The 57671-nt window shown below is 39.8% G+C and carries 50 protein-coding genes and 1 other RNA gene (1 of these 51 running past the window's edge); 8 read left to right on the forward strand and 43 right to left on the reverse strand.

The window, feature by feature from the left end:
• Positions 1 to 527: 527 nt before the first annotated feature.
• Together NF418_RS06955 and NF418_RS06960 are read right to left on the reverse strand one after the other, a co-directional pair.
• Positions 528 to 1184, reverse strand: a complete 657-nt coding sequence (locus NF418_RS06955; protein ID WP_256778985.1) for a DUF1129 domain-containing protein — start codon at positions 1182 to 1184, stop codon at positions 528 to 530.
• Between the two features lie 14 nt (positions 1185 to 1198).
• Positions 1199 to 2143, reverse strand: a complete 945-nt coding sequence (locus NF418_RS06960; RefSeq protein ID WP_256778986.1) for a magnesium transporter CorA family protein — start codon at positions 2141 to 2143, stop codon at positions 1199 to 1201.
• 826 nt (positions 2144 to 2969) lie between these two features.
• On the opposite strand from NF418_RS06960, the gene uvrA reads away from it, so the two are divergent.
• Complete coding sequence (uvrA, locus tag NF418_RS06965) at positions 2970 to 5795, forward strand: excinuclease ABC subunit UvrA (protein WP_256778987.1); 2826 nt, start codon at positions 2970 to 2972, stop codon at positions 5793 to 5795.
• Positions 5796 to 5873: 78 nt separating this feature from the next.
• On the opposite strand, the gene NF418_RS06970 is transcribed toward uvrA, so the two are convergent.
• From NF418_RS06970 to NF418_RS07060, 19 genes are all read right to left on the reverse strand, one after another.
• Complete coding sequence (locus tag NF418_RS06970) at positions 5874 to 8576, reverse strand: TOTE conflict system archaeo-eukaryotic primase domain-containing protein (RefSeq protein ID WP_256778988.1); 2703 nt, start codon at positions 8574 to 8576, stop codon at positions 5874 to 5876.
• A gap of 54 nt (positions 8577 to 8630) precedes the next feature.
• Positions 8631 to 10205 carry a hypothetical protein gene (locus NF418_RS06975; RefSeq protein WP_256778989.1) on the reverse strand — a complete coding sequence of 525 codons (1575 nt, stop codon included), beginning with the start codon at positions 10203 to 10205 and terminating at the stop codon, positions 8631 to 8633.
• Between the two features lie 67 nt (positions 10206 to 10272).
• On the reverse strand, positions 10273 to 11505 hold the full coding sequence (locus NF418_RS06980; protein WP_256778990.1) for a DNA cytosine methyltransferase: 1233 nt from the start codon (positions 11503 to 11505) through the stop codon (positions 10273 to 10275).
• 22 nt (positions 11506 to 11527) lie between these two features.
• Positions 11528 to 12358: a hypothetical protein gene (locus NF418_RS06985; RefSeq protein ID WP_256778991.1), complete on the reverse strand. Its 831-nt coding sequence runs from the start codon at positions 12356 to 12358 to the stop codon at positions 11528 to 11530.
• A 2-nt stretch (positions 12359 to 12360) separates the two neighbouring features.
• Positions 12361 to 14460, reverse strand: a complete 2100-nt coding sequence (locus NF418_RS06990; protein ID WP_256778992.1) for a sensor histidine kinase — start codon at positions 14458 to 14460, stop codon at positions 12361 to 12363.
• Between the two features lie 15 nt (positions 14461 to 14475).
• Entirely contained in the window at positions 14476 to 15651 is a 1176-nt protein-coding gene (locus tag NF418_RS06995; RefSeq protein ID WP_256778993.1) for a DNA cytosine methyltransferase, read from the reverse strand.
• Between the two features lie 88 nt (positions 15652 to 15739).
• Positions 15740 to 16537, reverse strand: a complete 798-nt coding sequence (locus NF418_RS07000; protein WP_256778994.1) for a Fic family protein — start codon at positions 16535 to 16537, stop codon at positions 15740 to 15742.
• Between the two features lie 310 nt (positions 16538 to 16847).
• Complete coding sequence (locus NF418_RS07005) at positions 16848 to 18557, reverse strand: AIPR family protein (protein WP_256778995.1); 1710 nt, start codon at positions 18555 to 18557, stop codon at positions 16848 to 16850.
• An 82-nt stretch (positions 18558 to 18639) separates the two neighbouring features.
• Positions 18640 to 21291, reverse strand: coding sequence for a valine--tRNA ligase (locus NF418_RS07010; RefSeq protein WP_256778996.1), 2652 nt, complete (start codon positions 21289 to 21291; stop codon positions 18640 to 18642).
• 116 nt (positions 21292 to 21407) lie between these two features.
• On the reverse strand, positions 21408 to 21983 hold the full coding sequence (locus NF418_RS07015) for an AAA family ATPase (protein ID WP_256778997.1): 576 nt from the start codon (positions 21981 to 21983) through the stop codon (positions 21408 to 21410).
• Positions 21980 to 22369: a VOC family protein gene (locus NF418_RS07020; protein WP_256778998.1), complete on the reverse strand. Its 390-nt coding sequence runs from the start codon at positions 22367 to 22369 to the stop codon at positions 21980 to 21982. The genes NF418_RS07015 and NF418_RS07020 overlap by 4 nt, the downstream gene beginning before the upstream one ends.
• Before the next feature lie 241 nt (positions 22370 to 22610).
• Complete coding sequence (locus tag NF418_RS07025) at positions 22611 to 22997, reverse strand: helix-hairpin-helix domain-containing protein (protein WP_256779028.1); 387 nt, start codon at positions 22995 to 22997, stop codon at positions 22611 to 22613.
• A 16-nt stretch (positions 22998 to 23013) separates the two neighbouring features.
• Positions 23014 to 23268, reverse strand: a complete 255-nt coding sequence (locus tag NF418_RS07030) for a DUF1912 family protein (protein ID WP_105207778.1) — start codon at positions 23266 to 23268, stop codon at positions 23014 to 23016.
• 108 nt (positions 23269 to 23376) lie between these two features.
• Complete coding sequence (locus NF418_RS07035) at positions 23377 to 24378, reverse strand: aldose epimerase family protein (RefSeq protein WP_256778999.1); 1002 nt, start codon at positions 24376 to 24378, stop codon at positions 23377 to 23379.
• A 169-nt stretch (positions 24379 to 24547) separates the two neighbouring features.
• Positions 24548 to 24952 (reverse strand): PTS sugar transporter subunit IIA, encoded by a 405-nt coding sequence (locus tag NF418_RS07040; protein ID WP_256779000.1) that lies wholly within the window; start codon positions 24950 to 24952, stop codon positions 24548 to 24550.
• A gap of 3 nt (positions 24953 to 24955) precedes the next feature.
• Positions 24956 to 25774, reverse strand: coding sequence for a PTS system mannose/fructose/sorbose family transporter subunit IID (locus NF418_RS07045; RefSeq protein WP_105109654.1), 819 nt, complete (start codon positions 25772 to 25774; stop codon positions 24956 to 24958).
• Complete coding sequence (locus tag NF418_RS07050) at positions 25761 to 26669, reverse strand: PTS mannose/fructose/sorbose/N-acetylgalactosamine transporter subunit IIC (RefSeq protein WP_172085085.1); 909 nt, start codon at positions 26667 to 26669, stop codon at positions 25761 to 25763. Before NF418_RS07050 ends, NF418_RS07045 begins: the two co-directional genes overlap by 14 nt.
• A gap of 39 nt (positions 26670 to 26708) precedes the next feature.
• A complete protein-coding gene (locus NF418_RS07055; RefSeq protein ID WP_105109652.1) occupies positions 26709 to 27194 on the reverse strand; it encodes a PTS system mannose/fructose/N-acetylgalactosamine-transporter subunit IIB in 486 nt (161 codons plus the stop codon).
• Positions 27195 to 27207: 13 nt separating this feature from the next.
• Positions 27208 to 28980 (reverse strand): glycoside hydrolase family 35 protein, encoded by a 1773-nt coding sequence (locus tag NF418_RS07060; RefSeq protein WP_256779001.1) that lies wholly within the window; start codon positions 28978 to 28980, stop codon positions 27208 to 27210.
• A gap of 224 nt (positions 28981 to 29204) precedes the next feature.
• Between NF418_RS07060 and NF418_RS07065 the strand changes: the two genes are divergently transcribed.
• Positions 29205 to 29915: a GntR family transcriptional regulator gene (locus NF418_RS07065; protein ID WP_172085077.1), complete on the forward strand. Its 711-nt coding sequence runs from the start codon at positions 29205 to 29207 to the stop codon at positions 29913 to 29915.
• Between the two features lie 354 nt (positions 29916 to 30269).
• On the opposite strand, the gene NF418_RS07070 is transcribed toward NF418_RS07065, so the two are convergent.
• Together NF418_RS07070 and rlmD are read right to left on the reverse strand one after the other, a co-directional pair.
• Positions 30270 to 30998, reverse strand: a complete 729-nt coding sequence (locus NF418_RS07070; RefSeq protein WP_256779002.1) for a GntR family transcriptional regulator — start codon at positions 30996 to 30998, stop codon at positions 30270 to 30272.
• A gap of 530 nt (positions 30999 to 31528) precedes the next feature.
• Entirely contained in the window at positions 31529 to 32884 is a 1356-nt protein-coding gene (gene rlmD, locus NF418_RS07075; RefSeq protein ID WP_256779003.1) for a 23S rRNA (uracil(1939)-C(5))-methyltransferase RlmD, read from the reverse strand.
• A gap of 37 nt (positions 32885 to 32921) precedes the next feature.
• Here rlmD and recX point away from each other — a divergent pair, with 37 nt between their 5' ends.
• From recX to NF418_RS07090, 3 genes are all read left to right on the forward strand, one after another.
• On the forward strand, positions 32922 to 33698 hold the full coding sequence (gene recX / locus NF418_RS07080; protein ID WP_256779004.1) for a recombination regulator RecX: 777 nt from the start codon (positions 32922 to 32924) through the stop codon (positions 33696 to 33698).
• A gap of 77 nt (positions 33699 to 33775) precedes the next feature.
• Complete coding sequence (gene ntdP, locus NF418_RS07085; protein ID WP_256779005.1) at positions 33776 to 34309, forward strand: nucleoside tri-diphosphate phosphatase; 534 nt, start codon at positions 33776 to 33778, stop codon at positions 34307 to 34309.
• A gap of 56 nt (positions 34310 to 34365) precedes the next feature.
• Entirely contained in the window at positions 34366 to 34683 is a 318-nt protein-coding gene (locus NF418_RS07090; protein WP_256779006.1) for a DUF960 domain-containing protein, read from the forward strand.
• A gap of 669 nt (positions 34684 to 35352) precedes the next feature.
• Here NF418_RS07090 and rpsR read toward each other — a convergent pair.
• The 9 genes from rpsR to NF418_RS07135 form a co-directional block, all read right to left on the reverse strand.
• On the reverse strand, positions 35353 to 35592 hold the full coding sequence (gene rpsR / locus NF418_RS07095; protein WP_002939250.1) for a 30S ribosomal protein S18: 240 nt from the start codon (positions 35590 to 35592) through the stop codon (positions 35353 to 35355).
• 31 nt (positions 35593 to 35623) lie between these two features.
• Complete coding sequence (locus NF418_RS07100) at positions 35624 to 36118, reverse strand: single-stranded DNA-binding protein (protein WP_105125175.1); 495 nt, start codon at positions 36116 to 36118, stop codon at positions 35624 to 35626.
• A gap of 11 nt (positions 36119 to 36129) precedes the next feature.
• Entirely contained in the window at positions 36130 to 36420 is a 291-nt protein-coding gene (rpsF, locus tag NF418_RS07105; RefSeq protein ID WP_002942403.1) for a 30S ribosomal protein S6, read from the reverse strand.
• A 171-nt stretch (positions 36421 to 36591) separates the two neighbouring features.
• Entirely contained in the window at positions 36592 to 37581 is a 990-nt protein-coding gene (locus NF418_RS07110; protein ID WP_256779007.1) for a lipoate--protein ligase, read from the reverse strand.
• 129 nt (positions 37582 to 37710) lie between these two features.
• A complete protein-coding gene (locus NF418_RS10700; RefSeq protein ID WP_256779008.1) occupies positions 37711 to 39162 on the reverse strand; it encodes a cell division site-positioning protein MapZ family protein in 1452 nt (483 codons plus the stop codon).
• Between the two features lie 13 nt (positions 39163 to 39175).
• Entirely contained in the window at positions 39176 to 40333 is a 1158-nt protein-coding gene (locus NF418_RS07120; RefSeq protein WP_256779009.1) for a THUMP domain-containing class I SAM-dependent RNA methyltransferase, read from the reverse strand.
• A gap of 52 nt (positions 40334 to 40385) precedes the next feature.
• Positions 40386 to 40750: RNase P RNA component class B (gene rnpB, locus NF418_RS07125), an RNA gene on the reverse strand.
• A gap of 19 nt (positions 40751 to 40769) precedes the next feature.
• Complete coding sequence (gene gpsB, locus NF418_RS07130) at positions 40770 to 41099, reverse strand: cell division regulator GpsB (protein WP_256779010.1); 330 nt, start codon at positions 41097 to 41099, stop codon at positions 40770 to 40772.
• Between the two features lie 70 nt (positions 41100 to 41169).
• Positions 41170 to 41709 carry a DUF1273 domain-containing protein gene (locus NF418_RS07135; protein WP_256779011.1) on the reverse strand — a complete coding sequence of 180 codons (540 nt, stop codon included), beginning with the start codon at positions 41707 to 41709 and terminating at the stop codon, positions 41170 to 41172.
• A 65-nt stretch (positions 41710 to 41774) separates the two neighbouring features.
• Here NF418_RS07135 and recU point away from each other — a divergent pair, with 65 nt between their 5' ends.
• The 3 genes from recU (at position 41775) to rsmG (ending at position 45436) form a co-directional block, all read left to right on the forward strand.
• Entirely contained in the window at positions 41775 to 42389 is a 615-nt protein-coding gene (gene recU / locus NF418_RS07140) for a Holliday junction resolvase RecU (protein WP_256779012.1), read from the forward strand.
• Positions 42370 to 44586 carry a penicillin-binding protein PBP1A gene (pbp1a, locus tag NF418_RS07145; protein ID WP_306172687.1) on the forward strand — a complete coding sequence of 739 codons (2217 nt, stop codon included), beginning with the start codon at positions 42370 to 42372 and terminating at the stop codon, positions 44584 to 44586. The genes recU and pbp1a overlap by 20 nt, the downstream gene beginning before the upstream one ends.
• A 136-nt stretch (positions 44587 to 44722) precedes the next feature.
• The gene (gene rsmG / locus NF418_RS07150) at positions 44723 to 45436 is read left to right on the forward strand and encodes a 16S rRNA (guanine(527)-N(7))-methyltransferase RsmG (RefSeq protein WP_256779013.1); all 714 of its coding nucleotides are present in this window, start codon (positions 44723 to 44725) and stop codon (positions 45434 to 45436) included.
• 28 nt (positions 45437 to 45464) lie between these two features.
• Here the strand turns inward: rsmG and NF418_RS07155 are convergent, their stop codons facing one another.
• The 11 genes from NF418_RS07155 to NF418_RS07205 all read right to left on the reverse strand — a co-directional run.
• Positions 45465 to 46298, reverse strand: a complete 834-nt coding sequence (locus NF418_RS07155; RefSeq protein WP_256779014.1) for an energy-coupling factor transporter transmembrane component T family protein — start codon at positions 46296 to 46298, stop codon at positions 45465 to 45467.
• Positions 46295 to 47968 (reverse strand): ABC transporter ATP-binding protein, encoded by a 1674-nt coding sequence (locus NF418_RS07160; protein ID WP_256779015.1) that lies wholly within the window; start codon positions 47966 to 47968, stop codon positions 46295 to 46297. Before NF418_RS07160 ends, NF418_RS07155 begins: the two co-directional genes overlap by 4 nt.
• Before the next feature lie 110 nt (positions 47969 to 48078).
• Positions 48079 to 49401: an McrC family protein gene (locus NF418_RS07165; RefSeq protein ID WP_256779016.1), complete on the reverse strand. Its 1323-nt coding sequence runs from the start codon at positions 49399 to 49401 to the stop codon at positions 48079 to 48081.
• Entirely contained in the window at positions 49385 to 51310 is a 1926-nt protein-coding gene (locus tag NF418_RS07170) for an McrB family protein (protein ID WP_256779017.1), read from the reverse strand. Before NF418_RS07170 ends, NF418_RS07165 begins: the two co-directional genes overlap by 17 nt.
• Positions 51311 to 51396: 86 nt before the next feature.
• On the reverse strand, positions 51397 to 52377 hold the full coding sequence (gene trhO / locus NF418_RS07175) for an oxygen-dependent tRNA uridine(34) hydroxylase TrhO (RefSeq protein WP_256779018.1): 981 nt from the start codon (positions 52375 to 52377) through the stop codon (positions 51397 to 51399).
• Between the two features lie 142 nt (positions 52378 to 52519).
• A complete protein-coding gene (locus NF418_RS07180) occupies positions 52520 to 53446 on the reverse strand; it encodes a hypothetical protein (protein ID WP_256779019.1) in 927 nt (308 codons plus the stop codon).
• 141 nt (positions 53447 to 53587) lie between these two features.
• On the reverse strand, positions 53588 to 54136 hold the full coding sequence (locus tag NF418_RS07185; protein WP_256779020.1) for an ECF-type riboflavin transporter substrate-binding protein: 549 nt from the start codon (positions 54134 to 54136) through the stop codon (positions 53588 to 53590).
• A gap of 20 nt (positions 54137 to 54156) precedes the next feature.
• Positions 54157 to 55005 (reverse strand): SAM hydrolase/SAM-dependent halogenase family protein, encoded by an 849-nt coding sequence (locus tag NF418_RS07190; RefSeq protein WP_256779021.1) that lies wholly within the window; start codon positions 55003 to 55005, stop codon positions 54157 to 54159.
• 203 nt (positions 55006 to 55208) lie between these two features.
• Entirely contained in the window at positions 55209 to 55880 is a 672-nt protein-coding gene (locus NF418_RS07195) for an amino acid ABC transporter permease (protein ID WP_256779022.1), read from the reverse strand.
• Between the two features lie 90 nt (positions 55881 to 55970).
• A complete protein-coding gene (locus NF418_RS07200) occupies positions 55971 to 56846 on the reverse strand; it encodes a transporter substrate-binding domain-containing protein (protein ID WP_256779023.1) in 876 nt (291 codons plus the stop codon).
• Between the two features lie 122 nt (positions 56847 to 56968).
• Positions 56969 to 57671 carry the end of an amidase gene (locus NF418_RS07205; RefSeq protein WP_256779024.1) on the reverse strand. Its footprint extends 743 nt past the window's final position, so only the last 703 of its 1446 coding nucleotides appear in the window; the start codon falls outside the window, past its right edge; its stop codon occupies positions 56969 to 56971.

Here is a 57671-nt window from a genome sequence, read left to right on the forward strand (position 1 = left end):
GTTTTGATTCAAACTCAAGCTATTGCTAGCTTTCCGTTTTATTGTTTTTCTTTTGTCATTGACGATTTATCTATTCGATAAATCACCCTGCACGTTTGGTTCGTCTTCTTTAATTTTCAAAGGTCTTGTTCATCGCTCTCGCGACAACTATCTTAGTTTATCATTTCTTCAACTGATTGTCAACACTTTTTTGAAACTTTTTTTTGATTTCTTTTTTCGTGTTGTTTTGTTTCAGATTTGACAACTCAATTATTCTATCATCTTCAACTTGCTTTGTCAACTCTTTTTTGAAACTTTTTTTCGTTTCTTTTTCGTGATAACTTGGCTTGTTTTGACAACTCATTCATTCTATCATCTCAATAGAAAATTGTCAACACCTTTTTTTGAATTTTTCTTAGTGTCTTTCGTACAGTGTAAATCATTTTTCACCATCTTTTTTTCACCCATCTTTTTATATAAAGAAAACACCTGAATGATTTACATCTGACATTCGGTGTTTTCATGATTATCATCATCTGTAGATTATTTTAACGTACTGGTGACATTGCATTACGGATATTATACTTCTTTTTCAAGAGATAACGGATACCGAACGCTACTGCACCTATAAGAATTGTAGCAATTGGAGGTAAGATAGGGTTGAATGTTGCTGGGATTAGTGCTGCTAATAGAAAAACAAGTGACCATGCCAACGTAGCAAGACCTAGGAATAGAATTGCCTTCAACAATTTTGGTCGTTGACCTGTTTGTATTTGCTCTCTATAGACAAAGTGATACATAAAGTACATTCCCGCACCGACACCAAAGCCAATCACTAATAGAGTAACTAAACCATACTGTGCACCTTGTCCCAGTAAGTTCATAACACCATTGATGCCTGCAATGAGGGCCAACATAAACAGACTGGAATCCAGCCACATTAACCACGGATTTTCATTGAACTCCACTTGGTCCTTCATTTCTTCCTTAGAAAAGGATTTTCTAGCAGCCCATTCGCTTGGTGCCCCATAGAGAGTACGAGCAGTCACGCCAGTTTTTTGCTTCTCGATAATGGTTGGCAAAATTTCTTCCAATAATGCTTTTATTTCACTATCGGTTTTACCATCCTTGATTAGTTGGTTTGTAGCGATATGGATGAATTCTTGATTTTTTTTTGTTAATTCTTTAAATTCTGTAAATGACATGTTAATCTCCTATGTTAAAACCATCTCTTACGAATGAAGTAGAAGGTGAGTGATAAGCTGATAGCAAAGGCAAACAAGATAATCCACCAGAAAGCATATGGGATGTCATTGAAAGGAATGACATTATCCTTGAAGTTCATACCATAGGCGGAGAAGACCATGGTTGGGATTGATAGAACAATGGTCACCAAGGCCAAGGTTTTCATGATGGTGTTCTGGTTGTTGGAAATGATGGATGCAAATGCATGGGTCATCGAATTTAGGATGGAACCATAGATATCTGCCATCTCGATTGCCTGTTGTGTTTCGACCAAGGTGTCTTCCAGCAAATCTTCGTCCTCTTCGTATTTACGAAGGAGACGAGAAGAACTAGCCAACTTTTTGACCAACCGTTCATTGGTTTTGAGGGAAGCCTTGAAATAGACGATTGTTTTTTCTAATTCCATGAGAACGATTAATTCTTCGTTACGAGTTGCTTCATGGAGTTGTTTTTCGATTTCTTCACTCTTTCTGTCGATGGTCCGTAGGGCTGACAAGTAGAGTTGTGCATTGCGGTACAAAATTTGGAAAACAAAACGTGACCGCATAAAAGTATAGAAATTGCGCAGTCTCCGATGGATAAATTGATCAAAGAGAGGCAGAGGTTCCAAGCAAGTGGTAATAATGGCATCTGTGGTCAAGATGATTCCCAAGGGAATTGTAATGTAATAAGTTTTGTTGTTTCGCTCTTCAAGAATTGGGACGTCGACCAGAATCAGTGTGTAATCATCTTCGACGGTGATACGAGATGACTCTTCCGCATCGAGGGGTGCTCGTAAGTCGGCGATGTCAATTTTATAGTGCTCAGCCACTTCCATAGACTCGCTCTGGGAGGGGTTGACCAAATTAATCCAAGCTCCTGGTTCAAAGGTTTGGATTTCTTCTAATTCTGTCATAGTAGATAGAAAAATCTGTTTCATATGATTCCCTCCTTTGTGCTTTGTTGCGTTGACGCAACCTTTATTATACCAAAAAATATGCCATTGCGGAAAGGTTTTCTGCAAATTTGTGTTATAATATGGAGACTTTTAAATGAGTAAGTTGTACGGTCTTTTCCTTAGTCCGTATGCCATAGCTTAGATCCTCTTTAGAAAGGAATTGAATGCGTGTAAAAACATAGCAAAAAAAGATACGCATCCGTTTCAGCTTCATCTGATTATGGATGTGGATGCTGTAAAGTATAAATCTTCTCGTGTGTTTGACACACTTTGCAGATTTCCTATTTTTGTACGGTTTTATTGACATGAGATTTTCAAAACGATATTTTTTGAAAATCGAGCTAATGCAAGATATAGGGAGTGGGAAAGAACTCGACTGGTCAAAAAAGAGTTCGTCTTCCCGCCCCCGCACAGTTGATTAGGTCAGATTTGGAGTGTAAAACACGAACAAATCTGCCAATCAACCACTGCGCTGAGATGTTGACACGAACTCTGAGAAGCGAGGATGGACTTTCTGCCCAGCCTTGTCTGGTGACGCGGAGTTAATCGACCGTCACCAGTTATCTTGTGAACGCCCTTATAAATTAGAAAGGAATTGAACACGCCCTAAACGCTGTGTGAAAAAAGTGATGCTTCTTCGTGTTCAAACATGGAGAACAGGTTTCTGCGTCGTAGACATCTGTGCCTTCTTCGGTTTTCAACCTGTGAAAGCACTAGTTGTCTTGACGGGGGTGCGTCTTCGAAATCACAGATTTCGGACTTACCGCCTATTTTTACCTTGCGTTTTACGGGCTTTGTATCTTAAATTATGCAAGAAAATATTGTGATTCATGGGGCGCGTGCCCATAATTTGAAAAATATTGATGTGACCATTCCGCGTGAGAAATTGGTGGTGGTGACTGGTTTGTCGGGGTCTGGTAAGTCGAGTTTGGCTTTCGATACTCTGTATGCCGAAGGCCAACGTCGCTACGTAGAGTCCTTGTCTGCCTATGCTCGTCAGTTCTTGGGCAACATGGATAAACCGGATGTGGATTCCATAGAGGGGCTCAGCCCTGCTATTTCCATTGACCAAAAAACGACATCGCGGAATCCGCGTTCGACAGTCGGAACGGCAACAGAAATCAATGACTATCTCCGTCTGCTTTATGCTCGGGTTGGGGTTCCTTACTGTATCAACGGCCACGGAGCGATTGCGGCTTCTTCGGTGGAACAAATCGTTGATGAAGTTTTGGAATTGCCAGAGCGTCAACGTTTGCAGATTTTAGCTCCGATTGTTCGTAAGAAAAAGGGGCAACACAAGACCATTTTTGAGAAGGTGCAGAAGGATGGCTATGTTCGAGTGCGGGTCAATGGTGATGTCTATGATGTGTCGGAAGTGCCTGAATTGTCCAAGAGCAAGGCTCATAATATTGAAGTCGTGGTCGACCGGATTGTCATCAAAGAAGGCATTCGCTCGCGACTTTTCGATTCTATCGAAGCGGCCCTGCGGATTGCGGACGGCTATGTCATCATTGATACCATGGACGAGAAGGAACTGCTCTTCTCTGAGTACTATGCCTGCCCAGTTTGTGGTTTTACGGTGCCTGAGTTGGAACCCCGTCTTTTCTCTTTCAATGCGCCTTTTGGGTCTTGTAGCGATTGTGATGGTTTGGGGATGAAGCTGGAAGTGGATACGGATTTGATTGTCCCAGATGCCAGCAAGACCTTGCGTGAGGGTGCTTTGGCTCCGTGGAATCCAATCTCTTCCAACTACTATCCTCAGATGTTGGAGCAGGCCATGAATCACTTTGGTGTGGATATGGACAAACCTTTCGAGGAATTGACGGAAGAGGAGAAGAACCTGATTTTCAACGGTTCTGATGGGAAAGAATTCCATTTCCATTATGAAAATGAGTTCGGTGGGGTGCGTGATATTGACATTCCATTCGAGGGCTTGATTACCAACATTAATCGCCGCTATCGTGAAACCAACAGTGACTATACACGGACAGTCATGAAGACTTACATGAATGAGCTGACCTGTGGGACCTGCCACGGCTATCGCCTCAATGACCAAGCCCTGTCTGTCAAAGTCGGTGGAGAAAAGGGACTGCATATCGGACAATTATCAGACTTGTCTGTGGCGAATCACTTGCAAGTCATTGAACATCTGACCTTGTCTGAAAATGAAGCGACGATTGCGACGCCCATTGTCAAGGAAATCAAGGATCGTCTAAGCTTCCTCAATAACGTTGGTCTAAATTACTTAACGCTTTCACGAGCAGCGGGGACGCTTTCTGGTGGTGAAAGCCAGCGGATTCGTTTGGCGACCCAGATTGGCTCCAACCTGTCTGGTGTCCTCTATATTCTGGATGAGCCGTCGATTGGTCTGCACCAGCGGGACAATGATCGTCTCATTGCCAGCCTGAAAAAGATGCGTGATTTGGGCAATACCCTGATTGTTGTTGAGCATGATGAGGATACCATGCGGGAGGCGGACTGGTTGATTGATATCGGTCCAGGTGCAGGTGTCTTCGGTGGAGAAATCGTGGCCTCTGGAACGCCTGCCCAAGTGGCTAAAAACAAGAAATCCATTACAGGCCAGTACCTGTCTGGCAAACGTGAAATTCCTGTCCCTCTAGATCGCCGTGTCGGAAATGGTCGTTTCCTGGAGGTAAAGGGTGCCAAAGAAAACAACCTGCAAGATGTGACTGTTCGTTTCCCGCTCGGAAAATTTGTGGCGGTGACAGGGGTGTCTGGCTCAGGTAAATCAACTCTGGTCAATTCCATTTTGAAAAAAGCTATTGCTCAGAAACTCAATCGCAATTCGGACAAGCCAGGCAAGTTCAAGTCCATTTCAGGAATTGAACACTTGGACCGCCTGATTGATATTGACCAAAGTCCGATTGGACGGACACCGCGTTCCAACCCAGCTACCTACACAGGTGTCTTCGATGATATTCGTGATCTCTTTGCCCAGACCAATGAAGCCAAAATCCGTGGCTACAAGAAGGGACGGTTCTCTTTTAATGTCAAAGGTGGACGGTGTGAAGCTTGTTCTGGTGATGGTATCATCAAGATTGAAATGCACTTCCTGCCAGATGTCTTTGTTCCTTGCGAAGTCTGTCATGGACACCGTTACAATTCTGAAACCTTGGAAGTACACTACAAGGAGAAAAATATCGCCCAGGTCCTTGATATGACGGTCAATGACGCGGTCGAGTTCTTCAAGCATATTCCAAAAATTGAGCGGAAACTTCGTACCATTCAAGATGTGGGCTTGGGCTACGTTACTCTAGGTCAACCAGCAACCACTCTATCAGGTGGGGAAGCCCAGCGGATGAAGTTAGCTTCTGAACTCCACAAGCGTTCAACTGGTAAATCCTTGTATATCTTGGATGAGCCGACGACAGGTCTGCATACGGAGGACATTGCCCAGTTGCTCAAGGTCTTGGCTCGCTTTGTTGATGATGGCAACACCGTGCTGGTCATCGAGCACAATCTGGATGTCATCAAGACAGCCGACCACATTATTGATATGGGGCCAGAAGGCGGTGTCGGCGGTGGTACCGTTGTCGCGACAGGAACACCAGAAGAAGTGGCGGAGAACCCAGCCAGCTTTACAGGTCAATATTTGAAAATGAAGTTGAAATAGTATATAAAAATAGCAGTGTGCGATTTCTTAGAAATCAGTAAATGTGTACACTGCTATTTTTTATTTTATACCACTACATTATTTCTTATCATCAAATTTTTCAAGCAATTCTTCAGCAATAGATCGACTTTCTAACCTTAACAAACTAGCTTGGTCATCCAACTGATAAATAAAGGGAGATAAATTGCCATACCAAACGGTAGTACTATCTAAGATAACTGTGGTCGTACCAATCCTTTCTGTCACAAGTTTCACCTTTATATTGTCACTGTCTAACCCCGTTAGCCCCCCGCTTAACTTATGGCTTTTGGAAATATGAATAACGACTTGTTTTCCTAGGAGCAGTCCCAATAATTCCTGAATCCTACTAGAAGTGAATGAATGCAATTGTAATTGGACAGTTGAACGTGTGTTCAGCAAATCCTCTCTAAATTTCTCCTCGTAATTCCTACTACTATAAAATACTTGTGTTTGCTCCTTTTCTCCAACTTGGTAAGCCATTTTTCGATAAGCTATCTGACGTTTCTGGTACATTTTTTCAAGATAGGGAACGTGTATATCTAGATAATCAACTATTCTCACCTCAGTTTTACCTCGATAGGGACGGTGAAGCCGCCCTGCATACTGTATGAGATTATTTTTCCAAGACAATGGAGCTGCCAAGATCAATGTATCCAGCCTTGGCATATCGAAGCCCTCTCCAATAAATTTTCCTGTTGAAATGAGGACAAATGGGCTATTCTCATCTAGTTCACTGATTCTTTTCAGGAGTTCTTTCGTATCTCTTCTTTTACTCGCTCCACTCAGACAAAAAATATTGGTCATTTCTTTTTCAATAAGTAGCTTTTCCAATAGTTCTATATGTTCTCGTCGATTGACCAAGACAAGGATGTTTCGCTTTTCTTGATATAGTTTGAAAATATCTTGCACAATCAAAGAATTACGATGTAAATCTTTGGCAAGCCAATCATTAAGGGATGCAAAGTTCGTACTATTCGACTGTTCCAAGTCCAATTTCCCAAAAGATGTTAGACGGAGTAGTAACCTCTTTTTAAAATCGTATTGACCTGATTGAGCAGTATGTAAAATTGGACCAATACGTTGAAAGACAATCGGTTGGTGCCCGTTTTTGCGTTCTGGCGTTGCTGTTAAACCATATAGATATTGACCAGCAAATTGAGCAACTACTTTTTCAAACTGCAAGGCTGTCACATGATGGCATTCATCCACAATCATCATATCGTAATCCGACAAAAAGTCGGAAATAGTGTCCAATTGAAAGAGAGATTGAATCATAACCACATCCACCAGTTTGCTCCTCCATCTTTTAGAAGCCCCATATTGCCCAATATGCCCTATTACTTTTACACGCCCTGAAGGAGTATAGCGAACAGCTTCTTCCTCATCAATCTCTAAAAATTCACCCAACCTTTCCAACCACTGCTCCATCAGTTGACGATTGTGAACTAAGATAATCGTTCGGCATTTCCTTTGTGCAATCAAGGCTGCCCCCAGAACTGTCTTCCCAAAACCTGTTTCAGCACATAGCAAGCCATTCTCACTAGCTAATAAATCTGCCAAAGCAAGCTCCTGCTCAAAACGTAAGATCCCTTTGAAAGAAATCTGAATCGGAGATAGAATGTTGCGATTGTCCCTAACAGTTACCGTTTCAAATATTTCTTGTAAGCTAGCAAGTATTCCTCTTGGAAGATGCAAGGCTTCATCCGTTTCTTCAAATAAATAGATACGTTCTGGAGTCTGATAGGTTGGTTGTCTGGTCGCTTGTTTTAGATAAAATTCAGGATTAGGAAAAGATGCCAGCTTTCTCAATAAATAATTTGTCTTTGAAGAAATTGTCCTCTTCTCAACTCGAATAAGATTTGATAGGCTACAATCTAATACTGTATCACCTACAGAATCCGAAAACTCCTGCCCTAAGAAATCTAGAATTTTCTTCTGTCCAATCTTTTGAACCTGTTGAAGATAGATCCATTGTTCAGAAAAGGGCTGAAAATATTTATCAACAAAAACGGTTCTTCCCTTCTTGAAAGCTTCCCCTTGTAAGGGCAGGGCGATAAGATTGCCAAATCCTCCCTTGGGCAGAATATCTTGATTTGGAAACATACGGTCAAATGAAGAAGAGCGAATCTCTTTCGACTCCTGCATAGCCAATTCCAGCAATCGTTTCCCAACATTTCTTGCCTGCTGACAAGCAATTTCTTCCTCGAAGAAAAACCAGAGGTGAGCACCATTGCCCGAACGAGAGATTTCAATATGCCCCTCAAAACCATATTGTTCTGCTGTATCTCGTAAAATGGAGACCTCTTCTCTCCAATTCTTTTTATCAAAATCAATCACCAAAAAAGAACACGTGTCTGATAGGCTCATTGGAAAAATGCCTATACTCATTTCGCCACGTAGGTGAGCCAATAATACCTGTTTAGTCAAGGGTTGACAGGTTCTCTTTTCAACAGGAAGGTTTTTCCAACCATAGTTGTAAGAAGGAAAATAGTTGATTTTCCCATTTTCATCAATATAGGATTTCGCATAGACATCCAAACGCCCCTTAAAAAGATTGAACAGAATGGAGAGTTTTTCATCGGTACTTAGTTGATGTTTTTGTTCCTCAAAGTAATCGTGTAAATGCTTATCGCTTATCAGAAATTGCTGATTGCTATCTTGAAATTGCAATAAATTCAGAATCTTATCGGTAGCATAATAGGGAAAACGAGCAAGATGCTTTGCAACCTTACCCGTTGATTTTTCATAATAATAGGACATGGGATTTCCTCCAAATTGCCTAACGAGACTATCAACCAAAATAATATTTTAATACTATTTCCTACTAACCCAGCCAATCGCATCTGCTGGTGGATTTCCCGTATCAATCCAGATAAATTCGATACCGATTTCACCATTTTTGAATTTGGTTAATCGAATACCGTTTATTTCCAGAGATTCTAATTTCTTACCTGTCAATACTTCTCGCTCAGCCAATTGGAAAACACCTCTCAATAGCCACTCTCCCAGAATATCTTGTTTGTCAACCGACTGAATAGCCTTACCTGATTCCTGATTAATATAGGCTTCTATAGCATCGCCTGATGATAGAAATCGAAGCGTGAAAGTTCGTTCTTCTTTCGACAGTGCCAATTTCTTGCCAGTTTCATCAAATGTCCCAACATTGTGACCGAAAAAGTCTGGTCGAGCATCATGAAACTTTTTAGAATCCGGGAGTGGAATGTAAACTTCACTAACAGGACGGTAAACCAATTTCTCCAGTTTTTCAGATAGCTTTTCAACTCCCGATTCATTAGCATAATTCATCAAGTCCGAGCGAATTTTCTTCATCTCAGCTTTCTCTTTTTTAGTGGACCACTTTTTCAATAAAATTTCTTCCAAAGAATAAGTTACAAACGCAAGTTCTTCCGAGCTGAGCTGATCCAAAAATTCCTCTTGGATTCTCTGAATGCGTGATAGTCTATCTTTTTTAGCTAACTTAGCTCCACCATTGAAAGCGTTGAAACCTGAATTTTCTTCAACATGACCATGCTTGTCTGTAATGACCCATGATACCGTATCAATAACTTGGTTTTCTTTCTCATCCGCAGATAACGTGTGGAGATTTTCAAAAATATAAAATGGATCTTCCACATAGTCCACATCCCATGTATCCACCACAATGTCCTTGTTATGAAAAGTCATGTGGAGCTGGCTATCTGCTGCTGTGTATTTGTAATCATGCTGGCCATCTGTAAAAGCAAAATTTGTCGGAGTTTTTAGACTGGTCGCTCCCTTAATCTGCAAATTTTCAACATCAATTGGAAGGTAGCTAGTTTCCCCTACAAAAATTTGTGGCTTAGCTCCCTTTGCCGTCGGCATTAAAACATGGTAAACAGATTCCACCGTTGAGTCCGATGCAAAACCACGAATTTGTGCTTTTGAAGATTCGATTCGTTGGTTACGCAGCCGAGAAATTTCCTTGGCTAACTTCAAATAAAGGTGGTAATTGTTTTTATCAGCCGTAGACTTATCTCGTGCAATCGAGGCATTGAACTTAATTTCTTGTAAAATCTCTGTCCAACTCTGTGAATCTTTCTTAAACTGAGCAACTTTTTGGTCACCTGACTGAATGCCGAAAGACTTGATTCCAACTAGGTATTTATGCTGACTATCTACCATAACCGAGGCATCAAAAGAAGTGTTGGCAATATCCTCACCAACTGCTTGAAAGGCTCTCTGAAAAACTGTTTCCTGGAATTTGGAATTGATAATCGGAGCTACATAATTAAAGGTTTCATTTTCCTCATCTGTTTCAGACTTTTGCGAAAAAGCCTCACTTAGACTTGCAAAATTAGTGATTAAGGTTCGATATTTTTCCTTCTGCTCTGCTTTTAATTTTTCCCACATAGACTCTACCTCTTTTTTCTAATCATAGTATAGCAAAAGAAGACTAGATTTTCACTAGTCCCCTTACTTAATTATTCGTAACAGCGATACTATAAAATTCTAAATTCCCACCTTTTTTAACCAAGCGTAAATAGTCTTCGTCTGACAAAATTCCTAAACTGTCATTGTAGCTATCTAACTTAGCAATCGCTTCGTCATAAGTCGAAACAAAGTCTTTCACATAAGACTGCCCTTCAAACTGACCATTCATCTTGGTATAGATGATAGCGACATTGCCAGTTCGTTCCAACTGTGACAGACCAGAGGAAGTTTTCAATGCTTTGGCAATCTTATCCGCAATCCGCTTGATAACTGGTACAACAACACTGTTGCCAGCCTGTTTGTAGAGTTGGCCATTGGAAACACCTTCTGGAATTTTGAAGGTCTTTGGATAGCCTTGAACGTTAAAGGTTTCTTTTGGCGTTAGCTTACGAATTTCTCCAGTGTCTGTCAAGATGAGGGGGACATTATGCCCACCTGTTCCCATGTTAGCCGTCAGGGTTGGCACGACACCATTTTTATTTTCCCTAACATACTGGCGTCGCCACTGGTAAACTGTATCTTGACTGGTAACAGCGTGCTTTAACTCCTCAAAGAAAGGTTGTTTCCCTTGACGATAATAGTAATTCTCCTCTGGTTTTGCCCCAAAATCAATAACATCTTGAAGCCCAGTGGTCAGCTTGATTTCCTCTGGAAATTCAAATTTATCGTAAGCTTCCTTGTTATCAAAACCAACAATGTAGATCCGCTCGCGGTTCTGCGGGATGTTCCCGTAGTCCTTGCCGTTCAAGACCTTCCACTTGATAAAGTAGTTGTTCTCCGTCAAGGCTTCACGGATAACCTTGAAGGTATTGCCGTGGTCATGAGAAACCATGTTCTTCACGTTTTCGACAAAAATCGCCTTGGGTTTCTTGGCTTCAATCATACGAAGCAACTCAAAGAAAAGGTCGCCACGGTCATCTTCAAAGCCCTTGCGATAGCCTGCGATACTAAAAGCCTGGCAAGGAAAGCCTCCTACAATCACATCGACTGTTTCCGAAGGGATTTCCTCTGGCAACACTGCATGAATATCACGCCCGTCCAGATAAGTATCTGGGTAATTCAACTGATAAGTCTGTCTGGCATACTTATCAAACTCATTGGCATACACCACTCTGAACTCGTTGGTCTGCTCAAAGCCCAACTCAATTCCACCAACACCAGAGAAGAACGCTGCAATAGCAAACTTCCCCTGCTGGCGTGAACTTACAGAATTCGTCATGTAAGCACCTGCTTTCTAATTATTAATAATATGCTTTATTTAAAAAATCAATAATCTCTTTTTTCAAAGACAATAGGTCGCGTCGTTCACTATCTAAATTACTTTCTTTGATTACTATATCTTGTTTCTTTAGCGAGCGAATATAATAACCTTCCTGATCAGAGAACCCTTCCTCTACATGAGCGAGCGAGTTTCTTTTCTCTATTAAATTTGACCATTTTTCTTTTAATTTTTCGTATTCTTGTTTTTTCCTAAACGATAAATTTGACCTACCTAATCTCACCTTTTCTCGAAAAAAATCATCAAATAATTTTCTATACGAATGGTCTAAATTATTATCCAATAGTTTTTCACGTAATAAATGTTCAATTTCTGCATTTTCACACATAAATCTTCCCCGAATAGCATTCAGTTCATCCCACCTACAAAGAATAACATCAATAGCTTCCTGAAAATGATTCTCTTCGTTACTATCTCCTGCCGAAAAGAATGTAAAGTTAGAAAAAATATTAATATTTTTTTCCTTTACCACTTCAATTATTTCTTTTTTGATTGTCGAGTACTCATTATTCGAATAGAGTATCACAAATTGCTTATAGCCATTTGCCTCACGAATTTTTTCTAGATATGTTAGACCTGTTTCCTTGTTATCTAGGTTAAAATCTGATATAAAGAAATCGTATCTTTTTACTGATGACAACTCTCTTTCCGCTTCAACAAAAGAGGAACATTCTTTAATTACTGCTCGATACCCTTTATCTTCCAAAATTCCACTTACAATTTCTTTCCTCTCTTCGTGAGCGCTCGAACTAAGTTCATCATCTAACCACAAAATATTGATATCCTGTCTCACAACTACTCCTTCCTAAATTCAATTTTAAAATCTACAAAATCATTCTCAATTTCTGATACAGATATTGTCCAACCAAAATCACTACAAATCTGTTGACAGATGTACATCCCTAAGCCTGTTCCTCGTCGTTTAGAAGTGACCCCCAATTTAAAGATATCATTTACAGGTTTAATCTCAATCGGTCCGGTATCTGAAATTATATGCATCGCAGTATTATCCTCTTCAAAATGAAATACTATGTTCTTAGCACGCCTATCTTGTGCATTTATTAATAGATTATCTATCAATGTTCCAAAATCATAAATATTTATTTTTTGTTTGACAGTCCCACTTCCAAGGACTAATTTTACTTTGGATGCATCTTCAAATGTATTCTCAATATAACTTTGCAAATAAGATTTTATCTCTATGGTTTCTAATTTACTGTAGGTTTCAAAATTTATTCTGAGTATCTGTTTCTTAATTGATGATAATTTATCAGAGGTTCTCCTTATTTTATATATAGACTCTGAAAATTTTTCTTGCTCGTTTTCATCCATTAAACGTATCATTTTACGCAACGTTCCATTCAACTCACGACTAACTTTTCCAAGCTCATGAAATAACATGTCCTGCCTTGCAGGTTTAGCTCCTTCAATAATCTTTTCTTTTATTTTTACCTCATTCTTTAGTCGAGCATTCTCTTTCTCAACTTGCTTTTTCTCTTTTTTTACCTCACGATTTTCTCTAGTTAATGCTTTAGTTGAATGCTCTACACTTTTTCGGATTTCTTGTTTTTCTGCCGAACTTAATTTTTCATCATTAAGAAGCTGAATTTTTCTTTCTAATGGTTGAGCTATCTTCGGCAATTCATAGTATTGAGGCTCAACTGTAAAATTATATTTCTTAAATCTATTTGTTAATTTTTCAACCGCATGCTGATCATCAATTCCTATTTCGTCTATTTCACTATTTCCAAACTTAACTAATTGAACATAGGACTCAAGCGGTCGCTGAATAAACTCCATATATAATTCTTCGAAAGCAACTGTATAAGCATTTGTAACAAATCCTCTATCACGGGAAGTTACTTCGTTAAAGTGATTTTCCGAGTCAGTAATATTAATCCAACCTAGCAATTCTCGATGTCCTAAATAACGATTATACCCCTGCGTTTTACGCAAGTTAAGTCCAAAAGCATCGTAATCAATTTCACCGTATGGAAAAATTCTAAAATTATTTTTATATAAGAAGATGGAACCGTAATTTTTAGGTTCTGTCCCCATAATTCGTGTAAAATTATGTTTTGCAGCTGTACTCAAATAATATATTTTAAAGTAAACATTCTTTAATATAGTTGAATTTTCAAATTTAAAAGAGTAGATAACTTTCTCTTTATCCAATAAAGAAATACTAATTTCTCTTTCTTCAATAGTACATTCTGTGTAGATTGTTTTTCTATCCAATATCGTGGCAATGTCATTGCTAACATCTACATCTAGTTCTGCAATACCTGTACTTGAAGAATGATACTTTACATTAATCTTTATTTTCCCATCATCTACAAATGGGTTAACCAAACGTTGTAAAGCAGAAACTACTTTATTAACTCTCTCCTTTGTCCAATCATCACGCAAGTCTGTAATTTTTAAGATAGTCCCACTCTTTGTTGTAATTTTCTCCTTTACCTCACTACCCGAACGAAAACTGACTTCCATTTTTTCAAACTCATCTAGAGAATTTTTTTCAAACTCCCCCCAATCAATTATTAATTCGCTTATCTCATTTTCTTTTTTAGTAAATAGGGTTAACTTACTCCCTAGACGATCACAGGAAAATCGTCCAATTCCCTTTGAACCCGCATAAACACGATCGCTATCTTTTTTTTCAGAATGAGCTACAAATAACCACTTGTTTTCAATATCATAGCGACTCATCCCTTTTCCATTATCTTGGATTATTATTGAATTTTCATAGCTATTTATAATTAGATTGATTTCGGTTGCATCCGCATCATAGCCATTTTTTACTAATTCGAAAATTGCCACTAATTCATTTGTAATCAGATCACGACCAATAATATCTTTCAATCCAGAACTTACTTTGAAATGTAGTTTTTCCATGAAATCTCCTTGAGGTTATAAACTCAAAATAACATTACCAACCTGCTCCGCAAATAGAGGTGGAACAGCATTTGCAACCTGCGTATATCTTGGAACATCTATTTTTCTACGTTCTCCACCTGTAGTATATGGACCCTTAAATTCATATTCATCTGGAAAACTTTGAATCCTTGCATGCTCTCTCACAGTCATAATTCTAGGCTCAGCGTAATGGATATAGTCATCAGGAATCGAAGTAATCGTATTACAAACTGATTTTTCCTTCAGAGGAGTCACTCCTCGTTTTTTCAAACCTTCAACCATATCCATTTGAGGAGTGATTCGAAGAACCTTTTCACTAGCTTGCATCAACCTCTCAAATAATTCTACCGTTTCTTCTCTATGTTTCGCAAAACGATGACTATCAGGTATAGATTTTTTGCCAATATTTTTTTTCATTAATCGTTGGTATGAAGAATTTACTTTCCCATATGTGCCGTTTTTAAAGTTTTTAGTGTCCTGACTGTCCACAACTCCATGTTCGTATTTCAAATCATCTATAGCCTGAGAGACTGTGATTGGTAATTTTAGTCTGCGGTCCTTTAAAAAACCATCTCTATTGTATGTTAACATGTCAAAGAACGACTTTCTCAGTTTATCCTTTGAAGCGAATAGAATAAACCTTTTTCTGTTTTGTGGGACACCAAATTCAGACATCGTAATTATTTGACATTCCACCTTGTACCCCAGATTTTTTAATTCATCCAACAAAATATTAGAGTAATTCTTTAAAGTGTCTTCACCTTTAAAATCAACGGTAAATCCCTGAACATTTTCAAAGAATAAAAATTTAGGCTGAACCAGTCTAACAATTTCTATATATGAATGCATTAGTTGGTTACGCACATCATTATTCTGACGTTTTCCTGCCATGGAGAATCCTTGACAAGGTGGCCCCCCCACAACTAAATCAACATTCCCTTTTAAATTCGACAATTCCAAAGAATGTTTTTCCAATAATTCTAAAATATCCCAATTTTTTTGATCCAACCATTCAGGCCATTCAAAATGGGATTTTTTGTCAATCAAATTATACTTTAAGGTTTCAAATGCATCTTTATTTCGCTCAACAGCAAATACTCCCGTGAGACCCGCCTTATGCAACCCTAAGGAAAGTCCACCAGCTCCCGCAAATAAATCTATGTATTTCATATCTTACCTCTTGCAAATGGTATCATTACTATTATACCACAAAACCCAGCCTTTTTAAGGCTGGGTACATTCACTTATTTTTCAATCTTCAACACCCCCCCAACTCCTCGTACATCCTCTCACTTGATAAATCATTCTGACCGTTCAAGAGGAGATTTTCAAAAAAGGCGGTTAAAAAGTCTGAGCGTTTATTTACTAACTTAGCATTGTCAAGTACAAGGGCATCTCGGAAGTATTTGGCATGTTTTTGAAAAGGTTCGTTGTCAGTTTCGAAACCAAGTGAGCGAAGGTATTTGATGAGAAATACGGTGATTGTTCGAGTGTTCCCTTCTCGGAATGGATGGATTTGCCAGATACCTGAGATAAAGGATTGGATATGAGCAACAATGGCTTGTTTATCTAAGCCAGCATAAGAAAAATCTTTTTCTTGCTGGAAATCATAATCCAAAGTGGCGGCGATCAATGGAAAATCTGAATAAATCACTGTATCACCTTTTAAGACTAACTCATTTTTTGTAATGTTGACCGTTCGATACTCACCAACTGGAATACTGCTGTCAAAAATATCGTGAAAGAGTTCTTTGTGGATATGTAAGAGAGTGATTGGTCGGAGGCTAAAACCATTTTGAGAGAGCATTTCAACAATTCGGAGAGAGACAAGGTCTGCCTCTTGTGTACTGGCATCAGTTGACTGGTGGTATTTCGTAATCTCCTCGTACACCTGCTCATAGGTGTACTCTCCACGAGCTTGCCTATCAGCCAACGCTTCCATGTAAACAGACGGAGCCAACCCATCCACTTTTTGCAGACCAAAACCAGTTTCCCAGAGTTCTTGCTTGGCTTCGTAGGAAAGATTGGGATTATCAATATTGTAAGTTGCTTGCATAGACTCCTCCTGTTTGAATTTCTAGCTTTATTATATCACAAAACCCAGCCTTTTTAGGCTGGGCATTATCTATATCCCTCTAAATTATTTGACAATACTCACTATAGCAATATTCCATCATATTCGGAGTTTCCATCAAAAAACGAGGATTTAGAAAGACTTATAAATATAAAATGGCTTAGAGTAAAGTCATAAAAAAACGTTGATTCTAAACCATTTTATATTATTCAATTTTCAAGAGAAAGACTGATCATTAACTTTTCCAACCTTACTTATAATATAGTTATAGGAGGACAAAGAATTGTATAAATTAACTTTTATATGCGGAATTTTTAACCTTTTCAAAAATATTTTTTGATTTTGTATATGTAGATAAAGCTTTCCTTGTTTTTTTCTCTTCCTCTAAAATAATTGGTTTTATAATCTCAATGGCTTGAATTACTGCTTGCCTATTATCTAAATCCTTATTTTTTTCCTTAACTATATGTGTAGTGAATAGTATCAAAATATCTGCCGTATTAATAAATTTATATTCATCCAAACCATCTTCGTTAACTGATAAAATATCAAGTATCTCGTTTGAAGTATTAATAGTTGTATTATTATGTTTACGAAAAGCCGAGATTACTTTATTTACTTCTCTATAGGTCTCATGTGCTTCCAAATATTTTTTCAAGTCTATCTGATCTAGAACATTATTAACCAACTTTTCATCCTCAATTAAATCTGACTTAGATAGTTTTGCTTTATATGCTTGACCATCAGTATTATAATATCCTACATAATATTGAAATAGCTTTTCAGTATCAATTTTATTTTTTTTCAATTTTGAAGTTTTTCCCAAAGATTTAAAGTGGGCAAATTCATTATACTTAATCTCTAAAAAATATTCTGTTTCTTTATCAATCTGCTCTTGAATTTCTTTTAACCTGGTATCATTACTAATTGAATATGAACTAAACATCTTAGTTTGGGTATTCAAAGAATAAACAATATTGTTTATAAGGTTAATATTTGGATCGATTTCAATGATTCTTACTAAAATAGGAGATTCTGAATATCTATTCTCAGCATCATCTTTATATTCATCTAAAACACTAAGAATTGCTCCTACTGTTTGTGCACCATTAATTATACTTGCAGACTTTAAACTATATTTACCTTTCATTTGTAAATAGTTAGCTTTAGATGTAATGATAGTAATTCCATTATTATATAGTATAAAGTTTTCCGGTTCATCTACTAAAGTTTTTCTTATCGATTCTGTTACTGAAGTCTTATTATTGTAAAATCTAACATTCCCGTCAAAAATATTATTTTTGACAGATTTTACTGATGAATATAAATCAAATATAGATGTAACGAAAGAAATTGATTTATATACCCCAGTATCGGATTCAAATGTCTGTATACTTGACATGGTTTTTATATCAATATCTGGATAGTTATTACCAAATTTTTCTTCATAAAGATCACAGACTCCCTTAGCTCCAACAATTTCATATGAACAATCATTAAGTGTCTTAGCCTTTATACTTTCAATAGTCTTATCAAAATGTGATTTTGAATAATCTAATATATTGGCTGTGGAAAATCTAACATTCCACAATTTTATTTTATAATCTTCAATATCACGAATTATTCTATGCTTATCTTTTAAATATGAATTCCAATTGTCATCTAATTCAGTTGATGTGAGAAAATCTTCAACACCTTTACACAATTTTACAATCTCATCATCAGTAAATCCACTAGAAATTCCATTGAGCGATTTTGGAAATTTAAATTGGAAAAAGTGTATAGTATTTATATTGCTATTTTCAATATAGATAGCATCTATACCATGATCATATCCCCCATCAGTTAGAGACTCTTTAGCAGTTTCATCATCAATACCAAACTTTAGTCTAAGGAAATAATGTGAAAAAGCAGCTGATTCTGTTATATAATCCTGTTCTTCCTTAATTTCACATATATCATTTTCTATCTTATTGAAAATTGTTTCCAATTTTGTAGGCATAAAAAACTCCTTTTATTCTTATTACCTATCAATTATACCAAAAAACGCTAGCATTTGCTAACGTTTTCATAATTATTCTATCCTACTTCCCCAACTTTTTCATCTCTTCAATCCGTCCTACTGTCGCATCATATTTAGCTTGGTAGTCGGCTTGTTTTTCTTTTTCTTTTTCAACGACTTCTGGTTTGGCATTGGCGATGAAGCGTTCGTTGCTGAGTTTTTTGCCGACCATGTCTAGTTCTTTCTGCCACTTGGCCAATTCTTTGTCTAGTCGAGCCAACTCTTCTTCGACGTTGAGGAGGTCGGCTAGTGGTAAGAAGATTTCAGCACCGGTGATAACGGCTGACATGGCTAATTCTGGTGCAGCAATTCTTGAGCTGATTTCCAACTGTTCTGGATTTGTAAAGCGGCGGATGTAGTTTTCATTTGCCTTGAAGAAGGTTTCAAGCTCGCTATCTGCCGTCTTAATCAAGATGGTAATCGGCTTAGATGGAGCAACATTCACTTCTGCTCTGCTATTTCGCACCGAACGAATCAAATCCTTGAGGCTTTCCACTCCCTTGTGAGCTTCAGCGTTTTCAAAGGCTGAGTTGACAACAGGGTAAGCTGCCACCACGATAGAGCCCTCTGCGTACTGGGCGAAGATTTCTTCCGTCACAAACGGCATGATAGGGTGGAGGAGGCGAAGGATTTGGTCCAGCGTGTAGAGAAGGACAGAGCGGGTCATGACTTTCTCAGCCTCGTTGTCGCTGTAAAGAACTTCCTTGGTCAGCTCCACATACCAGTTGGCGAACTCTTCCCAGATGAAGTTGTAGAGAATGTGACCAGCCACACCAAACTCGAACTTGTCAAAGTTTTCAGTGACTTTGGCAATGGTTTCGTTGAGGTTGTGGAGAATCCAGCGGTCCGTCACGTTGCCAGCCTCGCCAGCTGCGACTTTGGCAACATTCTCACGCGCCGCATCCAAGGTCAAGCCTTCATTGTTCATGAGGATATAGCGGGAAATGTTCCAAATCTTGTTGATGAAGTTCCAAGACGCGTCCATCTTCTCATAAGAGAAGCGAACATCTTGACCAGGGGCAGAGCCGTTTGACAGGAACCAACGCAAAGCGTCCGCACCGTATTTCTCGATGACATCCATTGGGTCAATCCCGTTTCCAAGCGACTTGGACATTTTGCGACCTTCTTCGTCACGGATCAAACCGTGGATCAGCACGTTCTTGAATGGCTGACGGCCGGTGAACTCAAGCGATTGGAAAATCATCCGTGACACCCAGAAGAAGATAATGTCGTAGCCCGTTACCAATGTTGAAGTTGGGAAGTAACGCTGGAAGTCCGCCGCATTTTCGTCAGGCCAGCCCATGGTTGAGAATGGCCAAAGGGCAGAGCTGAACCAGGTGTCTAGGACATCCTCATCCTGTACCCATCCGTCACCTGCTGGAGCCTCTTCTCCGACGTACATTTCGCCAGATTCGTTATACCATGCTGGAATCTGATGCCCCCACCAAAGCTGACGCGAGATAACCCAGTCGTGTACATTTTCCATCCATTGTAGGAAAGTGTCGTTGAAACGTGGTGGATAAAATTCTACCTTGTCAACTGTATCTTGGTTGGCAATGGCATTCTTGGCCAATTGGTCCATCTTAACAAACCATTGAGTTGACAAGCGTGGCTCGACTACAACACCTGTACGTTCAGAGTGTCCAACAGAATGCACACGGTTTTCGATTTCCACAAGGGCTCCCAGTTCTTGCAACTTAGCAACCGTTGCCTTACGAGCTTCAAAACGGTCCATACCTACAAATTCGCCTGCCAACTCGTTCATGGTACCGTCGTCGTTCATCACGTTGACTTGTGGCAGATTGTGGCGTTGACCGACAAGGAAGTCATTTGGATCGTGGGCAGGTGTGATTTTCACAACCCCCGTACCAAATTCTGGGTCTGCATGTTCATCCGCAACGATTGGAATTAACTTGTTAACAATTGGCAGGATAACGTTTTTACCAATCAAGTCCTTGTAACGTGGGTCTTCTGGGTTAACCGCAACCGCAACATCACCAAACATGGTTTCAGGACGAGTTGTCGCAACTTGAAGGGCACGTGAACCATCTTCCAACATGTAATTCATGTGGTAGAAGGCACCTTCGACATCCTTGTGAATAACCTCGATGTCAGAAAGGGCTGTGCGAGCCGCTGGGTCCCAGTTGATGATAAATTCGCCACGGTAGATCCAGCCTTTTTTGTAGAGTTCTACAAAGACCTTGCGAACAGCTTTTGACAAACCTTCATCCAGCGTGAAGCGGTCACGTTGGTAGTCCAAAGACAGACCCAACTTGCCCCATTGCTCACGAATAGTCGCTGCATACTCATCCTTCCATTCCCAGACTTTTTCGAGGAATTTTTCACGACCCAAGTCATAACGGGTCACGCCTTGCTCCCGCAAGCGTTCCTCAACCTTAGCCTGAGTAGCAATCCCCGCATGGTCCATACCTGGAAGCCAGAGGGTATCAAATCCCTGCATCCGCTTCTGACGGATGATAATATCTTGAAGGGTTGTATCCCAAGCGTGTCCCAGGTGCAACTTACCAGTTACGTTTGGCGGTGGAATGACGATAGAATAAGGCTTAGCCTCCGCATCGCCTGACGGCTTAAAAACATCTTGGTCCAACCAAGTTTGGTAACGACCAGCCTCAACCTCGGCTGGATTGTATTTTGGTGATAATTCTTTTGACATTAGTTTTTCTCCTTTAGTATTTTTTAAGAAAATTGGTTTATACTATCCTCAAGCTAGAAATAGCAAAACTTTTCTTTTTCATATAATCTCCTAGAAATAGTCAGTCCTTGGGCTGGCTATTTCGTTTGTTCTTGCTCAAGCTCCTCCATTTTTTGGATAATCAGTTGAGCAACTTCATTAGCAGTAAGGTGGGTATTATTAATTTTGAGATAATGCTGAATGCCCTCTGGAATGCCTAATGAGGTATATTGACATGTATCAGCTGTAGAGAGAATCTCAGCCTCTGAAACTTCAATGTGTCGTTTCAAAGGTTTATGGGTAAGTCGATTTTCTGTTCGATTACGCCGCAGACGTTCTTCCAAAGCAGTTTCCAACTCAACAAATAAAATTTCCTGACCATGATAATGAAAAATCGTCTGAACAGTTGTAAGGAATTGAACCTCTATGAGATTTTTAAAATTAATCAAGGCAGTTCCGATTAGTGGGCGGCCTGACCTAGCAAACACATCGTAAACAGCAAATGTAATACGTGTATTGAGGTCAAACATATCCTCAGAAAATTCAGGAATAAAACGTAGGCTAAAATCAATCGAATCGTGATTATGAAAGAGGGTCATCCCTGTCAATTTCGCAACTTCCTGCCCAACGGTCATCTTGCCAGAAGCTTGTGCTCCAATAATAATTAGATTCATCTTGCCTCCCCCACCAACTCTATCTTAATTCCATCCGGATCTTCCAGATAAAGGGCATAGTGGTCTGGTCCTCCTGCGTGGGGATAGCGGTCGTCGTAGAGAAGTTTGACTCGTCTGGTCAAAAATTCCTTCCGCCATTGGTCAACATCATCAGGTGTTCCCGCATGAAAGGCTAGATGATTGAGCCCAGTACGGCAACGGTGATAACCTGGCTCTAGGAAATCCTGTGGTGTTTGGACAAAGACCAGGTACTGCTCTGCTTTTTTATAAGATAGCCCGTCCTCCCACTCCTGATAGAGCGAGTAGCCCAGCTTGGTCAGAAGAAAATCGTAAAATGCACGCGAAGTTTCCAAGTCAGAAACGTAAATTTCAACATGATGTAACATATCTTCTCCTTTCCAAATGAAAATCCCTGCCTAGACTTGCTAGACAGGGACGAAGTTATTCCGCGGTACCACCCTTGTTCAGATACATTATCTGCACTTTGCTTATTCGATTCACATCATCAGCAACCAGTTTTGACATTTGTGCGGATTTCTCAGTACCACCGCTTCCTGTGACAAATGGAGATCAAAACACCTCTGAATGGCTTTATTGTAACAAATTGCACCTTAAAAAGCAAGGGATTTAAGCTTTCAACTCAATCCCTTTTTCTTTCAACTGCTTGATAGTTGCAGGACCGATACCTTTAAGAGCCAAAAGCTCTTTTTCTGTATGGTTTGCAAAATCAGCCACAGATTGAATACCTGCTTGGTAGAAGGTTTCCAAACGTGCTGCCGCAATACCTTCCAAGTCTGGAAGTGCCAAAAAGTCTTCCAATGAAGTCGATGATGTAGTCACTTCTGCTACAACTTCTTTCACCTGTTCAACAGCCTTCTCCACCACAGTTTCTGTTTTATGAGCGACAGTTTCAACAACCTCACGCGCTGTAGCAACCCCCACACGCCCTGCACGCTTCAAGTCTGCCAACTGTTTTTTTAATTGTTTCTTACGATTTACATTTTTCTTTGCCAAGATTTTTGTCCTCTCTTTAATAATGTCTTTGGCCAAATAAGCCATCTGGTAAATCATGGAAATCTTTGCCTGCATGATAGTTAGCAAATTTTCCTTGGATAAAGCGATAGGCATCTAGCTTACTTTCGTAACGGATGTAGGCATCCGCTGCACGCTCATCCTTATCCTCTTCCAATACACGACGGCTTTCTTCCACCGCCATCTCATTTACCATAACCTGTGTATTGACCCAGGCCTCAAATTCTTTTAAAAATTCTTGTTCTTTCGTCATTATTTTCCTCTTTCGTCTGCTTCGTTTGAAACACACCGGTTTATTATACCATATTTTCTGGAAAACACAAGAAAACCCTAACTGCAACACAGTTAGAGCCTCTCCTTCTTACCAAGTAAATTGATAAACTGTTTCAGACAAGAATTCCTCATCTTTTTCTAGCAAAATAGAACCAAAGTCATCTAGGTTGCAAGCATTTGGCAGAGCCTGACATTCCAAGCTAAAGGCACCATGGTAGGCAGCCAAAGCTTCAACAGGATAATTGTAGGTGTAGATAACCACTGATGGCTGATTGGTTCGCACGCGCAGACTTATTTTCCCATCTGAGCTACTAACTTCAACCGGAACCTCCACTTGCTCCAAAAGCCATGGATGGTCGTAACCTTTCACAAGGATATTCTGAGGGTGCTGGCTGTCAAAACCCTGAGCAAATTTGGCTCCCTCTCTAAAGTCAAACGGCGTCCCCGTCACATCCTCTAAGACACCTGTTGGCAGATTATCCTCACCAAGCGGAGCATAGCGATTGGCCGCAATTCGAATTTCATGCTCAGCCACGGACTGCTGAAAATCCCCTGTTAAGTTGAAATAGATGTGATTGGTCGGATTGAAAATCGTGTCTTTGCTTGACACCGCTCGATAATCCACCGTCAACTCGTTCTGGTCAGTTAGACCATAAATTGCCTCAACCCTCACATCTCCTGGAAAACCATTGAAACCGTCCTTTAGGACAATCCCAAAGGTCACTTGATTTTTTTCATGGTCAAGAGCAATATCCCAGTATTGTTCATTTGCCGTGTCAACTCCACCATGCAGGGTGCGACCTGGCTCATTTTCTGTGAACTGATAACTGGTTCCCTTTATCTCAGCCTGGGCTCCTGAAATACGCCCCGCTACTGGGACAATAGTTGAACCAGGGTACAAGTCTGTCTTACGATAATCATCATCCGACCCTGCTGCCAAACTGACATTCCGTAAACCACCATTTTCTTCTACTGGCAAGAGCACTTCCACCACTCTGGCACCAAAATCAGTCAGAGTGACCTGCATGCCATTCTTATTTTTCAAGCAATAAAGCTTCGCTTGTGCACCAAAATCTTTTACTTCAATCATCGCTTTTCCTCACAACATCAAATGAGGGGAGGCAATCAACTTGCTTCCCCTCAGGATACTTAAAGCCTTTTTATATAGCTGACTAGCCTTTCTAATCTGATTGAGAACTTTCGAAGAGTCCTCGCTCTCTAGTTTTCAGGCTCGGGCTGAAAAACTCCACTGGAGTTTTTCACTCATCTTCATCATCCTCATCACTTGTTAATAGGCTGTTGACGTGGACAAGGTTGCTTGTACCAAATCCAACATAGTCTACTGCTTCACCAAGTAGGACACCGTTCAAGAAACCGATAACCATTGGCATATTCATACCTGCATAGAGGTCAAACTGTCCACCGTCAATCAGTTTTCGTGAAACAACATTGGCTGGTGTGCCACCCAACAAGTCAGCGAATACTACAAAGTCTTCTAAATCAGCAACTATATCTTCAAATTTTTTCTGGAAGTCTTCTGGACCGTCTTCTGGCAAAAGAGCAACTGTGAAAATATTTTCCTGAGGACCCATAATCATCTCAGTAGATTTCTTCAACTCTTCACAGAAGAGACCGTGACTTACTAAAATTAAATTCTTAGCCATATCTTACGCCATACCGAATACGAAGTGACCGATAGCAGAAAGTCCAACTGCAAGTGCGATGATAATCAAGATAGCTTTAGTAGAAGTCATACCTTTACGACCAAGGAGCCAGAATACAAAGCCTGTGAAGATAGCAGGTACCAAACGTGGGAAGATTGAGTTAAGCAAGTCTTGGATATCGATTGTTTTCTCACCAATTGCTGGAGCCCAAGATACTTCAAAGTTGATCATAGTCGCAATCAAAGCACCCATCATGAAGACACCCATTACTGATGCAGCATCAACAAGGGCAGTCAACTTATCACGCATAGTTGTGATGAGTTTAGTACCTTCTTTGTAGGCAATTTCCAACTGTTTCCAACGGAAGATGTCATATGCTACTGCAACTGCTACCCAAAGGAAGATACCAATTGGGTTACCATCAGAAGCTAATGTTGCTGCAATAGTACCCATGATTGCTGGAACCAATGAACCAAAGATTGAGTCACCAATCGGTGCAAATGGACCCATCAAACCAGTCTTGATACCGTTAACCGCATCTTTAGAAGCAACACCGTCGCTTTCTTCCAATGCCAAGTCAATACCTGTGATGATGGTATGGAAGAATGGTGAAGTATTGAAGAATTGCGTATGCAATTTCATCATTTCTTTCAATTCAGGTGTGCCATCTCCGTACATTTTACGAAGCTGTGGCAAGATCATGTAAAGGTAACCAGAACCCTGCATACGCTCGTAGTTCCAACCAAGCTGGTAGGTAAACAAGCTACGTTTGTTAATCTGATTAAAATCTTCTTTTGTTAGTTTGTAATTAGATTTCGTCATCGTCAATTTCCCCACTTTCTGAATTTGATGGAGCAACCACTGCTACTTTTTGGCTATTGATGTAGTGCAATACTGAAAGGAATGCACCGATAATAGCGATACCAATCATAGACAAGCCTTTGAAGTTGTTTGTGAAGCTAAGCGCTGCATCTTCTGGAAGCAAGCCATTCAATGAGCCTACAATACCTGAAACTGCACCACCCAAAGCTGTTACGTTACCATAAAGAACTGTCAACATAGCTGTAAGGGCAAAACCTACTGCCAAGTAGTGAAGGTTGCGTTTAAGTGGAAGGTAGTGAAGCAAGATAGCGAAACCAAGACCTGGAAGCATACGTGCTGCAAGAGTCAAACCGTTAGCAATCCATTGATATTCTTGGATAGCAGTAACCATTGTGTTTACAAATTCACCACCGAATGCAAGTGCTAGGAAAACAGGAAGTGCACGAGATGCCGCCCATGGAATAGCACCAAGCAAGTAGTTGCGTTCAATAGCTGCATAGTCAAATTTTTCAACCGCAGCATCTACACGGTGTGCGAAGTAAGTAGTAGAGAAACGACCAGCAATATCTGTATAAACAAGAAGTGCTGCTACAGGTACTGCGATAGTTGATACGGCAAGTTCTGGATCAATTCCTTGTGAAACTGAGAAAGCTGTCGCAAGAACCGCACCAGAAGTTGCGTCGATACGTGATGCACCACCGAAGGTACCTACACCGAGTACCATCAATTGAAGTGCCGCTCCAATTGTCAAACCAGTTGCCATGTCACCCATGATCAAACCAGAGATGAACCCTGCGAAGACTGGTGAACCAGCTGACGATACAATTGTCAACTCATCACAAATCTGATAAGCAGAGTAGAGCGTTAGAAGTAATATTTGCCACCATTGCATAATAGTGATCCTCCTTTAAAATTTTTCAAAAATATCCGAAAATTATCTAACTTTATCCAAGAGTGGCATAAAGTCTTTTGGTGTGTCACCTGGTACCATTTGAGCAATCAATTTCACTCCTTTAGCAACCAAGGCATCGAAATCTGCAATGTCCTTATCTACAACGTTGATAGAACGTGTTACAGAGCGAGTTTCTGGTGATTGAGACATATTACCTACGTTCAATTCTGCCAATTCAACTCCATATTCAACCAAACGAAGGAAGTTTTCTGGGCGACGAGCAACAATCAAAAGACGTTGACTATCATACTTACCTTCTTTGATATTGTTAGCTGCTTTTTCGATTGGTAAAATAGATAATTTTACTCCCGGTGGGCAAGCTAATTTCAATCCTTGTTTTTCAATGTCGTTTTGAGCAACAGCATCGTCAATAACCATGATACGACCGATATTTAATTTGGTAGTCCATAGGTTAGCAACTTGACCGTGGATCAAACGACCATCAATACGTGTAGCAATAATTGCCATACTCGTTCTCCTTTTATATTTCTTTATAGATGGGTTCTTGTGAAAAGGTAATGCTTTCTCTATATGTTCCTTCCGTCTCAAAGACGACTATTTCATTTTCTCCTTTCTTTAAGTATCCTTTTGGTATATAGAGATAAAGGATTGGTCCTTTTTCCCAAAAACGTCCGATATTAACATTATTTACAAATACAACACCCTTACCAAACCCTGTCATATCAAGGTAGGTATCCGCCAATTCATCCAATTCAAATTGGTAGCGATAGAAGGCTGGTTGCCCCTCATTCCACTCTTGTGTGAAATCAAGACCAGATATATCATTTAATGGCAATGGATAGGTTTCCCAATTACCGATAAAATGAAGGTCTGCCATAGCTCCTCTACCAATCCCTTTGGACTGAGTTGGTGCCGTTAATTTATGTCCATAATTGACACGACCCATGTTTTCAACCAAGATAGAAACTTCTGTTTGTCGGTTTTCAAGGTGTAATTCAATATCCTCACCTATCTCAGTTTGATACTGTGTCGTGACCAGTTTCCCATCAGCATAAACTTGAATCCTGTCTCGTGCATCCACAACCCTAAAGCGTTCTGCATCAATCTTATCTTTTTCAAGCTGAGTCCTATAATAGATATAGCCTGTTGATTGACCGTGGAACTCCATATTCTGCGGATAGAACGATTTATGGCAATCGCTTACATTTTCTAGTGTCGCAAATAGACTAACTTTTTCTTTCAAACTTACTGACGGAAAGGCTTTGGCTTCCTTAATCAGTGGTTCTGAATACTCCAGTTCAGGATATTTGTCTTTCATTAAGTTTTGCAAGGCATAGAATTTCTTGGTAGGATTACCAGCCTCATCTAGAATTGCATCGTAGTCATAAGATGTAACCTGCGGCAAATCGATTTGACCTCTAGCCGAGCAACCATTCATGAATCCAAAGTTGGTTCCACCATGGAACATATAAAGGTTAATTGATCCTAATTCTATGCAATCCATGACTGCTTGAGCTAGCTCATCTGGATCCCGTCGAATGACTTCATCACCCCAACGGTTAAACCAACCATCCCAGAATTCCATACACATGAGTGGCCATTTCTTATCATACTCATCGAAGAAATCTTGCATCATGGCAAAGTTTTCCTTGGCTTTCGAACCAAAATTTCCTGTTACCAAGATATCATCCGCAATCATGCTGCCTGCTCTCAAGCAAGCTCTCCATGGTCCGTCTGAGGTAAATAGCGGAGCTGTCAGGCCATATTTACGCATCAATTCAGCAACTGCTCTTAGGTACTCTTTTTCTTCACCATAGGAACCATACTCATTTTCAACCTGGAACATTAGTATGTTTCCATTTTGCGAGAGTTGGAGCTTGGCTAATTTAGGAAGAAGAGAAGCGTAATATTCATCTAGGTGCTTCAAGTATACAGGATCACTCGAGCGTACTTGAAGCTCTTCCGTCATCAGCCAAGCGGGCAAACCACCCCACTCCCACTCTGCACAAATATAGGGGGAAGGACGAACAATTGCATAAAGCCCTAGTTCCTGAGCAATTCCCAAGAATCGCTCGATATCTAGTATTCCTTCAAATGAAAACTCGCCTTTCTTAGGTTCATGCAAGTTCCAAGGAACATAGGTTTCAACTGTATTAAAACCTAAAGCTTTAAGGTTAAATAAAGAATGGTACCAATCATCAGGATGAACCCTAAAATAATGAATGGCTCCTGATAATATCTTAAAGGATTTACCATTTAAATAAAAGTCATCTTTTATCGTAAATTCATTCATATTGGCTCCTTTTTCGTAACCGTTTTCTTATCTGTTATTATATTAACATTTTCCAGTGGTTATGTCCAGTCTTTTTTGAAAATTTTTTGTAATTTTTTTACAAATAGCCAAAATATCCCGTTCTAATGCGTTTTCATAACACATTTTTTTATATTTTTTAGCCAATTCCTTTGATTTATCAAGGATGATTTAGTATACTAATAAGTAGAAAGGAAGTTATAGTAATGAAAGTACCAAAGTATCAACTCATACAAAATGATTTGCGCCAACAAATCATTTCTGGAAAATTTGAAAATGGCGACAAATTTTATACAGAATCAGAATTGACTAAACTTTACAACGTTAGCTCAATCACAGTTATCCGTGCTGTTAATGAGCTTGTAAAAGACGGCTACCTCATCCGTCAACAAGGTAAGGGGACATTTGTATCACGTTCTCGCAAGGGACGCCTTGTTGAATTTTCAGATGTAGAAGTTGTATCATTAGAAAATGAAAAAGTTGATGTTCTATCATGTGAAAAAGGTAACGATGCGACAATCTTAGAAAAACTAAATCTTGATAAGAATGATTTCTATTACAAAATTGTTCGTGTCCGTTACGCGAATAATGAACCATATATTTTTCATAATTCCTATATTCCTCAGCGTTACATTCACATGCCTGATGCACCTTTAGAACATTTCCAATCGATCTACCAACGCTTCAAAATTGATTTCAACCTGCATCTCTTTGAAGAACCTTTTGTGGAAACAAATGAGATTGTCAGTCCAAGTCCTAGTGAGGTTGTAGCCGGTCTAAAATTGAAGGAAAACGAGCCTACTGTGCTACAAATTAAAACAACCACCCATAGCGCTAGCGGTGAGGTCCTTGAGTACACTGAAACCTACAAACATTGGAAATATTATAAATTTGAAATAACAGCAAACCACAGATAATCACATTTACAGATAAAAAGCAGTCGAGCATCCTCAAACAAGGTCTTCCTGACTGCTTTTTTATTGTCGTAAAAAGGGGAATTCACCGTCTATTGTCTACGTGATGATAAGCTATTATCTTCCAATACATACTTAATACCATTAGTCGAACAAATTAGCATTCAGACAAGGAACTATAAAAATAGGACTGCTTGAGTAAATTCAGGCATAAAAGCATCTAGTAGAGGTTTTCAAGTTTCAGTAAGATTATTGAAGCGACAATTTTTTTCTACTTTAACCCTAATGAACTCCAAAGTTACCCCGAACTTTGGAAGTAGCTTGACTTATTAATTCATTTTGACATAAAACCCATACCTACTTTGGTCCTTGGTGACTTACCTTGTACCTAAATTGATCACCTCTAGCTATACTAAAGGTAAATTCAATCAGCCTATTTCTATCATTATAAGTCTTACGAATCAAATGAAGAACCGGGCTACTATTTGGTATCCTCAAAAGATTTGCTTCATTGTCCAAAGCAATACTAGCGTAAAATTCCTCTTCCGCAAGTCGGATCTGCTGACCATAGTCTTCAAAAAATATTTCATACAGCGGCAATTCCTCCAATCGTTCCTTGCTCAACTGAGGAAAGATTTCTACTGGAACATAAGTTCTTTCTAACATCATTGGAATTCCGTCCGCTAGCCGCAATCGTTCTAATTCAAACACCTGGTTACCAAGTGAAATTTGTAACTGCTGGGCAATAAAATCCGTCACCAAGATTGTTGAAAACGACAGTATCTTTGTACTAGGAATTTTTCCAATCCTACGCATTTGTTCTGTAAAACTATACGCCTGTGATAAATCAACCGCACTATTTGAAATTTCAGACACATAGGTGCCTTTCCCGTGTTTTTTATAAACCAAGCCTCGTTTTTCTAACTCTTGCAAAGCTAAACGAACAGTTATGCGGCTAACCCCATAAACCTGCGTAAGTTCACGTTCAGAAAAAAGCTTCTCATTTGGCTCCATATTATCTCTAATCATAATTTCCAAAGTGTCTACCAACTGTAAGTAAAGTGGTTTATCATTTGTTTGGAGCATCCCTGTGTCCTCCTTTCAAATAGTTCCTACTATTCCCATTTTACAACAAAAATAATATATTAACAATATGTTATCTATATCTATTTAAAATTTACTAACGTCTATATGAAAGACAGCCTCTTTGATTTACTTTTTCCAACTTCCTCCTTACCGTATTACCCCTTGGAATTCAGCCTTATAGAAACAAACTTAAAAGCATCCTACAGGAACTGAAAGAATAGTATGCAGGTTTTAATCATAATATTATCGTCGAATAAATTAGCTTTCAGACAAGTAACTGAAGTGAAAGTTGTCAGCACAGCCTAGTAGCTGAACTGATTTGGAAATGAAACTTGTATAGCAAGTCACTTCTGTAGAGTACTGCAATCCAAAAGTGACGAATTCAAAGGTCAATAAATTAAAAAGAATGATAGATAGCCCTTAAAAACTATTTATCATTCTTTTTGTTGATGCAACTATTTCTTAATGATTGATAGGAGGAATATTGACTATTCCCTTTCTATCTGCTTTTTCCAAAAGTAGCTCATTCTTCACAACCATTTGGACAACTTCACAACCGCCTCAGTTCGTGCAGTATGGGGAAACATATCAACGGATTGGATGTATTCAACCTTATAGGCTTTTGTCAGCTCAACTAAATCTCTGGCTAGGGTCGAAACATTGCAGGATACATATACCATTTTAGCAGGCTTGTATTCCAAGATGGTTTTGAGGAGTTTTTCATCTAAGCCAGTCCGAGGGGGGTCGACCACTAAGGCATCTGCACGGTAGCCTTCTTTGTACCACTTAGGAATAATCTCTTCTGCCTTCCCAGCTTCGTAGTGGGTATTGGTCAGCCCCATCCGTTTGGCGTTGGCCTTGGCATCCTCGATAGCTTCAGGTATGATATCCATCCCCCGAACAGACTTAACCTTTCTGGCAAAGGCAAAGCCGATGGTTCCCACGCCGCAGTAGGCGTCGATTAGGTCCTCATTCCCTATTATATCTAGTGCCTTTACTGCCTCACCGTAGAGAACTTCCGTTTGTTGGGGATTTAGTTGGTAAAATGCCCGAGGTGATAGAGAGAATTCATAATCCAAAACAGCCTCTTCGATGGCCTGTTTACCCCAGAGAATCTCCGTTTTTTCTCCGTATATATCACTGGATTTCTGTCTATTCCAGTTTAATGCAACAGTGACAATGGTAGGAAATTGCTTGGTTACTTCTTCAATTAGTTTGGTCAGATTAACCTGACAGGAGGTAACAAAAATAACCTGCACCTGACCAGATTGACGGGCCCTGCGGACCATAACCGTACGGATGCCCTGCTCCTTCCGCTCGTTGTAAATAGGGATACGGTGTTTCGTTAATAGTTCAGCAATCCTATTGATAATTTTCTGGGTTTCCTTGTCTTGGACATAGCAGTCTGTAATACCAATCAGGCGATGGGAATTTTCAGCATAGAGCCCAGCCTTGACTTGACCCTTGAATGAACGGGTTTGGAACTGTAATTTAGCCCGATAATGAGTTGGCTGATCCATTCCAATGGTTGGGTGAATGGGGTAATCCTCATGGCCTGCTGGCTTAAATTTCTTCAAGGCTTGTTGGAGCAGGTCTTGCTTGAAGTCCAGTTGCTTGTCATAACGGAGGTGCATGATTTGACAGCCACCACAGGCTTGATAAATGTCGCAGCTTGGTTTAACACGGAATTTTGATTCCTTGTTAATTTTCAGTAGCCTTGCTTCCACAAAATTACGTTTAACAGAGGTTACTTGACAATAGATTTCTTCTCCCTTGAGGGCACCCGGAACAAAGACTAGCGTTTTTTGATAAAAGCCAATGCCTTCACCATTGATACCCATTCGCTTGATTTTCAAGGGAATTCGTTGGTTTACTTGTAAATTCATATTATTATTTTACCGAAAATTCCTGTATAATGAAAGAATGAGAATTACAAAAATTGAAAAGAAAAAACGACTCTATCTCTTAGAAGTTGATGGACAGGAAAACACCTATATTACAGAAGATACCATTGTTCGCTTCATGCTCAGTAAGGACAAGGACATCACAGAAGAGGAATTTGGAGCCATTCGGGATTTTGCCCAATTTTCCTATGGGAAAAATTTAGCCCTGTATTTCATTTCCTTCAAACAGAGAACCAAAAAAGAGGTATTTGATTATCTGGAAAAATATGAGATTGCAGGAGCCACTGCTCTAAAAATAGTTGCTAATTTGGAAGAAGATAGGTGGATTGACGATAAAGCCTATGTAGAAACCTATATCCGTCAGAATGACTTGAATGGTGACAAGGGACCTGCTATGCTTCGTCAAAAATTGATGACGAAGGGAATTTCAAAATCAATAATTGAAGAGGGACTGGCTGAGGTTGATTTTTCAGAGTTGGCTGAAAGGGTTGCAGAAAAATTATGTCGAAAATACCAAGCTAAATTGCCCCTTCGAGCCTTACAGGATAAGCTGGTTCAGGGCTTGATGACAAAGGGATTTTCCTATGAGCTTGCCAAACAAAGCATTGCTCAATTAGACTTGACCTCTGATGAAGAGAATGAAGCAGATTTGATTGCCAAGGAGTTGGATAAGCAGTATCGGAAATACAACCGAAAATATGAGGGTTATGAGCTGAAACAACGTTTGACACAGGCTTTAGCCCGAAAGGGATTTGATTTTGATGCAATAAAAACAGCCCTTCGTGAATATCTCTGAGAAAAATCTTCGCCTAGGTTGAAAAAATATGGTATAATAGTCAAGATAAATTGTAATAGTAGAAAGTTGGTAACAAAGTGAAATTACCAAAGGAAGGCGACTTTATTACTATTCAAAGTTATAAACATGACGGTGAAATTCATCGCACTTGGCGTGACACCATGGTATTAAAAACAACGGAAAATGCTATTATTGGGGTCAATAACCATACCTTAGTGACTGAAAATGATGGCAGACGTTGGGTAACGAGAGAGCCAGCAATTGTTTATTTTCATAAAAAATACTGGTTCAATATCATTGCAATGATTCGTGAGAACGGTGTTTCATACTATTGTAACCTTGCTAGTCCTTATGTTCTAGACAACGAAGCTCTTAAGTACATCGACTACGACCTAGATGTCAAGGTCTTTGCTGATGGTGAAAAGAGGCTCTTGGATGTGGACGAATACGAGCGTCATCGCAAGGCTATGAAGTATTCAGATGATATTGATTTTATTTTGAAGGAAAATGTTAAGATTTTAGTTGATTGGATCAACAATCAACGTGGCCCCTTCTCTACAGCCTATGTCAATATCTGGTACAAACGCTATTTAGAACTGCGAAGTAGATAAAGTTAGAAAAGAAAATCCTGTTTTACAGGTTTTTTTCTTACCATAAAGGAGGAAAGATGGCTTTTAATCAAACAAATGGACGATATGCAAGTTTCGGAATAGTGACTTCTCTCCCTGGAGAAGTTATTGACAGTTTTTGGTATTTTATCGATAATTACTTGAAGGGGGTCATTCCCTTAAAAAATGTAATCCGCTTTTCAATCAAAAATAGGAAGGGAAAAATTACGCTGGTCTTTTCCCAAGAAGGCTATAAGAATGCCATTGCTTTGGATTTGAACAGTCGCTTCGATCCCTTTTATCCGTCAACCATTTTAGTGATGGATAAGCAAGGCAAGGAGACAATTACCCTACCAGATGAAGTAACACTTTTATAATCAACTATTTTTGAAACAAAATGAACACTTAGACTCCTTGTTACACATTTACATTTGCAGGTATGTAAGATACTATAGAATAAAAAGTAAGTCAGTTTGCTGTTACATTTTCATATTTCTGACCTACAAGCTCAAAAAAGTTCAGTTTAGATTAATAATCGATTTTATATTTTCATGCTCGTGAAAAACAGCCCATTCTGTCATTGCGCTTTTCACATTTCTAGAGTGCAAGAAAAAATCGCCACAACGGGCGATTCGACTTTCCAGTTTCTAGGGCGCAAGCCAAAAAGATCCGTCTTGGTCATATTTTCCCTTTCGTACTTTCGAGCTCATTAAAAAATGACCCACTCTCGCCGTTGCGCCATTCCAGTTTCTAGGGCACAAGCTAAAAAGACCCGTCAGGGTCTAAATTCGCCTTCTAATTTCCGAGCTCATGAAAAAACAGTCCATTCTGTCATTGCACTTTGCACATTTCTAGAGCGCAAGAAAAAATGACCCGTTGGGGTCTCAATTCGCCTTCTATTTTCCGAGCTCATGAAAAAACAGTCCATTCAAGGACTTAATTCGCCTTCTAATTTCCGAGCTCATGAAAAAATGACCCGTTGGGGTCTTGATTCGCATTCTAATTTCCGAGCTCATGAAAAAACAGTCCATTCAAGGACTGTTTTTTTAATCTTCGTTTACGAATGGTAGCAATGCCATTACGCGAGCACGTTTGATAGCTGTTGTTACTTTACGTTGGTTTTTAGCTGAAGTTCCAGTTACACGGCGTGGAAGGATTTTTCCACGTTCAGAAATGAAACGGCTAAGAAGCTCAGTATCTTTGTAATCAACATATTCAATTTTGTTAGCTGCGATATAGTCAACTTTTTTACGGCGTTTGAAACCGCCACGACGTTGTTGAGCCATGTGTGTTCTCCTTTATATTATTATTTCAGACCTAGAATGGTAGGTCATCGTCTGATATATCCATTGGATTACTAGCTCCAAATGGACTTTCTTCTCTAGCGAAATTAGGTGTAGATTGTGCAGGTGCTTGATAAGGTGAGTTATAGTCATTCCCAGCGGCAAATGAATTACCAGCTGAATAAGCACCACCTTGACCTTCACGAGCAGTACGGCTTTCCAAGAGTTGGAAACTATCCGCAAGCACCTCAGTCACGTAGACACGTTGTCCCTGTTGGTTATCATAGCTACGAGTCTGAATACGACCAGTAACACCAATCAGAGCACCTTTCTTAGCCCAATTCGCCAAATTCTCAGCTTGTTGACGCCAAATGACTACGTTGATAAAATCCGTTTCACGCTCACCGTTTTGATTTTTAAAATTGCGGTTAACTGCCAGAGTAAAAGTCGCAACAGCCTGGTTAGACGGAGTATAACGAAGTTCTGCATCACGGGTCATACGACCAACCAATACTACATTATTTATCATAATCTACCTTCTTACGCGTCAAGTTTGACAATCATGTGACGAAGAATGTCGCCGTTGATTTTTGACAAACGGTCAAACTCTTTAAGAGCTTCATCGTTGTTAGCTTCAACGTTAACGATGTGGTACAAACCTTCGCGGAAATCTTTGATTTCGTATGCAAGGCGACGTTTTTCCCATGCTTTTGATTCAACGATTGTTGCACCGTTGTCAGTCAAGATAGAGTCAAAGCGTGCTACCAAAGCGTTTTTAGCTTCTTCTTCAATGTTTGGACGAATAATATAAAGAATTTCGTATTTAGCCATTGATATGTTCCTCCTTTTGGTCTAATGACTCATGGTCTAGCCACGAGTAAGTGAGGGATACTCACAGAAAATAATTATACCATAATATAGAAAATGTGCAAGTGAAAAGGGCTTACTGAAAACAATTTCACGAAAGAAAAGACTATCCAAATGCCTGGATAGTCTGATAGATTATGCCACAATGGCTTTTGCTACTTCTTCTGTTGTCATGCGAGAGAAATAGTGAGCGGTGTCGATTTCTTGCAATTTTGCAAGCACATCTGCATACTCGTAACGAGTACCGACCAACAAGTCTTCGATGTCCGATACATCACCAATTCCGAAGAAATCTCCGTAAATCTTGATAGATTCGATGACTGATTTTTCAGCCTTGATGTAGGTTGTGATTTTACCTGCTGGGTAACGAACGCTGCGCTCCACAGTGTATTCTGGTGTTTGACCGTAGGTCCAATCCCAAGTCGCAAACTGGCTGTCACGGATTTCTTGGATACGAGCCAAATCATCTTCTGACAAGACATACTCATCCATGTCTGGGTATTCTTGCTTCATTTGGTTGAGGATGGCATCCTTAAACTCCAAAACAGTCATTTTCTTTGGCAATTCGTTGTTGATATTGGTCACGCGGGCACGAACGGACTTGACACCTTTGGACTCAATCTTGTCCTTGCTGACCTTGAGGGCACTTGCGAGGACAGACATATCCACATCAAAGAGCAAGCATCCGTGGTGCATCATACGGCCTTTGGCATAGGCTTGCGCATTACCACAGATTTTCTTGCCGTCGATTTCCAGGTCATTACGACCTGTGAAATTCGCTTCAACACCCAGTGTTGCAAGGGTATCAATCACAGGTTTAGAGAAGGTTTTAAAGTCAAAAGCTCCCTCGTCTGCCTTATTTGAAATAATGGTGTAGTTGAGGTTGTTGAGATCATGGTAAACAGCACCACCACCTGACAGACGGCGAACGACATGGATGCCCTTTTCATCTGTGAATTCCTTGTTGATTTCTTGAATCGCATTCTGGTGCTTACCGATAATAATGGCAGGTTCATTGATCCAGAGAATAAAAATTTCGTCAATATCTGTTAATTCCTTGAAGGCATAGGCTTCGAGGGCAATGTTATAAGCTGGGTCATTGCTGTTGTTTACGATGTATTTCATGCGAAACTCCTTTATTGTTAACTAATTTTTATTATAGTGGAAACGATAACAAAAGGCAAGCATTGAACTCTTGCTTGCCTCGATTCACATTTTATATTCACTAGAATTACAACTTAACTAAGACCAGTCTTAATAATCTAATGCGTCAGCATTGCCTCTTGCATTTCCAACAAAATAACCGGTCTTACAGTTAATTGAAAATAGATAAGTACCGTCTGGTTTAAACATGTTGTAGTATCCATTTCCGTTAATAATATTCACTTTTTCAAGAATATACTGATTACCTGTGATATAGCCACGTTGCTGAGAAATGGCTACAATATTTTCCAAAATGCCTGGATTAAATGTCCATGACGGGTTGTTGACATCATTGATAAGATCTTGATTGTAAGGAACTCGACTTAATTCACGTTGTAGAACTACTCCTGCTGGGATTGGGATTCCAAACTGAGTAGCTGCATTTTGAATTCCTCCACTTGATACTGCTGGGGTTGTTTCTGAGGTTGCAACAGTAGCAGATGAGGCTGGCGTCGATTGAGCTGGAGTTGCTGGGGTTACAGATGAAGCAACAGTGGTCGCATTTTCTTGTTGGGACCGCCCAAAATTAACGACAGATGCAATCACACTGTCTACCGAACTCATACCTGATGTAGTGGCTACTAAATTCGCAGTAGCTTTTGCAGTAGCAGTTGTATCAATCTCCCCATTTACCAGGACTGGCTTATCAAATTGATTGTTCAATTCTGTCACAGCGGCGATTGCCTTTTCAAGCTGGTCATATTTCTCTTTTGCAGTTTTATAAGCGTCTGAATTTTTATCCAAAGCATCTAGAAGTTTTTTCAACTCTTCTAACTTACCAAACTCCGAATTTTTTAACTTAGTAGCACTTTCATCCGTGAAGAATGTTTTATATAACTCATCAAATGCTGCAACTTTAGCATCAGTAGCGGTTGAAGAGGTAGAGGTACTGGATTGGCTAGTAGATTCCTGTGTTGTCGCAGATGAACTAGATGTTCCTTGGCTACCTTGATTCAATTGATTCATCCATAAAAAAGCAGATACGATTGAAAGACCAAACAAGGCACCAATAGCTGACCACACAATAATTTTTTTCTTACGTTCTTTCTTCTCTTCCTCAGCTTGTCCCCAGTCATCTTCATAGGATTCTTCATCCGGATTTGAGCTCGGTAAGGTGAGTACGTCCTCATTTTTCGATGCAGGAACAACAATAACTGTCTCATCTAAAGATTCTTTAGCATCTAGAGACTTAGGCTCCTGAACTGGTTTTACCAGAATCTCCTCAATGTTCTTTGTCTCCTCATTCAAACTCTTATCGTCCAAATGAGTATCAAAATGTACTAAGGGAGCTACCACCTTTTTCGTTTCAAATTTTTCAGCTTCAATTTCATCACGATGCTGTTTGATATACTTATCCAGTATACTATCAGTATCAATTACGCCAGATTTGATTTCTTTATGCTTGCGCAGAGCTTCTTCAACAGTCAACTCCTTAGCTTTTTCAAAGTCTAATACTGGTTCTCCATTAATAGAAAGCCCTTTTTGTTTCTGTTCTTCGTTCACAATAATCTCCGTTCTATTCTGCTATCATACGTTTTACACGTTGACCAAAAAATTGATACAAATCAACTTTTAAGGTACCATTATATAATTTTCTCTTCTTATCAGCCTGCTTGCCAAAACGCTTCTCGAATTGTTCATCACTGGTCAAAATAAACTTAGACCAGGTTTCTAATGGTTCAAAGGTCTGCCCCATTTCACGATAAAGCGTGATAATAGCATCATCATCCAATAGACGCTCACCATAAGGTGGGTTAGAAATAATAACGCCATTAATTTTATCCGTTCGTAAATCCTGAACCCGCATCTGTTTGAATACAATATCTTGGTCAACACCAGCCGCAAATGCATTTTTCTTAGCGATTTCAATCATACGAGTATCAATGTCTGAACCTGCAATATCCAATACCACATCAGTTTTTATCGCTACTTGAGCTTCTTTTCGTAAATCCGCGACCAACTGATTATCAACCCAAGGCCATTCTTCGAAGGCGAAATCACGTTTCAAGCCTGGAGCGATATTTTTTGCCAACATAGCTGCCTCAATACAGAAGGTTCCTGAGCCACAGGTTGGATCAATCAAGGGCTTATCCGGATACCAGTTAGACAGTTGTAAAATGGCAGCTGCCATATTTTCTTTAATCGGGGCGCCACCTTTTTCAACACGGTAACCTCGCTTAAACAAACTAGATCCAGTCGTATCTATCATAACTGTTGCAAGATCTTTTAAAATTGATACTTCAATTTTGAACTCCGCACCAACTTCCTGTAAGGGGACACCTTCAGGGCGAGAAAAGTATTTTTGTAATTTCTTTACAACTGCTTTCTTGGAAATTGCTTGAACACTTGGTTCGTTATGCAACTTGGATTTAACACATTTGGCCTTAGAAATAGGAAACTTACAACCTAAGGGAAGGTAATTTTCCCAATCTAAACCAAATACCCCTTGAAATAGTTCTTCAAAGGTTCTTGCTGGAAACTGTCCAACAATAATTTTTATGCGATCAGCTGAACGAAGCCACAAATTGGTTTCAACTATTGATCTCACATCCCCTTGAAACCGAACGCGTCCATTTTCAACCTGGCACTCATAACCAAGATTACGAATTTCACGACCAACAACCGCTTCTAAACCAGCAGCCGCTGTCGCAATTAATTCAAATTGTTTTTTCATCTTTTTCCTCTATAATAAAAGCTAGCAAAGCTAGCTACCTATTTATGCAATTTTCTATAAGCCATGTTTTGTTCCAGTGGTACTAGGTCCTACCACCTTCGATAATCATCTGTCTACTGCCTAAACAGTCAGGATTTCCGTTCGTTTCCGTCCATCCCATGCCCCGACCAAAGTTTGGGTTGCTAGCTTGAGGGGTTTACCGCGTTCCATTTTTTACGTTTCCATAAAAACTTCGTCACTGTGGCACTTTCAGGTCTACTTTGACATATCAAAAGACTTAGCCATTTTAACCGCCGTAACGCCATACGACGTCCCTAGGCTTATGAATTCGCCTAGCACAAACACTACTGGCATCACAGCCAGTGCTAGCATGGACTTTCCTCATGGTAGAGACCTACCACGCGATTATCCAAAAATTGCACAATTAATACAAACTCTATTCTTGGACGATTTGTTTTCCAAAAACTTCTTTTTCCAAGCGATTGAGACGGCGAAGAATGTCAAAGTTTGTTGCCGAGGCAGGTCTCTCTGCTTGAAGAAAATCGTTAGCTGGCTCAGTTGAAGTTGCTGCTTTAGGAGAATTAGCTACCTGGGCTTTCAACCGTGCAATCTCTCCCTTTAATTCCTTGATGATTGCTTCATAAGCATCATAATCTTTCATGATTTCATCAAGAAAATCATTTACCTCGTTTTTATCATATCCTCGAAATTCTGTTTTAAAATCTTTTTCTAAAATATCTTTAGTTGTAAAAATAATACTGGCCATTTCTCTCTCCCTATTCTAAAACATCACTAGACCTATTATATTAAAAAAAATAGGCAAAAATCAAGTCATATCACTCAAAATTCGAAAAATTTTCAGCCATCTCATTCAAGTCATCAAAGGTAAGCGTTTTTATATTATATTCTTCTTGCATTACCATTAGATGATAGAGAAATTTCAGGTTTGTTTCATTTTCACTATCATAGAAAATATAGGCTCCATCCGTATGATCCACTAAAAATTGATTGTATTCTTTAAATTGACCTGGATTCGTATAACTAGGGAAAGCATACTTCACAAAATCCACTTGCTTAAACTTAGAAAGCCTTTCTTGATTAGCCTCGCTCCAATTTTGCCCGTGATTCTCAAAGGCAAAAATAGTGGCAATCTTACACTCATAACCTTCTTCTATCAATTCTTTTAGAACTTCTAAAACCCAGAACTCAAAACCTAAGTTTCCAGAAAATATACACCATTCCACCCCTTCTTCTAAGAATTTAACCAAATCAGCCCGGATAACCTTTTTAATAATTGCAAGACGAGGGTCCTTATCTGTAAAAATTCCTAGATCTGTATGCTTATAACCCGCTATTAAAAGGCTTTTAGTGTGCATTTCTTGTACTCTTTTCTCTAATTATGGTATAATATGCTGATATTATTTTATCAAGAAGGACTTCTATGGTCAATTATCCCCATCAGATAAGAAAAAAAAACAATAGAACAAACTCTGTTTCTCCACATGTTAATTTTGCCAACCGTGGTATGTCTTTTGAAATGGCAATCAACGATAGTAATCTCTACTATTTGACGCATGGTAAAGCAGTCATACATAAAAAACCAACCCCCGTTCAAATTGTCAGAGTTGATTATCCTAAACGTAGCCGTGCCAAAATTACTGAAGCCTACTTCAGACAAGCATCCACAACCGATTATTCTGGCGTATTCAAGGGACATTATATTGACTTTGAAGCAAAAGAAACCAGGCAAAAAACTTCTATGCCGATGAAAAATTTTCATGCTCATCAGGTCGAACACATGAGACAGGTTATAGAACATGGGGGAATCTGTTTTGTCCTTCTTCACTTTTCAACATTGAAAGAAACATTTTTATTGCCTGCTATTCATTTAATTTCTTTTTACCAAGTAGACCAAGGCAGCAAGTCTATGCCTCTGAACTATATAAAAGAAAATGGATTTGCATTAAAAATGGGAGGTTTTCCTAGCCTCCCCTATCTGGAAATAGTTGAAAATAAATTATTAGGTGGTGACTCTTTTGAAAACTACAAACATTAAAAAGACGCTGATTGTTATAGGCAATATCTTTTTATCTATGGCTATCTTAGGCATCTTAGCTGGAGCAGCAGTAACATTCTACTGGATTTCTACTGCACCAAAATTGACCGAAGAAACATTGACTGCTACTGTTTCTAGTAAAATTTATGATAAAAACGGGGCTTTGATTGCTGACTTAGGAGCTGAAAAACGTTCTAGTGTCGAAACAGGTGAAATTCCAACCGACTTGGTTAATGCGATTGTTGCTATTGAGGACCAGCGTTATTTTAATCACAGGGGTGTTGATGTAATCCGAATCGCAAGTTCTCTTGTAAATAACATTACCGGCGGAAGACTACAAGGTGGGTCTACATTAGATCAACAATTAATCAAATTGACCTACTTCTCTACATCTGTAGAAGACCAAAATATTAAACGTAAAATCCAAGAGGCTTGGTTAGCTGTACAACTTGAAAGACAGAATTCAAAACAACAAATTCTAACCTATTATGTGAATAAGGTCTATATGTCCAATGGTAACTACGGAATGCAGACTGCAGCCCTCTCATTTTTCGGCAAAGACTTAAAAGATTTGACCTTGCCGCAGCTTGCCTTATTGGCAGGTATGCCACAAGCACCTAACCAATATGACCCTTATACAAACCCTGAAGCTGCCAAAACTCGTCGTGACCTTGTTCTGGGCGAAATGCTTGAAGAAAAGTACATTGACAATACCCAGTACGAGCAAGCAATTGTAACACCTGTTACCGATGGACTTCAACCACTGACCAACGAAGCTGCCTACCCAGCCTATATGGATAACTATTTGAAGCAAGTTATTGAAGAAGTTCAAGCTAAAACAGGCTATAATCTTCTAACCACTGGTATGGAAATCTACACGAACGTAGATCCTGCTGCACAGCAACAACTTTGGAATATTTACAATACTGACATGTATGTCAACTATCCTGATGACTTAATGCAAGTTGCTTCTACTGTCATTGATGTTACAACTGGTAAAGTCGTTGCCCAACTTGGTTCGCGTAATCAACAAAGTAATAGTTCCTTTGGTACCAACCAAGCGGTTGAGACGAACCGTGATTTTGGTTCAACTATGAAACCAATTACAGACTACGCTCCTGCAATTGAAAATGGTATCTATAATTCAACTGCAGATGTTATCTTAGATGCACCTTACAATTATCCTGGAACGACAACTCCTGTCTACAACTGGGATCGACAATACTTTGGAAATGTTTCCATAAAGACAGCGATTCAATATTCGCGTAACGTTACTGCTGTAAAAGCTTTGGAAGCTACTGGTTTGGAAAATAGTTTGAAATTCTTGAATAGCCTAGGAATTGATTACCCATCACTTCATTATTCAAATGCTATTTCAAGTAATACCTCTGAATCAGATAGACAATACGGTGCAAGTAGCGAAAAAATGGCTGCAGCCTATGCTGCTTTTGCCAATGGTGGAATCTACTATAAACCGCAATATGTTAACAAGATAATCTTCAGCGATGGCAGTGTCCAGGAATATCAACCAGAAGGACACCAAGCCATGACAGAAGAAACCGCCTTCCTCATGACCGATATGCTTAAATCTGTTATGACATATAGTTATGGTTTGAATGCCTCCGTCTCTGGAGTCCCAATGGCTGGTAAAACGGGTACCTCAAACTATTCAGATGAAGAAATGCAAGCCGTTCTTACAAAAATGCCAGAAGCATACAACAGCTTTTTAGTTGTTCCAGATGAAAACTTTGTCGGTTATTCAAGTCAATATGCTATGGCAGTTTGGACTGGCTACACCAATCGTCAGACTCCTATTTTGGATAGTGGATTAAGCGTGGCCTCTGATGTCTATCGAAATATGATGACCTTCATGCACTCTGATTACACCGCAACTGACTGGACTATGCCGAGCGGTCTAGCACGAAATGGCTCAACTTACTATGTACGTGGTAGAAGTTCAAACTATAATTATAATTACAACAATTACAATAACAACAGTAATAATAATTTCGAACAGAGTACATCAACTTCCTCTAGTAGTTCTGTCATTACAGAATCAACTACTCAGCAAGAAAGCTCGACAGTCATTAGTTCTAACACTGTTGAAACTGAGACGACTAGTGTACCAACCATTACCGAAAATTCTACTACTGAGACAAATGCTACTGAGAACACTAATAGGTCTGATGGCCAATAGTCTTCAATAAATAACAACAAAAGCCCCCACACCCTATTATTCAGATCTTGAATAATAGGGTGTGGGGGCTTTCTATTACACGAGTGCAGTTTCATCTGCAATTTGATTTTCTATCAATTTATGATATGATAAAGCTATGAAACCTGAAGTATTTTATAAGACCTTGGCGGACCAAGGCATCCAGCTTACTGACACACAGAAACAACAATTCCATCGCTATTTTCAACTATTAGTGGAATGGAATGAGAAGATCAATTTGACAGCAATAACTGAAGAAGAGGAAGTCTATCTCAAGCATTTTTATGATTCAATAGCTCCAATTCTACAAGGACACATCCAGAATGATTCCCTCCGCCTACTAGACATCGGAGCTGGTGCCGGTTTTCCAAGTTTGCCTATGAAAATCATTTATCCTCAATTAGATGTGACCATCATCGACTCCCTCAACAAACGGATTAATTTTTTGCATCTATTGGCTGAGGAATTGGGTTTGGAGAATGTTCATTTCTATCATGGGCGGGCTGAAGATTTTGCCCAAGACAAACAATTTCGTGCCCAATTCGACCTTGTCACCGCTCGGGCAGTTGCACGTATGCAAATCTTATCAGAGCTAACCATTCCGTATTTAAAACTAAATGGCAAACTCATTGCCCTCAAAGCCTCTAGCGCTGAGGACGAATTGGCTCAAGCTAAGAACGCCCTGACTCTCCTTTTTGGTAAGGTCATTGAAAACGTTGACTATCAATTGCCAAACGGCGATCCACGCACACTAACCATTGTGGAAAAGAAAAAGGAAACTCCCAATAAGTTTCCACGGAAGGCTGGTATGCCAAATAAACGACCACTGTAAAAGGAGTTTCAGGCGAAACTCCTTTTCTCTATCTCCACGGGTTGTAAAAACGTCCACCATTCACAAATAAAAGTCCGATTGTAGTGAGAATTAGCATAAAAATAAGGGCTAGAACCAGATAATCAATACTTTGCAAGGCTTGGTAGCTATACCAGGTTCTTTTTTTATTTTTCCCGAAACGTCGCAATTCCATAGCTGTTGAAATGGTATCAATTCGCTCTAAGGAACCAAAAATCAAAGGGATAACCAGAGCTAGATTGCCCTTAATCCGCTCCATTAGCTTGCCCTTCTTAGATAACTCCAAACCACGCGCTTCCTGGGACATCCGAATAGTATAAAACTCCTCCTGAATATCTGGGATATAACGCATAGTCAAACTAACCGCATAGGCTACCTTATAAGATACCCCAATCTGATTTAAGCTTGATGCAAATTGACTCGGATGGGTTGTCATCAAAAAGACAAGAGCCAGAGGCACTGTACAAAAATACTTCAAGAGCAGGTTCAATAGATAAAAGACCTGTTGGCTGGTCAAGGAATAGGAACCAAAAACAGAAAGGATAACCGTTTCAGCCCCATAGAGCTCTACTCCGTACCTTGGTGCAAACAGATGAACCATCAAGGCATTTAAGAAGGCAAAAATAATTGTAAACAGCAGAACAAGGGACACATCCTTATAGCGAATACCGGATAGTTTGAATAAGGCCAGCGAAAATAGTGCAATAAAGGCAATCAAACGAGTATCGTAAGTTACCATAGCAAGAATTGTCACAATCAGGAAAAACAAGAGCTTGGTAACAGCAGACAAATCGTAAATAATGCCTCTTCCTTTATGGTAACCAATTAAATGTTGTTGGCTCATGCCTCTCTCCTTTCTTCCTGCATGTAGAACATAGTCAATTCCAGTGGATTTACTGCCAAGCGTTCTGCCAAGTGGAATATAGATGTTTCCTTCAAATTGGCTTCTTCAATGACCTTACTATCTGACAAGATTTCTGCTGGACTAGCATCTTCGATAATCCGTCCATCCACCACAACAATAGCCCTATCTGAATAATCCAACATCAACTGCATATCGTGGGTAATCATCACAATGGTGTGTCCTTGAGCATTAAGTTGATCCAAGAAATCCATCATCTCCTGGTAATGACGTTGGTCCTGACCAGCCGTTGGTTCATCCAAAAGAATAATCTCTGGATGAAGCACCAAGATAGAGGCAATAGTCACCCTCTTCTTCTGACCATAGGATAAGGCTGAAATTGGCCATTTACGGTACTGATACAAACCACAAACTTCTAAAATCTTGAAGACCCTAGCCTCAATCTCTTCTTCCGCCACTCCCCTCATTCGTAAACCAAGGGCTACCTCATCAAAAATCATGGTCTGACTGATCATCTGATTAGGGTTCTGAAGGACGTAGCCAATCCGCTCCGCTCTCTCCTTGACAGAATCATCCTTAATGGATTTACCCTGCCACAATATCTCCCCATCAGGTTGAATAAAGGCACACAAGGCCTTAGCTAAGGTTGATTTCCCAGCCCCATTTTTTCCGACGATGGCCAAGCGTTCCCCCTTATAGATGTTTAAATCTATGCCTGAGAGAATGGTTTTATCAGAGTAAGCGAATTGTAAATTGCGAGCTTCCAACAAGACTTCCTTTTCCACTTCTGTCAAGTTGACACTTGGGAGTTGGCCCATTTCTAATGAACCTAGTTCAAGTTCCCAGACTGAAGAGAGGTTATCAGATCTTTCAATTGGATAACCTAAGCCTCGTAAGGTAGAAATATAGAGAGGCTCTCGAATACCATTTTCTCTTAATAAACTTGTCTGCAAGAGCTGATCTGGATGACCATTGAACAAAATACGCCCTTCGTTTATCAGCACAATTCTGTCTACATGTCGGTAAAGGACATCTTCCAAGCGGTGTTCAATGATGATGGTCGTCGTTCCTTCTTGCTCATGCAAACGATCAATCAAGTCAATGGTATCCTGTCCAGATTTGGGATCTAAATTGGCCAGAGGTTCATCGAATAACAAAATAGGACTTTCATCAATCAAGACCCCTGCTAGGCTGACCCGTTGCTTCTGACCTCCCGAAAGATCCTGGGGACGATGGTTGAGCAATTCATTTAGTTCCAAGCGTTCTGCCCAGTCATGAACTCGTTCTTTCATGGTCGCCAAGGTTTCCATGTCATTTTCCAGTGCAAATGCCATATCTTCAGCAACAGAAAGCCCAATAAACTGACCATCCGTATCCTGCAAGACAGTGCTGACCAAGAGAGATTTTTGGTAAATGGACTGGTCGAAAGCAGACTGCCCCATCAGTTCGAAATCTCCAGAATGGGTTCCCTTATGGATATTTGGAATAATCCCGTTTAAGACTTGACCAAGAGTGGACTTGCCCGATCCAGACGGTCCAATAATGAGAACCTTTTCCCCCTCGAAAATGGTCAAATCAATCTCATGTAAGGTCGCTTCCGTCTGCGCATTGTATTTAAAAGAAAAATTCTTGAATTCGATGACTTTTTTCATATTCCTATTATATCAGAATCCAGCATGAAAAAAAGGAAGAATTCTCCCTTTCTCTCAATCCATGAGCTATGACGAAGAATGAGAAAGATCATCAATAAGCTCTTCACCTCTCACTCAGTTTTTTCTACAAAAGATTTCAAAAAAGCATGCTCATTGGCCTCTATCTGCTGGCAAAAATCCACAAAGGAAGCTGCTTCTTGTGGAATGACCAAGCCTACTTTTTCAACCACAACTGGCTTGCTTCGTTTCTGACCGATACCTTCTAACAATTCATACCGCTTATTCTCTTCATTTTTTCCAGCATAAGGAAAGAGATAAAAGCCTTGTTTAGCATTAAATCGATACATATAGGCAACTAACTGCAGGTAGTCCGCTCCATTAATATTTTCGAGCGGTTTATACTTAGCATCCGCAACAATTGACCGATCTGATACAGAAACAAAATCTGGATATATCCGGCCATTCCCTCTTTGAAACATGGAAAAACTGCCACTCTTCGCCTTATTTCGCGGATGATGAAACTCTTCCCCCAACAGTTGCGCCAGGTATTCTTCCCAGAGCCAGGCCACATCAAATAGAATGCCATGGATCTTCTGTTCACTTTGACCAATACCATGCATTTGACCTCTTAAAATCATGAGACAGAGTTTCTGTAAGGATCTGTATTCATGAAAATATGCATGACGAACCGGTGTAAGCTGGTTTTGGTAGATTGTGTAGCTCCTGTCAGAAAACTGGTAACTTGGTGTTGCTCGAATGACTGCCTCAACATTCTCTCTATCTTTTGATTGAAATAATTCAAATGAACGTGATAGCGGATGAGACTTGATAAACTCAATGGTAAGCCGTATCAATTGCATCAGATTATTATCAAAAGAAAACTCTCTGGTGTTGTAGGCAATCCTGCCCTCAAACGGTATACTATTCTTCAGTTGACGGGCGACGTCCAAGGCACCTTTCATGTTCGCATCATGATATTGAAATCGACGGTACTCTTTATAGAGGCCTTTTTTCATGGCCGCTTGAAGAAATGAGGGAAACAGGTAAATGTAAAGCTGATAAAATTGTTGCTCAAGCGAAAGTGAGGTTTCCAAGTTGGTCACATTCAGGTGGAGAACTTTTTGCAACATATAATGTAAAAAATAATCTTCAGTATCATTTTGAGCAAAGCGAGAATGAATCGTCACTCTTTCTGGACCACATCCAATAAATCCAATGACATTCCCAGTTCGCAAAGTATCATCAACCGTCTCAAATACTTTATCGGATTTTTCAAGATCCGAAATTTCTTGCCAGCTAGTTGGAAATAAGAACAGGCCGTGTTCTTTTGATAAAGAATCCAAACTTCTATCTACCAACTGTTCTGTCAATTGGGGGTACTTATCTTTAAAGGTGGTTTTAGAAATTCCTCGTTGGTTATCCGTTATCCACATAACCTGTATCCTCTAGTTTATCAAAAGCAGCTTTCAACCCTTCTAACACTTCTGCTTCTTGGTAGCTACCACGCAGGTATTCCTCCAATAAAGGCTGTATATAATCCTTCCAAAACAGGTCATAATCATAGTCTAGTTGAGGTAAAACTAAAAAGTATGATGGTCCGATATGGTAATTTCGGTTGAGATCCGCCACATTTTCAATAGCATTATTCAAATTTGTCAAACGGTGGCTAGCTTCCCTAATCTCACTAGCATCCAACCGATTCTCCCACATACCTAAACTTTCTGCAGCGGTTATTTCCACAAAGCGAAAACGTCGACGCATGGCGAAATCAAAACTATCCACCGAACGGTCAATATCATTCATGGTACCAATGATATAGACATTTTCCGGAATATAGAACTTTTCTTCCCCTTCATACATGTTGGCATACTGAGTGGAAATTTCTCCCTTCTTGCCACGATAGCCTGGGTCAATGGCATAAAATAATTCACCAAAAATCTTGGAAATCTCCCCACGGTTGATTTCATCGATGATAAAGACGAATTTTTTGTCAGATTGAATATCTTCAGGCGCTTGATAGGGTTTTAGACCGAATTTCTCTTCCAGATGCTTCAGAATGGCTCTTCTATAATTATCAAATCCACCTTGTGGGACACCAGATTGCCCTTTATACAGTTTGTAACATTGAGCTTTATTATAAAAATTACTGGATGTGCCTTTCTCGGTGACTCCAGACATGCCCCCTCTTTCATAAGCGACTAAATTCATCGGTTTGCCTGTCAGTGTTTTCATCTTATAGCCATCGGGCTCATCAGAAACAGCCTCCCAAAACGTTTCCCAAGCCTCGTCAAAATTGTCCTGTCCTCCTGATTTTGAAGATTTAATAGCTTTTTGACAAAACTCTTTGAAAATTCCAGGTTTAATGTCAAACTTGATTTCTCCAGAATCATCTTTTACCGGCCGCAAACCTTCTACAAAATCGGTGTAATCATAGGAAGGATGAAATTGAACAAAGCCAATCTGTTCTGGATTCCCACCCGTTAACTCCTCTGCAATCTGTTTTGCTAAATAGGTCTTCCCAGTACCAGGTGCCCCACGGAGGATGAGGTTGTGGGAGGTTAATAGGGTAGTAATCAAGGTTCCGTCCATATCTTTCCTTTTTCTTTGACTTAGAAACTGCAGGTATTCTTTTGCAAAGACAGAGACTTCAAAATTGGCGAATTCTGCATTCTTGGTGTTTTGTAAATTCCTCTTCCTTACTGCTTCACTGATTGCTTTCTTATGCCTTTGGCAAACGGTCGCAATTTGTTCATGTACCTTGAGAAAAGAGCTAGCAGAAAGAGAAAATAAATTTTCTGGGAAGGAGTGGAGGAGTGAGATTTCTTCTTCAGAAAGACTTTCGATTTCGAGCAATAATTCTTTTATTGGAGAAATCCGAATCGTTGCATTTTGGTAATTCTCTCCCTTTAACCATAAAATTTTAGAATCAACCGATCGCCAGCCTGACCTTCCACTCCTTGCTTTTTCCTTGTTTATCCATTCTTTGAACGCTTGTTCATGGATATCAGCCAAACTAGACCTGCTTGCCTTGATTCCCTCATACGATTTGCGGATAAAAGGCAAGACTGTTTCCAGATTATCTTCTGATTCTATATAATACTCCGCATCAAGTGACCATCCACTTTTTTTAGATACCAGACGAAAAACTTTTGTATCCTCCTTGGATAAGAAGCGGGATAATACAGCTATTTTCACTCGATTTTTTTGAAAATGAATTTCAATAAAATTTTGTAACTTACCTTTTTCATTTCGTACTCGAAACGCCAGATAGGCCGTTGTTGAATGCTCTTTTGCGTCCGGAAATGCTTCTCTAATCTTAGTCAATACAAGTTCTTTGTCCATCTCTTTTTCCTTTCATCTATCTTTCGTACAAAAAAAGTTCCTACTATGTCATTATATCATAGTAGGAACTTCTTATCTATTACATATTATACCAATACTGGTAACTCTTCACCAATCGCTTCTAGGCGTTCTGCCCATTCTTGACGGGTCAAGCCGTTTTCAGTGATGTAACGGTTGCGCTCGTGGGCACGGCATTCAGCTGAGCAACCACGAACATACTTGTGTTCGTTTTCTTCTGACATGAGGGTACGGCGGTTACAGAATGGGTTGCCACAGTTGACATAGCGTTCACATGGTGTACCATCGAACCAGTCCTTACCAACAACAACTGGGTCTACATGGTTGACATCAACTGCTATACGCTCGTCAAAGACGTACATCTTACCATCCCAGAGTTCGCCACGGACTTCTGGGTCTTTACCATAGGTTGCAATACCACCGTGGAGCTGACCTACATCCTTGTAGCCTTCACGAACCATCCAGCCTGAGAATTTCTCACAGCGAACACCACCAGTACAGTAAACCACCACGCGCTTGTCCATGAATTTTTCTTTGTTGTCACGAACCCATTGTGGCAATTCACGGAAGTTGCGGATATCTGGGCGAATTGCACCACGGAAGTGACCTAGGTCGTACTCGTAGTCGTTACGGGTATCCAAAACAACTGTATCTTCATCCAAGAGAGCTTCTTTGAACTCTTTTGGTGACAAGTAAGCACCTGTCGTCACAAGTGGGTCAATGTCACTGTCGAAGTCGTTGTCTTCTAGACCAAGGTGAACAATTTCTTTTTTGTAACGAACATGCATTTTCTTGAAAGCTTGCTCATTTTCTTCATCAATCTTAAACCACAAATCACTGAACAATGGGTTAGCATGAACATAGTCCATGTATTTTTGAGTTGTTTCGTAGTCACCAGAAACAGTACCATTGATACCTTCATCAGCAATCAAGATACGGCCTTTGAGTCCGATAGACTTACAGAAAGCCAAGTGCTCAGCAGCATATTCTTTGGCATTTTCAATGGGAACATACTTGTAGTATAACAATACGCGAATGTCTTTTGACATGATTTCTCCTTCTCAATCTTTGCAATAGATGATAGAACTCTGTCATTTCTAATAAAAGAGTCATTATAAATTATATCGCTTGCATCTGCAAAAAACAAAAATCTGAACCGGAAATTTGAGTGTCCTTATGGAAGAATCACTTCTATTTATCCAGTTCAGATTTTAATTGCTCTAGTTTTTTGAGCGTATCACTTCCGATTAATTGTCCCATTTTTCTCTTATTTCTCTTAGCAATATTCCTTTTCCACTTATCTTCTATGGGGTTAATAGGTTTCACAACCTTCTTCTGTTCGCAGACTGCTACTTTTTCAGACCAATCAACTCCGTTTAGAACTCCTTCCCAGTAGTTGACAATAGCAGAGCAGAGATAAACTTGTAGTTTGCTCAGCCATTTTCCAATAAAGGTTGAAGGTGGCCTGTTAATAGGTAAGCGATAGGTCCGTTGCAATTCAATCAGTTGCGTCTGATACCTTTCCCACTGAAGCATAGCTCTGCTAGGTTTCTTAGGGTAACATTTTCGTTGTTCCACTAAATCAATATAAGGATGTACAAATCTGCTGATTCGTATCTTCCTTGAGTTCTTAGAAATACGAGTAGCTGTCAGCAAGCCTGATGCCAATAATCGCTCAACTTCTCGAGCTTGATTGTCTGGAAAACGATAATGTACCAAACAGTCATCTTCTTCCTCTTCAACGAATAGCCGGACTTCTAATTTCCCCTTATGCCAACTTGCAAAAATTTCCTGTTTGTCCACCCAAGCCTTCTGAAAGAAGCGTAAAAGATAGTAACCTTTCTTGGATAGGGCATACCAACTGCCATCTTGGTAGAGAAAATTTCGAATAGCTCCTTTCATATAAAACTCACCATGAAAATCATAAAAAGTTGGTTGCTTGTAAGTAGATTTTGACGGATGATTGCTAATGCGGAATACCTTATAGTAACAAGTATTCCACGTAATACAAACATATAAAGAGTCTGTTGTTTCTGATTGATAGATATGCAGAACTTCTTCACCAGGATTAAGGAGGGAATGAATGATTGGTGTCAGATTTTCTTCAGTCCAAGCCATATTATCCCTCCTTTTTATTTTTTATATTATTATATCATCAAAGCAATAGATTATACAAAGAAATCAACCTTGAATGTTCAAGATTGATTCTATGATCTATGTAAAATGATATATCATGTTTAAAACATTATCCGATAAGTCTTACTCTTTTGATAAACTGCCTGTTTTCGTTTGCGAACGAGCATAAACTCCTAGTAGAATAGTACCAGCAATAGCTACGGTAATACTATTGACAATCCCAGCTACCAAGCCCTGAGTGAATACCTTATTTGCTGCTTCACTATAGATTACAATGTCCAATACTGGAGCGATAATTCCCCAGGCAATGACATTGGCAACTACTTGGAAGATATTGAAAACCAAAATATCTTTTCCTTCAAAAATCCCTTCCTCAACACGAAGACGGTTTTTTGCAAAACCTAGCACCAATCCGAACACTGCTGAAGCTAGTACCCAAGACCACCAAGGTGAACCACCTCTTAGCGCATCAATAAAGGCATGACCAATTAGTCCTACAAAGAAACCAACAATTGGACCAAAAACAATTGACAAGAGCGATTGAACTGCATATTGCAATTGAATATAGGTGTTAGGAACAAAGGTAGGAATGCTAATAAGCAAGCCAATGACAACAAAGAGGGCAGCACCGATACCGGTAGCAACGACAGTTTTGATAGAATTATTTTTCATAAAATTCTCCTTCATTTTCTTTAATTACTAATGCGTTTGATTTCAATATGCCAGTTTTGACCGACACCGACATTATAAGCCTTGGCAAAGGATCCTTGGTTAATGGCCAAGCCTACTCGATAGAGCGAATTGATATAGAGCAGGGGTTGACCGATGCGGACATCCGCAAAAGACTTGCCATAGGTTACTTGGTTTTGATAGACCAACATATCATTGTTATAAATGGTCACTTCAAATCGATCCTCGAACTGAGGGTTTAAGGTATAAAATTCTTCACGTGTGATAGATGTCCAAAGCGAACCAAAGCGAACATCCAAGATGTCGATAGCTCCTTTGACAAAGTCTGAACCAACTTCTGTCGGAACGGTTGGAATTTCAACAATATCTGCTACCTGCAACTCTGGTCCAACTTCTTCAAAGCTGATATGGCCTGAGGCTAATTTTGCACCTGTGTAAGCATAAACATCACGACCATGGAAAGTATAGGAATGTTCTGTGTTAGCACGACGGTTGGCTACTTCTGAAATTTCACGAACAGCCTTAATACCCACATGTTTCTTGATGAAAGAAAGCGTTCCATTGTCTGGTGTGACAATATAGTGATTCTGCTCGGTCAAGGCCACGACACTTTTTCGCTTAGAACCAACCCCTGGGTCAACAACTGAGACAAATATTGTCCCTTCTGGCCAATATTCAACTGTCTGAAAAAGACGGTAAGAGCCTTCAAAAATGTTGTAGGGTGTAATATCATGGGTGAGGTTATGAACAACTAGGTCACGCGACTCCTGAAGAGCCACACCAATCATAGCTGACACAGCACCATCTACCAGACCAAAGTCAGATTGCAATACTAATAAATTATTTGACATAGTTTCTCCTAAAAATAATACTGTTCTATCATATCAGAAAAGATAGAGGCTTTCAAATAGCTTTTTTCTAGCAATAGATATAGTTATTACTTATATCAAAAACGCTCAGCTTTCATTTCAATAGCCAACTATTTTCAATTGACTCAAAAAGAGAGAACAACTGTCCTCTCTTAATCTCTAGTTATTCACCTCAACAATGCGTTTTAATAGGTAGCCAAGCGTTTTTCCAAATGTACCTGTCCGACAGCATACAAGGTACAGATAACCCAATAAATAAGGGCCACACAGATGTAGACGGTCATATAGTCCGACTTGGCTCCGCCGACTATCTTGGCCTTATTGAAAATCTCTGGCACCGTAATCATAGCTGTCAGAGAGGTACTTTTTACCATGTCTAAGAGAACATTGCTAAGGGGTGGAAGGGCAATGCGAAAAGCTTGAGGAATGATGATTTTTCGGTAAATCACATTGGTCCGCAAACCCAGGGAACGCGCCGCTTCCCATTGCCCCTTATCAATGGCCGAAAGAGATGCACGAATAATTTCAGAAATGTAGGCACTGGACATGGAGGTAAAGGCGATAATAGATGCGGAGATGGCATCTAGTTGTAGCCCCATAAAGGGCAAGCCAAAATAGATGAAGAAAAGAAGAACCATGAGGGGAATGCCACGCATGAGAGAAATATGGGCCATAGCCAACCAACGCAAGGGTGCAAACTTAGACATCCGCATAAGGGCTACAAAAAATCCGCAGAAAGTCCCCAAGGCAAAACCAATTAGGGATAGGGATAAAGTGTAGGGAAGCCCCTCCAAAATCTGTGGAATAGCCTCTCTTGCAATATCTGCATTAAAAACTGCCTGCCAGTTAATATCCATATCTTCTCCTCTTTCCTAAAAACCAGATAGACCTTGCCAGTCTGTGACTGACAAAGTCTATACAAGATGCATTTAATTTGTTACGAGGTCTTATTCAACTTCGATAACTGGCAACTCATCTGCATTTTCAACAGGAACTGTCAAATCTTGTCCTGCATAGTATTTCTCAGAAATTGCCTTCAAAGTTCCGTCAGCTTTCATTGCTTCAAGAGCTTCGTCAATTTTTTCTTTCAAACTTGTGTCAGCCTTGCTCATGACAATACCTTGTTCAGTTGGATTGTATTTTGCATCACCCATTTTTACCTTGATGTCTGGGAAGTTGGCATTGACCCATTTGATGGCCATGACTTGTGTGTAGTAGTCGTTTGGAATGAAGTCTGTACGACCTGTTGATACATCACGCAAATAGACATCGTTGGTTACGTTGTCATAGATCACTGGCTCTGCACCTTGCTTTTCAGCAATTTTCATGTACTGAGTACCTGCGCCACCACCAGCTTTTTTACCAGTCCAGTCGCTCAAGTCAGCTGCTTCGATTCCTGATGAACCATCTTCACGGACGATGTAGCCACCAACTGAATACTTGTAAGGGATAGAGAAGTTATACTTTTCCTTACGTGCTTCTGTCATGTCAAAGTTGTTAACAGAAATATCAACCTTGCCACTATCCACAGCTGTAAAGGCTTCTGCCACACCGATTTCTTGGTATTCGATTTCCAATTTCAAACGTTTACCAATTTCATTGATCATGTCAATTTCATAACCGACCAATTCTTTAGCATCGTTGTAGTAAGAAGTTGGGAAAAGGGTACCTGGTGTTGCAACCTTCAAGACACCTGCTTCTTGTACTTTTTCCCATTGAGTTTGTTCAGCAGAAGAACTGCTAGTATTAGAACTTGAGCTAGAACATGCTGCCAAGGTCAATGTAGAAACCAAGAGAGCTGTGGCCAAAACTTTTTTCAACATAAAACAATCTCCTTTGGAAGCCATAGCTTCCTTTTTACTTTTTCGGTGTTAACCCACCAACTTTTATAGGGTAACACTTTTGCAAGGATTTGGCAAGTATTTTATCTGAAAAATGAATTCCCTTACAAGTTGAGTAAACCTACTGCCTCCATTTGGTCTGCCAACTGCAAGAGTAAATCCTCTCGTCCCTTTGCTGCTGTGAATTGAACTCCGATTGGCAGGCCTTGTGGAGTCTTATAAGTTGGCAAACTGATAGCCGGTTGACCGGTGATGTTTGCCTGCTGGGTAAAGGGAGTTAGGGCTAGGCTATCCTCGAACATTTGCCAGATCAAGTCCTGCTGCTCTTCCATTGCCAACTCCTGCATGTGCAACAAGCGGTCCAGCATCTCTTGCGAGTGAGTGAACTGGTCTAGCTTGGGAGCCACATCCGCCACGGTCGGCGTCAGAAGAAGGTCATAGTGCTGGTGGAAGTCCGCCATGGTGGCACTGTAGCGGTCCCAATCCTGCAAAACCTTGGAATAGAGCTTGGCTGGAACTGTCTGCCCGCTCTGGTAAATGGCCCAGGTCATGACCTCCATGTCATCAGGGGTCATAGGCCGACCCAGCCCCGCCTCAATCTCATCAAACATCTGGGCTGTTTCAACGCTGTTCATCAGGTAATAGGCCTGCATGACCTCAACACCGTCCAAGACAGGTCTTTGAAGTTCAGTAATCTGGTGCCCCAGTGCTTCTAACTGAGGCAGAAGGGACAAGACAGCCTGTTTGGCATGAGCGGAAACCGGACTGCCAATCGGCGATTCCAGACTGTAGGCAATTTTCAGAGGT

This window comes from Streptococcus suis, from assembly GCF_024509555.1.
Lineage (GTDB): Bacteria > Bacillota > Bacilli > Lactobacillales > Streptococcaceae > Streptococcus > Streptococcus suis_AD.

Bases quoted from the DNA above. Each gene is read 5' to 3' on its own strand.
- NF418_RS06955 (WP_256778985.1), bottom strand. From the start codon at position 1,184: ATGTCATTTACAGAATTTAAAGAATTAACAAAAAAAAATCAAGAATTC.
- NF418_RS06960 (WP_256778986.1), bottom strand. From the start codon at position 2,143: ATGAAACAGATTTTTCTATCTACTATGACAGAATTAGAAGAAATCCAA.
- uvrA (WP_256778987.1), top strand. From the start codon at position 2,970: ATGCAAGAAAATATTGTGATTCATGGGGCGCGTGCCCATAATTTGAAA.
- NF418_RS06970 (WP_256778988.1), bottom strand. From the start codon at position 8,576: ATGTCCTATTATTATGAAAAATCAACGGGTAAGGTTGCAAAGCATCTT.
- NF418_RS06975 (WP_256778989.1), bottom strand. From the start codon at position 10,205: ATGTGGGAAAAATTAAAAGCAGAGCAGAAGGAAAAATATCGAACCTTA.
- NF418_RS06980 (WP_256778990.1), bottom strand. From the start codon at position 11,505: ATGACGAATTCTGTAAGTTCACGCCAGCAGGGGAAGTTTGCTATTGCA.
- NF418_RS06990 (WP_256778992.1), bottom strand. From the start codon at position 14,460: ATGGAAAAACTACATTTCAAAGTAAGTTCTGGATTGAAAGATATTATT.
- NF418_RS06995 (WP_256778993.1), bottom strand. From the start codon at position 15,651: ATGAAATACATAGATTTATTTGCGGGAGCTGGTGGACTTTCCTTAGGG.
- NF418_RS07000 (WP_256778994.1), bottom strand. From the start codon at position 16,537: ATGCAAGCAACTTACAATATTGATAATCCCAATCTTTCCTACGAAGCC.
- NF418_RS07005 (WP_256778995.1), bottom strand. From the start codon at position 18,557: ATGCCTACAAAATTGGAAACAATTTTCAATAAGATAGAAAATGATATA.
- NF418_RS07010 (WP_256778996.1), bottom strand. From the start codon at position 21,291: ATGTCAAAAGAATTATCACCAAAATACAATCCAGCCGAGGTTGAGGCT.
- NF418_RS07015 (WP_256778997.1), bottom strand. From the start codon at position 21,983: ATGAATCTAATTATTATTGGAGCACAAGCTTCTGGCAAGATGACCGTT.
- NF418_RS07020 (WP_256778998.1), bottom strand. From the start codon at position 22,369: ATGTTACATCATGTTGAAATTTACGTTTCTGACTTGGAAACTTCGCGT.
- NF418_RS07030 (WP_105207778.1), bottom strand. From the start codon at position 23,268: ATGACGAAAGAACAAGAATTTTTAAAAGAATTTGAGGCCTGGGTCAAT.
- NF418_RS07035 (WP_256778999.1), bottom strand. From the start codon at position 24,378: ATGATTGAAGTAAAAGATTTTGGTGCACAAGCGAAGCTTTATTGCTTG.
- NF418_RS07040 (WP_256779000.1), bottom strand. From the start codon at position 24,952: ATGGCTAAGAATTTAATTTTAGTAAGTCACGGTCTCTTCTGTGAAGAG.
- NF418_RS07045 (WP_105109654.1), bottom strand. From the start codon at position 25,774: ATGACGAAATCTAATTACAAACTAACAAAAGAAGATTTTAATCAGATT.
- NF418_RS07055 (WP_105109652.1), bottom strand. From the start codon at position 27,194: ATGGCAATTATTGCTACACGTATTGATGGTCGTTTGATCCACGGTCAA.
- NF418_RS07060 (WP_256779001.1), bottom strand. From the start codon at position 28,980: ATGAATGAATTTACGATAAAAGATGACTTTTATTTAAATGGTAAATCC.
- NF418_RS07065 (WP_172085077.1), top strand. From the start codon at position 29,205: ATGAAAGTACCAAAGTATCAACTCATACAAAATGATTTGCGCCAACAA.
- NF418_RS07070 (WP_256779002.1), bottom strand. From the start codon at position 30,998: ATGCTCCAAACAAATGATAAACCACTTTACTTACAGTTGGTAGACACT.
- rlmD (WP_256779003.1), bottom strand. From the start codon at position 32,884: ATGAATTTACAAGTAAACCAACGAATTCCCTTGAAAATCAAGCGAATG.
- recX (WP_256779004.1), top strand. From the start codon at position 32,922: ATGAGAATTACAAAAATTGAAAAGAAAAAACGACTCTATCTCTTAGAA.
- NF418_RS07090 (WP_256779006.1), top strand. From the start codon at position 34,366: ATGGCTTTTAATCAAACAAATGGACGATATGCAAGTTTCGGAATAGTG.
- rpsR (WP_002939250.1), bottom strand. From the start codon at position 35,592: ATGGCTCAACAACGTCGTGGCGGTTTCAAACGCCGTAAAAAAGTTGAC.
- NF418_RS07100 (WP_105125175.1), bottom strand. From the start codon at position 36,118: ATGATAAATAATGTAGTATTGGTTGGTCGTATGACCCGTGATGCAGAA.
- rpsF (WP_002942403.1), bottom strand. From the start codon at position 36,420: ATGGCTAAATACGAAATTCTTTATATTATTCGTCCAAACATTGAAGAA.
- NF418_RS07110 (WP_256779007.1), bottom strand. From the start codon at position 37,581: ATGAAATACATCGTAAACAACAGCAATGACCCAGCTTATAACATTGCC.
- NF418_RS07120 (WP_256779009.1), bottom strand. From the start codon at position 40,333: ATGAAAAAACAATTTGAATTAATTGCGACAGCGGCTGCTGGTTTAGAA.
- gpsB (WP_256779010.1), bottom strand. From the start codon at position 41,099: ATGGCCAGTATTATTTTTACAACTAAAGATATTTTAGAAAAAGATTTT.
- NF418_RS07135 (WP_256779011.1), bottom strand. From the start codon at position 41,709: ATGCACACTAAAAGCCTTTTAATAGCGGGTTATAAGCATACAGATCTA.
- recU (WP_256779012.1), top strand. From the start codon at position 41,775: ATGGTCAATTATCCCCATCAGATAAGAAAAAAAAACAATAGAACAAAC.
- rsmG (WP_256779013.1), top strand. From the start codon at position 44,723: ATGAAACCTGAAGTATTTTATAAGACCTTGGCGGACCAAGGCATCCAG.
- NF418_RS07155 (WP_256779014.1), bottom strand. From the start codon at position 46,298: ATGAGCCAACAACATTTAATTGGTTACCATAAAGGAAGAGGCATTATT.
- NF418_RS07160 (WP_256779015.1), bottom strand. From the start codon at position 47,968: ATGAAAAAAGTCATCGAATTCAAGAATTTTTCTTTTAAATACAATGCG.
- NF418_RS07165 (WP_256779016.1), bottom strand. From the start codon at position 49,401: ATGTGGATAACGGATAACCAACGAGGAATTTCTAAAACCACCTTTAAA.
- NF418_RS07170 (WP_256779017.1), bottom strand. From the start codon at position 51,310: ATGGACAAAGAACTTGTATTGACTAAGATTAGAGAAGCATTTCCGGAC.
- trhO (WP_256779018.1), bottom strand. From the start codon at position 52,377: ATGTCAAAAGACATTCGCGTATTGTTATACTACAAGTATGTTCCCATT.
- NF418_RS07180 (WP_256779019.1), bottom strand. From the start codon at position 53,446: ATGGCTTGGACTGAAGAAAATCTGACACCAATCATTCATTCCCTCCTT.
- NF418_RS07185 (WP_256779020.1), bottom strand. From the start codon at position 54,136: ATGAAAAATAATTCTATCAAAACTGTCGTTGCTACCGGTATCGGTGCT.
- NF418_RS07190 (WP_256779021.1), bottom strand. From the start codon at position 55,005: ATGTCAAATAATTTATTAGTATTGCAATCTGACTTTGGTCTGGTAGAT.
- NF418_RS07195 (WP_256779022.1), bottom strand. From the start codon at position 55,880: ATGGATATTAACTGGCAGGCAGTTTTTAATGCAGATATTGCAAGAGAG.
- NF418_RS07200 (WP_256779023.1), bottom strand. From the start codon at position 56,846: ATGTTGAAAAAAGTTTTGGCCACAGCTCTCTTGGTTTCTACATTGACC.